This is a genomic window from Bradyrhizobium huanghuaihaiense (assembly GCF_007830635.1).
GTDB lineage: Bacteria > Pseudomonadota > Alphaproteobacteria > Rhizobiales > Xanthobacteraceae > Bradyrhizobium > Bradyrhizobium huanghuaihaiense.
In genome coordinates this window covers 54,685-108,504 of sequence record NZ_VLLA01000024.1, presented here as the reverse complement: position 1 = coordinate 108,504, position 53,820 = coordinate 54,685, and the positions used below count along the sequence as shown (strand labels likewise).

At 62.5% G+C, this 53,820-nt stretch carries 58 protein-coding genes and 3 pseudogenes; 20 read left to right on the top strand and 41 right to left on the bottom strand.

Annotation, left to right across the window (positions count from 1 at the left end; genetic code table 11):
* Window positions 1-211: 211 nt before the first annotated feature.
* The 15 genes and pseudogenes from IQ16_RS46775 to IQ16_RS35295 form a co-directional block, all read right to left on the bottom strand.
* Window positions 212-313: pseudogene (locus IQ16_RS46775) on the bottom strand (P-type conjugative transfer ATPase TrbB); the annotation flags it as partial.
* Window positions 310-750: a ribbon-helix-helix protein, CopG family gene (locus IQ16_RS35355; protein ID WP_011082874.1), complete on the bottom strand. Its 441-nt coding sequence runs from the start codon at window positions 748-750 to the stop codon at window positions 310-312. The gene IQ16_RS35355 and the pseudogene IQ16_RS46775, both read right to left, overlap by 4 nt.
* 7 nt (window positions 751-757) lie before the next feature.
* Complete coding sequence (locus IQ16_RS35350) at window positions 758-2,740, bottom strand: conjugal transfer protein TraG (protein WP_018269525.1); 1,983 nt, start codon at window positions 2,738-2,740, stop codon at window positions 758-760.
* Window positions 2,741-2,781: 41 nt separating this feature from the next.
* Complete coding sequence (locus IQ16_RS35345) at window positions 2,782-4,521, bottom strand: relaxase/mobilization nuclease domain-containing protein (protein WP_018269524.1); 1,740 nt, start codon at window positions 4,519-4,521, stop codon at window positions 2,782-2,784.
* A gap of 468 nt (window positions 4,522-4,989) precedes the next feature.
* Window positions 4,990-5,898 carry a lytic transglycosylase domain-containing protein gene (locus IQ16_RS35340; protein WP_011082877.1) on the bottom strand — a complete coding sequence of 303 codons (909 nt, stop codon included), beginning with the start codon at window positions 5,896-5,898 and terminating at the stop codon, window positions 4,990-4,992.
* Window positions 5,899-5,902: 4 nt separating this feature from the next.
* Complete coding sequence (locus IQ16_RS35335) at window positions 5,903-6,238, bottom strand: DUF736 domain-containing protein (RefSeq protein WP_011082878.1); 336 nt, start codon at window positions 6,236-6,238, stop codon at window positions 5,903-5,905.
* Between the two features lie 34 nt (window positions 6,239-6,272).
* Window positions 6,273-6,818 (bottom strand): S26 family signal peptidase, encoded by a 546-nt coding sequence (locus IQ16_RS35330; protein ID WP_011082879.1) that lies wholly within the window; start codon window positions 6,816-6,818, stop codon window positions 6,273-6,275.
* Window positions 6,815-7,333, bottom strand: a complete 519-nt coding sequence (locus IQ16_RS35325) for a DUF2840 domain-containing protein (RefSeq protein ID WP_011082880.1) — start codon at window positions 7,331-7,333, stop codon at window positions 6,815-6,817. Before IQ16_RS35325 ends, IQ16_RS35330 begins: the two co-directional genes overlap by 4 nt.
* Window positions 7,320-7,586 carry a ribbon-helix-helix protein gene (locus IQ16_RS35320; protein ID WP_011082881.1) on the bottom strand — a complete coding sequence of 89 codons (267 nt, stop codon included), beginning with the start codon at window positions 7,584-7,586 and terminating at the stop codon, window positions 7,320-7,322. The genes IQ16_RS35325 and IQ16_RS35320 overlap by 14 nt, the downstream gene beginning before the upstream one ends.
* Window positions 7,583-8,221: a ParA family partition ATPase gene (gene parA, locus IQ16_RS35315; RefSeq protein ID WP_011082882.1), complete on the bottom strand. Its 639-nt coding sequence runs from the start codon at window positions 8,219-8,221 to the stop codon at window positions 7,583-7,585. The genes IQ16_RS35320 and parA overlap by 4 nt, the downstream gene beginning before the upstream one ends.
* Entirely contained in the window at window positions 8,218-9,333 is a 1,116-nt protein-coding gene (locus IQ16_RS35310) for a replication initiator protein A (RefSeq protein ID WP_014490269.1), read from the bottom strand. Before IQ16_RS35310 ends, parA begins: the two co-directional genes overlap by 4 nt.
* Window positions 9,334-9,346: 13 nt before the next feature.
* Window positions 9,347-9,598, bottom strand: coding sequence for a helix-turn-helix transcriptional regulator (locus IQ16_RS35305; protein WP_014490270.1), 252 nt, complete (start codon window positions 9,596-9,598; stop codon window positions 9,347-9,349).
* A gap of 203 nt (window positions 9,599-9,801) precedes the next feature.
* Window positions 9,802-10,317: a DUF2285 domain-containing protein gene (locus IQ16_RS35300; protein ID WP_014490271.1), complete on the bottom strand. Its 516-nt coding sequence runs from the start codon at window positions 10,315-10,317 to the stop codon at window positions 9,802-9,804.
* 61 nt (window positions 10,318-10,378) lie between these two features.
* Window positions 10,379-10,588 carry a transcriptional regulator domain-containing protein gene (locus IQ16_RS45985; RefSeq protein WP_014490272.1) on the bottom strand — a complete coding sequence of 70 codons (210 nt, stop codon included), beginning with the start codon at window positions 10,586-10,588 and terminating at the stop codon, window positions 10,379-10,381.
* A gap of 119 nt (window positions 10,589-10,707) precedes the next feature.
* Window positions 10,708-10,971, bottom strand: a complete 264-nt coding sequence (locus IQ16_RS35295) for a hypothetical protein (protein WP_011082886.1) — start codon at window positions 10,969-10,971, stop codon at window positions 10,708-10,710.
* Between the two features lie 231 nt (window positions 10,972-11,202).
* On the opposite strand from IQ16_RS35295, the gene IQ16_RS35290 reads away from it, so the two are divergent.
* Both IQ16_RS35290 and IQ16_RS35285 read left to right on the top strand, forming a co-directional pair.
* Window positions 11,203-11,436 (top strand): helix-turn-helix domain-containing protein, encoded by a 234-nt coding sequence (locus IQ16_RS35290; RefSeq protein WP_016841283.1) that lies wholly within the window; start codon window positions 11,203-11,205, stop codon window positions 11,434-11,436.
* Between the two features lie 163 nt (window positions 11,437-11,599).
* The gene (locus tag IQ16_RS35285; RefSeq protein ID WP_011082888.1) at window positions 11,600-12,010 is read left to right on the top strand and encodes a hypothetical protein; all 411 of its coding nucleotides are present in this window, start codon (window positions 11,600-11,602) and stop codon (window positions 12,008-12,010) included.
* 116 nt (window positions 12,011-12,126) lie between these two features.
* Here IQ16_RS35285 and IQ16_RS35280 read toward each other — a convergent pair whose 3' ends face one another.
* Complete coding sequence (locus IQ16_RS35280) at window positions 12,127-12,453, bottom strand: DUF736 domain-containing protein (protein ID WP_011084751.1); 327 nt, start codon at window positions 12,451-12,453, stop codon at window positions 12,127-12,129.
* A 707-nt stretch (window positions 12,454-13,160) separates the two neighbouring features.
* On the opposite strand from IQ16_RS35280, the gene IQ16_RS35270 reads away from it, so the two are divergent.
* A complete protein-coding gene (locus IQ16_RS35270) occupies window positions 13,161-13,502 on the top strand; it encodes a hypothetical protein (protein WP_011082890.1) in 342 nt (113 codons plus the stop codon).
* Between the two features lie 31 nt (window positions 13,503-13,533).
* Here IQ16_RS35270 and IQ16_RS35265 read toward each other — a convergent pair whose 3' ends face one another.
* A complete protein-coding gene (locus IQ16_RS35265) occupies window positions 13,534-13,740 on the bottom strand; it encodes a cold-shock protein (RefSeq protein ID WP_014490275.1) in 207 nt (68 codons plus the stop codon).
* Between the two features lie 434 nt (window positions 13,741-14,174).
* On the opposite strand from IQ16_RS35265, the gene IQ16_RS35260 reads away from it, so the two are divergent.
* Entirely contained in the window at window positions 14,175-14,948 is a 774-nt protein-coding gene (locus tag IQ16_RS35260; RefSeq protein ID WP_011082892.1) for a class I SAM-dependent methyltransferase, read from the top strand.
* 48 nt (window positions 14,949-14,996) lie between these two features.
* On the opposite strand, the gene IQ16_RS35255 is transcribed toward IQ16_RS35260, so the two are convergent.
* Window positions 14,997-15,419, bottom strand: a complete 423-nt coding sequence (locus tag IQ16_RS35255; protein ID WP_014490276.1) for a hypothetical protein — start codon at window positions 15,417-15,419, stop codon at window positions 14,997-14,999.
* A 295-nt stretch (window positions 15,420-15,714) separates the two neighbouring features.
* Between IQ16_RS35255 and IQ16_RS35250 the strand changes: the two genes are divergently transcribed.
* Window positions 15,715-16,383 carry a hypothetical protein gene (locus IQ16_RS35250; RefSeq protein WP_011082894.1) on the top strand — a complete coding sequence of 223 codons (669 nt, stop codon included), beginning with the start codon at window positions 15,715-15,717 and terminating at the stop codon, window positions 16,381-16,383.
* A gap of 75 nt (window positions 16,384-16,458) precedes the next feature.
* Here IQ16_RS35250 and IQ16_RS35245 read toward each other — a convergent pair whose 3' ends face one another.
* The 4 genes from IQ16_RS35245 to IQ16_RS35230 all read right to left on the bottom strand — a co-directional run bounded on the left by IQ16_RS35245 (window position 16,459) and on the right by IQ16_RS35230 (window position 22,292).
* Window positions 16,459-17,388, bottom strand: coding sequence for a DUF2493 domain-containing protein (locus IQ16_RS35245; protein ID WP_145832023.1), 930 nt, complete (start codon window positions 17,386-17,388; stop codon window positions 16,459-16,461).
* Window positions 17,389-17,714: 326 nt separating this feature from the next.
* On the bottom strand, window positions 17,715-18,767 hold the full coding sequence (locus IQ16_RS35240) for a DUF7146 domain-containing protein (RefSeq protein ID WP_014490277.1): 1,053 nt from the start codon (window positions 18,765-18,767) through the stop codon (window positions 17,715-17,717).
* A gap of 62 nt (window positions 18,768-18,829) precedes the next feature.
* A complete protein-coding gene (locus tag IQ16_RS35235) occupies window positions 18,830-20,923 on the bottom strand; it encodes a ParB/RepB/Spo0J family partition protein (RefSeq protein ID WP_014490278.1) in 2,094 nt (697 codons plus the stop codon).
* Between the two features lie 172 nt (window positions 20,924-21,095).
* On the bottom strand, window positions 21,096-22,292 hold the full coding sequence (locus IQ16_RS35230) for a hypothetical protein (RefSeq protein ID WP_026192137.1): 1,197 nt from the start codon (window positions 22,290-22,292) through the stop codon (window positions 21,096-21,098).
* A 382-nt stretch (window positions 22,293-22,674) separates the two neighbouring features.
* Between IQ16_RS35230 and IQ16_RS45980 the strand changes: the two genes are divergently transcribed.
* Both IQ16_RS45980 and IQ16_RS35220 read left to right on the top strand, forming a co-directional pair.
* The gene (locus tag IQ16_RS45980; protein ID WP_016839828.1) at window positions 22,675-22,833 is read left to right on the top strand and encodes a hypothetical protein; all 159 of its coding nucleotides are present in this window, start codon (window positions 22,675-22,677) and stop codon (window positions 22,831-22,833) included.
* A 361-nt stretch (window positions 22,834-23,194) separates the two neighbouring features.
* Window positions 23,195-23,410 carry a helix-turn-helix transcriptional regulator gene (locus IQ16_RS35220; protein WP_011082899.1) on the top strand — a complete coding sequence of 72 codons (216 nt, stop codon included), beginning with the start codon at window positions 23,195-23,197 and terminating at the stop codon, window positions 23,408-23,410.
* A 267-nt stretch (window positions 23,411-23,677) separates the two neighbouring features.
* Here the strand turns inward: IQ16_RS35220 and IQ16_RS35215 are convergent, their stop codons facing one another.
* From IQ16_RS35215 to IQ16_RS35205, 3 genes are read right to left on the bottom strand one after another with little or no spacing between them, the layout of a single operon-like run.
* Entirely contained in the window at window positions 23,678-25,084 is a 1,407-nt protein-coding gene (locus IQ16_RS35215) for an exodeoxyribonuclease I (RefSeq protein ID WP_011082900.1), read from the bottom strand.
* 7 nt (window positions 25,085-25,091) lie between these two features.
* Window positions 25,092-25,613: an ImmA/IrrE family metallo-endopeptidase gene (locus tag IQ16_RS35210; protein WP_011082901.1), complete on the bottom strand. Its 522-nt coding sequence runs from the start codon at window positions 25,611-25,613 to the stop codon at window positions 25,092-25,094.
* Window positions 25,610-26,005 carry a helix-turn-helix transcriptional regulator gene (locus IQ16_RS35205; protein WP_011082902.1) on the bottom strand — a complete coding sequence of 132 codons (396 nt, stop codon included), beginning with the start codon at window positions 26,003-26,005 and terminating at the stop codon, window positions 25,610-25,612. The genes IQ16_RS35210 and IQ16_RS35205 overlap by 4 nt, the downstream gene beginning before the upstream one ends.
* Window positions 26,006-26,139: 134 nt before the next feature.
* Here IQ16_RS35205 and IQ16_RS35200 point away from each other — a divergent pair, with 134 nt between their 5' ends.
* From IQ16_RS35200 to IQ16_RS35185, 4 genes are all read left to right on the top strand, one after another.
* A complete protein-coding gene (locus IQ16_RS35200; RefSeq protein ID WP_011082903.1) occupies window positions 26,140-26,361 on the top strand; it encodes a DUF2188 domain-containing protein in 222 nt (73 codons plus the stop codon).
* 75 nt (window positions 26,362-26,436) lie between these two features.
* Entirely contained in the window at window positions 26,437-27,687 is a 1,251-nt protein-coding gene (locus IQ16_RS35195; protein WP_011082904.1) for a nucleotidyltransferase domain-containing protein, read from the top strand.
* 6 nt (window positions 27,688-27,693) lie between these two features.
* Window positions 27,694-28,143: a type II CBASS E2 protein gene (locus IQ16_RS35190; RefSeq protein WP_202557271.1), complete on the top strand. Its 450-nt coding sequence runs from the start codon at window positions 27,694-27,696 to the stop codon at window positions 28,141-28,143.
* On the top strand, window positions 28,127-29,263 hold the full coding sequence (locus IQ16_RS35185; protein ID WP_011082906.1) for an SAVED domain-containing protein: 1,137 nt from the start codon (window positions 28,127-28,129) through the stop codon (window positions 29,261-29,263). Before IQ16_RS35190 ends, IQ16_RS35185 begins: the two co-directional genes overlap by 17 nt.
* Before the next feature lie 129 nt (window positions 29,264-29,392).
* On the opposite strand, the gene IQ16_RS47705 is transcribed toward IQ16_RS35185, so the two are convergent.
* The 3 genes from IQ16_RS47705 to IQ16_RS46770 form a co-directional block, all read right to left on the bottom strand.
* Window positions 29,393-29,620 carry a restriction endonuclease gene (locus IQ16_RS47705; protein ID WP_071908403.1) on the bottom strand — a complete coding sequence of 76 codons (228 nt, stop codon included), beginning with the start codon at window positions 29,618-29,620 and terminating at the stop codon, window positions 29,393-29,395.
* Between the two features lie 5 nt (window positions 29,621-29,625).
* Entirely contained in the window at window positions 29,626-30,180 is a 555-nt protein-coding gene (locus IQ16_RS35175) for a restriction endonuclease (RefSeq protein ID WP_011082907.1), read from the bottom strand.
* Between the two features lie 115 nt (window positions 30,181-30,295).
* Window positions 30,296-32,107: a hypothetical protein gene (locus IQ16_RS46770; protein ID WP_011082908.1), complete on the bottom strand. Its 1,812-nt coding sequence runs from the start codon at window positions 32,105-32,107 to the stop codon at window positions 30,296-30,298.
* A gap of 286 nt (window positions 32,108-32,393) precedes the next feature.
* On the opposite strand from IQ16_RS46770, the pseudogene IQ16_RS47700 reads away from it, so the two are divergent.
* The 3 genes and pseudogenes from IQ16_RS47700 to IQ16_RS35160 form a co-directional block, all read left to right on the top strand.
* Window positions 32,394-32,630: pseudogene (locus IQ16_RS47700) on the top strand (HNH endonuclease signature motif containing protein); the annotation flags it as partial.
* 48 nt (window positions 32,631-32,678) lie between these two features.
* The gene (locus tag IQ16_RS35165) at window positions 32,679-33,818 is read left to right on the top strand and encodes a phosphorylase family protein (protein ID WP_223153803.1); all 1,140 of its coding nucleotides are present in this window, start codon (window positions 32,679-32,681) and stop codon (window positions 33,816-33,818) included.
* Between the two features lie 246 nt (window positions 33,819-34,064).
* Window positions 34,065-34,229: pseudogene (locus IQ16_RS35160) on the top strand (JAB domain-containing protein); the annotation flags it as partial.
* A 170-nt stretch (window positions 34,230-34,399) separates the two neighbouring features.
* Here IQ16_RS35160 and IQ16_RS35155 read toward each other — a convergent pair.
* The 3 genes from IQ16_RS35155 to IQ16_RS35145 all read right to left on the bottom strand — a co-directional run bounded on the left by IQ16_RS35155 (window position 34,400) and on the right by IQ16_RS35145 (window position 35,661).
* Window positions 34,400-34,720, bottom strand: coding sequence for a YMGG-like glycine zipper-containing protein (locus IQ16_RS35155; protein ID WP_018644079.1), 321 nt, complete (start codon window positions 34,718-34,720; stop codon window positions 34,400-34,402).
* A 140-nt stretch (window positions 34,721-34,860) separates the two neighbouring features.
* Entirely contained in the window at window positions 34,861-35,169 is a 309-nt protein-coding gene (locus IQ16_RS35150) for a hypothetical protein (protein ID WP_026312160.1), read from the bottom strand.
* A 114-nt stretch (window positions 35,170-35,283) separates the two neighbouring features.
* Complete coding sequence (locus IQ16_RS35145) at window positions 35,284-35,661, bottom strand: hypothetical protein (protein ID WP_018644081.1); 378 nt, start codon at window positions 35,659-35,661, stop codon at window positions 35,284-35,286.
* A 241-nt stretch (window positions 35,662-35,902) separates the two neighbouring features.
* Here IQ16_RS35145 and IQ16_RS35140 point away from each other — a divergent pair, with 241 nt between their 5' ends.
* Window positions 35,903-37,294 (top strand): peptidoglycan-binding protein, encoded by a 1,392-nt coding sequence (locus IQ16_RS35140; RefSeq protein ID WP_018644082.1) that lies wholly within the window; start codon window positions 35,903-35,905, stop codon window positions 37,292-37,294.
* A gap of 245 nt (window positions 37,295-37,539) precedes the next feature.
* On the opposite strand, the gene IQ16_RS35130 is transcribed toward IQ16_RS35140, so the two are convergent.
* Genes IQ16_RS35130 through IQ16_RS35110 form a run of 5 tightly spaced genes read right to left on the bottom strand, consistent with a single transcriptional unit; the run spans window position 37,540 to window position 41,899 of the window.
* Window positions 37,540-38,247 (bottom strand): AprI/Inh family metalloprotease inhibitor, encoded by a 708-nt coding sequence (locus IQ16_RS35130; protein ID WP_018644083.1) that lies wholly within the window; start codon window positions 38,245-38,247, stop codon window positions 37,540-37,542.
* Entirely contained in the window at window positions 38,247-39,236 is a 990-nt protein-coding gene (locus tag IQ16_RS35125; protein WP_018644084.1) for a 2-hydroxyacid dehydrogenase, read from the bottom strand. Before IQ16_RS35125 ends, IQ16_RS35130 begins: the two co-directional genes overlap by 1 nt.
* Window positions 39,236-40,054, bottom strand: coding sequence for an ABC transporter permease (locus IQ16_RS35120; protein WP_018644085.1), 819 nt, complete (start codon window positions 40,052-40,054; stop codon window positions 39,236-39,238). The genes IQ16_RS35125 and IQ16_RS35120 overlap by 1 nt, the downstream gene beginning before the upstream one ends.
* On the bottom strand, window positions 40,051-40,866 hold the full coding sequence (locus tag IQ16_RS35115) for an ABC transporter ATP-binding protein (protein WP_018644086.1): 816 nt from the start codon (window positions 40,864-40,866) through the stop codon (window positions 40,051-40,053). The genes IQ16_RS35120 and IQ16_RS35115 overlap by 4 nt, the downstream gene beginning before the upstream one ends.
* A gap of 10 nt (window positions 40,867-40,876) precedes the next feature.
* Window positions 40,877-41,899 (bottom strand): ABC transporter substrate-binding protein, encoded by a 1,023-nt coding sequence (locus IQ16_RS35110; RefSeq protein WP_018644087.1) that lies wholly within the window; start codon window positions 41,897-41,899, stop codon window positions 40,877-40,879.
* 137 nt (window positions 41,900-42,036) lie between these two features.
* Here IQ16_RS35110 and IQ16_RS35105 point away from each other — a divergent pair, with 137 nt between their 5' ends.
* The 3 genes from IQ16_RS35105 to IQ16_RS35095 all read left to right on the top strand — a co-directional run bounded on the left by IQ16_RS35105 (window position 42,037) and on the right by IQ16_RS35095 (window position 45,617).
* On the top strand, window positions 42,037-42,843 hold the full coding sequence (locus IQ16_RS35105) for a creatininase family protein (protein WP_018644088.1): 807 nt from the start codon (window positions 42,037-42,039) through the stop codon (window positions 42,841-42,843).
* Window positions 42,844-42,982: 139 nt separating this feature from the next.
* Window positions 42,983-43,246, top strand: coding sequence for a hypothetical protein (locus IQ16_RS35100; protein ID WP_026312161.1), 264 nt, complete (start codon window positions 42,983-42,985; stop codon window positions 43,244-43,246).
* 433 nt (window positions 43,247-43,679) lie between these two features.
* Window positions 43,680-45,617 (top strand): carbohydrate porin, encoded by a 1,938-nt coding sequence (locus IQ16_RS35095; RefSeq protein WP_244635993.1) that lies wholly within the window; start codon window positions 43,680-43,682, stop codon window positions 45,615-45,617.
* Window positions 45,618-45,625: 8 nt separating this feature from the next.
* Here the strand turns inward: IQ16_RS35095 and IQ16_RS35090 are convergent, their stop codons facing one another.
* Entirely contained in the window at window positions 45,626-46,357 is a 732-nt protein-coding gene (locus tag IQ16_RS35090; protein WP_018644091.1) for a sulfite exporter TauE/SafE family protein, read from the bottom strand.
* Window positions 46,358-46,473: 116 nt separating this feature from the next.
* A complete protein-coding gene (locus IQ16_RS35085; RefSeq protein WP_018644092.1) occupies window positions 46,474-48,549 on the bottom strand; it encodes a methyl-accepting chemotaxis protein in 2,076 nt (691 codons plus the stop codon).
* A gap of 243 nt (window positions 48,550-48,792) precedes the next feature.
* On the opposite strand from IQ16_RS35085, the gene IQ16_RS35080 reads away from it, so the two are divergent.
* The gene (locus tag IQ16_RS35080; RefSeq protein ID WP_018644093.1) at window positions 48,793-50,088 is read left to right on the top strand and encodes a hemolysin family protein; all 1,296 of its coding nucleotides are present in this window, start codon (window positions 48,793-48,795) and stop codon (window positions 50,086-50,088) included.
* Window positions 50,089-50,308: 220 nt separating this feature from the next.
* Here IQ16_RS35080 and IQ16_RS35075 read toward each other — a convergent pair whose 3' ends face one another.
* From IQ16_RS35075 to IQ16_RS35065, 3 genes are all read right to left on the bottom strand, one after another.
* Window positions 50,309-50,548: a PilZ domain-containing protein gene (locus IQ16_RS35075; RefSeq protein WP_018644094.1), complete on the bottom strand. Its 240-nt coding sequence runs from the start codon at window positions 50,546-50,548 to the stop codon at window positions 50,309-50,311.
* 61 nt (window positions 50,549-50,609) lie between these two features.
* Window positions 50,610-52,334: an FMN-binding glutamate synthase family protein gene (locus IQ16_RS35070; RefSeq protein WP_018644095.1), complete on the bottom strand. Its 1,725-nt coding sequence runs from the start codon at window positions 52,332-52,334 to the stop codon at window positions 50,610-50,612.
* 393 nt (window positions 52,335-52,727) lie between these two features.
* Window positions 52,728-53,501, bottom strand: coding sequence for a ferredoxin--NADP reductase (locus IQ16_RS35065; protein WP_026312162.1), 774 nt, complete (start codon window positions 53,499-53,501; stop codon window positions 52,728-52,730).
* On the opposite strand from IQ16_RS35065, the gene IQ16_RS45305 reads away from it, so the two are divergent.
* Window positions 53,500-53,652, top strand: a complete 153-nt coding sequence (locus tag IQ16_RS45305; protein WP_156528319.1) for a hypothetical protein — start codon at window positions 53,500-53,502, stop codon at window positions 53,650-53,652. The two genes, IQ16_RS35065 and IQ16_RS45305, sit on opposite strands and share 2 nt — an antisense overlap.
* The last annotated feature ends 168 nt before the right edge of the window (window positions 53,653-53,820 follow it).

Sequence of the window (53,820 nt, the reverse complement as noted above, 5' to 3'; positions counted from 1 at the left end):
CTTGTACAATTGTCGCAAACACAGGATCCCCCCTCATCCCGTTGACATCACTCGCTAGGTCGCAGTCGATCCTGGCAGGCCGTCGAGGGATATAGCTCGCATCAGACGGTCGCATACGGGGCCAGGGGGTCGCCTCTGATCGAGTTGATCCAGGGGAGGGCATGCATTTCGCAGTTGAGCACGCGGGTCGCCTAACACTTTTTGGATGGTCCACGATCCGCTCGCCGTCGGCGGCGGACATCGTTCGTCCGCTATCCTCCAACCCGCCAGACAGCCAATCGATCCAGAGCCGACCGTCGGGGTTGAGCATCACTCGCCTGGGGACGAGTCAGTCTGCTGGGCATCCTCCGGGATTTCTTGCCGCAGTTTCGGCCCTTGATTGAGCCGGCGGCCCAATGCGGCAAGGAAATTATCATAACGCGCTCCGGCCTGTGCTCTCGCGGCCTTGGCGGCGGGTTCGGGGAGTGATGGTGTTGTCGTGAGCCAGAAGCGGATGAAGAGAGCGATAGTCTCGACCGAAATCCCGACATCCCGCTCAAGGCGCGCGATCCGGCGGTCGATCTGGTCAAGACGCTTGGCAGTAGCAGCCTCTCGCCGTTCATCGGCGTCCGGCGACAGAAAGGAAGCGATCGCGGCTTCCGCGATAAGCGACAGCGACTGCTCGCGCCGGGCGGCGTAGGCCGATAGCGCCTTCATGACATCAGGATCGAGATAGACCGACAGCTGAGCCTTCTTTTTTGTCCCGATCATGGCTACCTCACAATCCGAGATCGTCGCCGGGATCGAGGGAGGCTTGGCGCGCCACGCCCTGCATCATGTCGTTCATGCGCCTGATCCGCGGGACATCTTCATCGAGCTCATCCACGAGGTCCGAAGCGAACTCGTTCTCGAGTGGTTCCTTATTCTCCACCGTGTCTCGATCGAGTTCCGGCTGCTGCCTGCGGTCGGCGGCCTTTGGATCTTCGTCATCCGTCTGGTCGTCGTTCAACGTCTCCAATGCCCTTGGGCGCGGCGGCAATGGCCTTGAGCTCCAATCGTCCAACCGGCCGCCATTGGATTTCGTCAGCATCGGCGGCGCCATGATGCGCTCCTGGAAACGTCTATCTTCGTAATAGCGCGCCTTCTTCGCCCGAATCGGATGGAGGCCCGACATCATGACGATCTCGTCGGAGGGCGGGAGCTGCATCATCTCGCCGGGCGTGAGCAGCGGGCGGGCGGTCTCGGACCGCGACACCATGAGGTGGCCCAGCCAAGGCGCCAGCCGGCTGCCGGCATAGTTCTTCATCGCCTTCATCTCGGTCGCCGTGCCGAGCGCGTCGCTCACGCGCTTTGCGGTGCGCTCGTCGTTGGTCGCAAAGCTGACCCGGACGTGGCAGTTGTCAAGGATCGAGTTGTTGGGCCCGTAGGCCTTCTCGATCTGGTTCAGCGACTGAGCAATCAGGAAACTCTTGATGCCGTATCCGGCCATGAAGGCCAGCGCAGACTCGAAGAAGTCGAGCCGGCCGAGCGCCGGGAATTCGTCGAGCATCAGGAGGAGCCGGCGCCGGCCGGCCTTGGCTTGCAGATCCTCGGTCAAGCGGCGGCCTATCTGGTTGAGGATCAGACGGATCAGCGGCTTGGTGCGATTGATGTCGGAGGGCGGCACGACAAGGTACAGCGTGGTCGCTCGCTCTCCGCCAACGATATCGGTAATCCGCCAGTCGCAGCACCGCGTCACCTCCGCCACCACGGGATCTCGGTAAAGGCCCAGGAACGACATGGCGGTGCTCAAGACACCGGAGCGTTCGTTGCCGGACTTGTTCAGCAACTCGCGGGCAGCGGACGCGACGACGGGATGAACACCGGCCTCGCCGAGATGCGCGGTTCGCATCATTGCGGCAAGCGTCGTCTCAATGGGCCGCTTGGGATCGGACAAGAAGGCTGCGACACCGGCGAGCGTCTTGTCTTCCTCGGCATAGAGGACGTGGAGGATCGCGCCGACCAGCAGGGCGTGACTGGTTTTCTCCCAATGGTTCCGCTTCTCGAGGCTGCCCTCCGGGTCGACCAGAATGTCGGCAATGTTCTGGACGTCGCGCACCTCCCACTCGCCGCGGCGCACCTCGAGCAACGGGTTATAGGCCGACGACTTCGCGTTGGTCGGATCGAACAGAAGGACACGGCCGTGTCGGGCGCGAAAGCCGGCAGTGAGCTGCCAGTTCTCCCCCTTGAGGTCGTGGACGATAGCCGAGCCCGGCCACGTCAAGAGCGAAGGGATGACGAGGCCGACGCCCTTGCCCGATCGCGTGGGTGCGAAGCACAGGACATGCTCCGGTCCATCATGGCGAAGATAGGTGCGCTCGAACCGGCCGAGCACCACGCCGTCGGGTCCAAGCAATCCAGCCTGCTCGATCTCCTTTGCCTTCGCCCACCGCGCGGACCCATAAGTCTCGGCATTCTTCGCTTCGCGGGCGCGCCAGACCGACATACCGATCGCGACCGCCGCAGCGATGATGCCGCCGGATGCCGCGATGAAGGCGCCCTCGGTGAAGATTGAGGGCGCGTAAGCATCGTAGGCATACCACCACCAGAAGAAGGCAGGCGGAAGGTAGAACGGAAAATGGAGCAGCTCGAACCAGGGCTGCCCGAGCTGCGGCTGAAAGCCGAGGCGCCAAGCCGTCCATTCCGTCGCGGCCCAGATCGTGAGCAGGACGATGCCGAAGACCATGATGACCTGCCCCCAAAGAATCTTGGTCGCCGACATGGCGGCCGCCCTCTCCTGACGTCGGTGATTGGAAGGATCACTCACAAGCCGAGCCCCCGGTTGCGCCCAAAACCCCAATCGATGCCGCCATCCGCGCGCGCGACGCCAGAGACATGCCGGCCGAGCTGTTTATCGAGTGAGGGCGTCCAAGGCACGAGCTGGAAGCCGAGACCGTCGTCGATCATGGCGAAGCGGCCGGAGGCGAGCGCGAAGCGCTGCCGATAGGTGCCTGCCACATACTCGCCGCTAGCCGACGGGTTGAACGGCTGACCGGTCTCGGCGGCGAGCTGCTTGCCGAGATCCTCTAACTCCCGACGGCGCAGCGTGCCGATAAGGTTTTTCGCGAACACCAGTCCACGCGCCTGGCGTTCGGCGAGCCCCTGCCCGATGAGCTGCTCGGGCCGCCGTTCCATAGCGTCGCGGACCTCGGCGCCGAAGCCGCCCTGGCCAAGCGCCACAGGGTCGCGCGCGACGGCCTGCCGATCGAGCCATGTCGCGCCGCTCGCGGTCACCTGCGCTTCGATCGAGAGATCGGAGCGGACGGCAAGCGCCACGCGACGCTGCCCTCTTGCGTCATCGAATTTGCGAAGCTCGACGATTGAGCCTGGCGCGCTGTCGCCGGCAGCGTCGAGGTCGGGCAGCCGGATGTGGTGGGTGCGGCCGTCGACCCCGTCGACCACGGCATAGGCGGTCGCCTTGAGCTCGTCGTCGAGACCGCGATCAACGAGACGCCCGATGACGGGGACGTCAAGATTTTCGCCTGATAACACGTAACTCGCGCTCCCGCGCTCGATGCCGCGTTCGGTCAAGCTGCGGTGGATACGCTTGATGATGTCGCCGCGTTCGCCGAGCTCGCGCAAGGTCGTTTCGGCGGCCTCGTCCATGGACCATTGGCCGGGCCCGAGTTGATGAGCGAGGCCAAGACTTTCCAAGTGTCGCAGCCGGCCAACCTTCAACGCATGGAATTGATCGGGCTGCTGCTCGGGACGCGGCGCAAGGTCGATAACACCGTGCTGGTTTGCATCGCGAACAAGCTGGCGATCGAGCTGCGTCCAGCGCTCGGCTCCGATCTGGCTCTCGAGCGAGCGACGAATGTCGAGATCGGAGCGCAGTCCAAGTTCCTGGGTGACCAGGTCCTGGGCGCGGGCGCGCATCCCTTCCTTGATGTAGTCGCGGGAGATGACGAGGTCTTGGCCGTCCTCTGCGACGCCGCGCACGATGATGTGGACGTGGGGGTGCTGGGTGTTCCAGTGATCGACCCCCACCCAGTCGAGCTTGGTACCCAGATCCACTTCCATCTGGCCGACCAATTCGCGGGCGAAACCCTTGAGGTCGGCCATGTCAGGCGCGTCCTCGGGGGAGACGATGAAGCGGAAATGGTGGCGGTCATTCTGACAGCGCTCGGCGAAGGCCTTGGGATCGGCATCCTCGGTGCCCGGGCCGAACAGGTGGGCCTTCTCCCCGTCCCGGGTCACGCCTTCGCGCCGGAGATAGCCGAGATGCGTCGCGAGCGGCGCCGACCTCGCCCTGTGCCGGACGACCCGGGTCTTGATGGTCACCAGACGCGAGCGGCCGGTGAGCAGACGGTTTGCCCGCACGCTGGCGGCTCGGCCGCGGCCGAAGCGCGAATGACGGTGGCTGACGAGCTGGCCGGCTCGCGAAATGCCGCCGCCAGCGCGTTGAGCGGCGGCAAGCGCCTGGGCGATGAAGGGCTTGGCCCGCTGGCTCCTCGAGGAGCGGATGCGGCCGGGCCGTGGTTGAAAATCGCTGTCTTCAGCCATGGCCAGCCTCGACAATGTGCGGAATGCAGAATCCCTGCAACGGGTTGATAGTCGAGCGCACATTGCGCGCCGAAGCCGCACATTGCGGACCCGAGGAAAAATAGCAGCACAAACAACCAACCGACCGAGCCGCACATTGCGGCCTTTTATCTCGCCATCGTTCGGTCGGTACTCGCGGAAGCCCCCACTGTTTGCGAGTGTTTGCGATAGCGATCGTTACGCGAAGGGCCGAGACACCCGTAGGGTGGCTCGGTGAGGAGCGAAGCGACGAGTAGAGCGCGGGCCGAAGGCATCGCCCGTATGACTGTGTTGCAGCGTTTCGAATGCAAACCGAATGTTCGTCAAGGGGCGCCAGCGAACCTGGAAACTGACAGCTGATATCGCGAGCTGCCCGATGTGCAGCCGCCGCAACAAGGGTGCCTGCAGACGTACCGCGATCCGCGCATTGACGTTGAAGATGCCGTGCAGTCATTGCGATCGCCCCATGGCCGAGAGCGCGACGAACAGGCCCTCCGACTGCGGCGCAATCGCCGAAATATCGTGCACCGTAGTGCCGACTGAGCCGCCGTGCGCGGGTTGATCGAGCGCCGCTCGCGCGCCAGGGGACGGCCCGTCAGCGTGGTCGAAGAACAGCGGCGCCCGCGTCCAGGATGAACGAGAAGAAGCCGCGAGGAGAAGAGGTCCTGGCGCTCCCTCCGCGTCGACAAAAGGGACGATGGCCGCGACATAGGCTGTCGTCTCCGCGGGCAGTGGACGGTGTCTATCCCGAAACTCCTCGTAGCGGCCGGGACCTGCATTATAGGCCGCGAGAAAGCCCGGCGAGCCGTAACGGTCGTGCAGTTCGCGAAGAAAGGCGGCGCCGGCGAGGATGTTGTCACGGGGATCGAAGGGATCGCGCCCGAGACCATAGCGCGCGCGCATGTCCGCCCAAGTCTTGGGCATGAGTTGCATCAGGCCGAGTGCGCCTTTGGGTGAGACGGCACGCCGATCGCCATTGCTCTCGACCCGCATGACGGCTCGTATCCATGCAGCCGGAATGCCAAAGCGCTGCGCGGCCTCTGCCACATGAGATGCGTAGTGATCGCTCGCCGGTTGACTTCGTGCCGGTGCTCTCTGCCCGGACACTGCTGCCGTTGGCCCGCCAATCACCAGCAGGCCGGTAAGGAGGAGAACGGCAAGGCTCGCCCTGTCTCCGCCATCATGGCGAGGCGTCTTGCTGCCTACCGGCGGTGCGCACGGACCACCGGTTTGACCGCCGCTGTGCGTGGCGGCCGCCCGACGGTTGCGTGGACCCGAGTTATGAGAGGGCTTTTCCCCGAACAAGGGGGTGGACCGTTGATGCGCCTGGTTGGCGGCACGCGCGACAGGATCCTGCATGCAATCAGTCCCGCTCGGCGCGTTGGGGCTGACGATTCCAGTTCAGCGTCCAGGCCGCTTTGTCGTTGCCCGACTGGAAGAGATTTGCGCGGATCGGCCGCGGCAGCGCCGGGTCGTCGATGACGAGCGAAACGTAATCGCCGGCCTTCTCGCCGGTCCGCTTCCAACCTGCGCCGATCTCCGGGCCATCGGCATCGCCGAGGCGGATACGGTAGTCCGGCGCGTTCTCGGCATCCGAGGATTCGGCCGGGACGAGGGTGAGAATCCGCTCGAAGAACAGCGTTTCAACGCGACCGGTGAAGCCGGACTTATCGCGCGTGAACTGGCCGATTTGTGCCATGGGAAAGCTCCTGGGTTGCTGGGTTGGAAACGGGTCAATGAGTGGCGGCGCGCCAGACGAAACGGCCGTCGGCGGCTTCGTCCGTCCAAAGCGGGACTGCGCGCGCGACGATCGAGCTGACGGGGAGCGCGCCGAAATAGCGGCCGTCCAGGCTGTCTGGGACGGTCGGGTTCATGAGAAAGACCTCGCCCGGTTCGAGGGTATGGCAACCGCTCCAACGCGGCAGCGGACGGCCGCGATGATCGTGCTCGTGTGCGGCGCCGACATCGACAGCATCGACCGTGATGGCATCGCCCGACCGGCACACGGTTTGCCCGGGCAGCGCCATCACACGCTTCAGCAGCGGCAGACCTTTTGGAAGAAAGCCGCCATCGGCAAGGAAGCTGGCGATCGGTTCCGGCAGCCGTACCGCGACCAGTTCCAAGTCGCGCAGCTCTCCGAGCGGATGCAGCGCGTAGAGCCCTATTGGCGTGCTCGCGGTAGCGTTCCAAATCAGCCGCGGCGCAGGATGAACGAGGGCCAGGGCGCCGGCGACCAGCGCCGCAAGGTAGGTCAACATGAGATAGCCGAAGCGGGTCATGGCGTGACGCTCCGGCGCTTGAGCCAGGCGATATGCTGCTCGCGCGTGTAGGCGCGCGGCACATGGTCGGCGGCGAGACGGTTGTGGAGATGCCGCCAGTATTCGGGTGCGGCGTCAGCCGGATCGATGGAGAGCGCCTCGATGGCGTCGATGGCCTGCAACACGCGCTCGACCTTCGGCCAGCTATCAACGCGCAGCAGGATTTCGCCACCGGGGCGGACGAAGGGCAGCGTCTGATAGCGCTGCCCGGCTTCCACGGCACGCACGATGTCCATGCGCGACACCACGGTGCCATAGTCGTTCGATGCCCAGCGGACGAAGCCGAAGATGCTGCCCGGCTCAAAGCTCGAGATGCTGCGGCGACGGTCGAGAATCTTCTCCTCCGCGCGGCGGCCGAAGCGCAGCCAGTGCTCGATCCGCTTCTCGATCCAGGTCAGCTCGACATGGGTGAGCGCGACATCCCGTCGATGCGAGGGCGGCACTGCACGCGGCGGCAAGGCTTCATTGTCGTTCATGACGGTTCTCCGGGGCGTCAGCGGGGAACTCTCGCGCCAGCAATTCGCGCAGCATGTCGGCGACGGTCACGCCGCGCTGGAACGCGGCGACCTTGATGCGGCCGCGCAGCGTGGGCGTGACGTCAATCGTCAGGCGCGCGGTGAATGCGGCAGCATCATTCACGCTGCGTGGCGGCGTATCACTGGCTTTGATCCAGCTCTCGGCATCGCCCGGACGCGAGGCGAAGCCGCGTTTGATAGAGCGGTCGCTCATGGCGCGAACCTCGCAACTTCTGCCGCGAGCGCGGCGATCTCGCGGGCGGCGGCGCTCTGCTCGACGAACTCGAAGACGAGCCGTCCGGACTGAGCGGCGTCGGCGAAGACAACGCGTTGGCCGATGGTGCTGGCGAGCACCGGCGGATCGTGGTCGGCGAGAGTTTCGGCAGTCTCGCGGGCGATGATCGTGCGCGCGCCGCAGCGGTTGAGCACAAAGCGAGCAGGAAGCTGCGGACGATAGATGCGAGCCTCTCGCAGCAGAGCGAGCATCTCGGCCGAGGCCCAGCCGTCGAATGGCGACGGCTGCACGGGGATCAACACGAGATCCGCCGCCAGCAGCGCCGAACGCATCAGTCCCGCGACGCGCGGCGGTCCGTCAATGACGACATGATCGGCGGTGCGTGCGATTTCCGGCGCCTCGCGGTGGAGCGTATCGCGCGCGAGGCCAACGACGCCGAATAGCCGTGCGACATTCTCCCGCGCACGCTGCTGCGACCAGTCCAATGCGGAGCCCTGGGGGTCAGCGTCGATCAGCGTCACGCGCTTTCCGCGCAGCGCCCATACGCCGGCGAGGTGCAGGGCGAGCGTGGTCTTGCCGACACCGCCTTTCTGGTTGAGCACGGCGACGATCATCGCATGCCTCCCGTCTTGCGACCTGAAAGCGGCAGAGATGGTTGGCTTGGGTGCTCGGTTGGCGGCTGAGCGCGGATGTCGGTGTTATCCGCAAGACGCGCGGCCCCACTACAACAGTTAGATTCTAAGTTAGACTCTAAGTTAGGGCAGGCGATCGTGTTTCCTGGCCAAAGCGTTAGCTGTGGTTTGCACTCCCGGAATCCCGATACCGGCACGCCCGGAGTCCCGATAGTGTGAACGCCCGAAGTCCCGAGCTGATTCACAGCGCCGTCCACAGGAGCTGTGAATGACTTCGATGGCAGGATGCGCAATAGCTCTCGGCGTTCCCTGCGTTCGATGCTCAGGCAGTAGCCTGGCAGCGGTTGACGTGCCGCGATCCGGCGGAGATCAAAGGCGAAGTCTGCAGGCTTGGCGAGGCTGCCGGATTTCTCATGGAGGTGTGCGACCTCGAACAGCCAACCTCTCGGCTGGCGGCCAGCATGCTTGCGCGCGACGCGGTAGAGCCAGCGCTCGATCCCACCAGTCAGGCTGAAATAGGCCGGATCGATCGTGAGAACGAGTGAGCGATCGATGACGCCGCGATAGAGCCAGTCGGGAAGGACGAATTCCATTCCCTGCACCCGACCGTCGCGCGTCGCGCATTCCTCCCATTCGTTGATCCATGAGAACTGGTGGCGCCGCCAATGCTCCCCCTGCCGGATGCTGGTGCGGATGACGGTCGCCTGCAGGCGGGCCAATGCCCCCTTCAAGAGCTTGTAGTCGCGGGCGCCGGTCTGCCGGCCGACTGCGGTCAGAAGCTGGTAGGGTGTGAAGCGCAGGAAGCGCGAGGTCTTCAGACCGAGGTTCTCGGCCTCGACAATCTGGCTCGCCGCCCAAATCAGCACGTCGGCATCCCAAATGGTCGCCATACCGTGCTCAGGAACTGCATAGACTTCGACACACACGTCGCCGGTCTGGTAGAGGATCGGTCTTGTTCGCTTGGCCTTGGCGAGCGAAAAGAACGGGCGCTCCATCAGGTCGCGTTGATCACGCGGGCTGGCATCACCGGTGGCGACAACGAACGGGTCGAGCTTGCTTCGCTCGCTGGGTGTGATGAGGCGACGCGACGACATGACGAGCGTTGCCTTAGCGATGCGCGTTGCCGGCGGCGCGCGCTTCGAGGTAGCGCGGATCCGACGTTGAGCTGCAGGCGGCCTGATCGGCCCAGGCTTCGAGATCGCCGATGGCGTAGACAACGCGGCCGCCGAGCTTGCGAAAAGTCGGGCCATTGCCATGGCAGCGATATTTTTCAAGCGTGCGCGGCGAGATGCCGAGGAGGCGCGCGGCCTCGGGGGTGCGCACGTAACGGGTGGCGAGTTGCGCAGGCCTGTCGAGCATGGGAGATCTCCGTCTTGCCTCGAAGTGCCGCGGCCAAGTCGCGGCATGTCCGGGCCAGAGTGGCGGAGAGTTCAGGCGTTGGGGGTGGACGAAAATTGACGTACGTTTGTGTCCCCCCATCGTCGCAACCAGGCGAAGCCAGGCGTACTACCGGGGCGCAACTAACTCATCAGGTCGATGGCTTGAAGGAATCGGGGAGCCGATCAGAGGCCGCGTAGAAGTTTCAGATAGCCGCGCTCGACCAAAGCGATTGAATCGTGAATGAGCCGGTTCGCCTTGCGGCGGGCATGAGAATCCTTCCACTCGACCGAGCGGCGCTGAGCGTGGTCGGAGGCGAGCACCTTCGCTGCCACGTCTCGCGGGCCGCCACCCAGGTCGTGGACGTCGAAGGCGTGCAGGAGCTGAATCAGTCGCCGTTTCTGAAACGACGTCAGCCGCAGCGCCGCCGGGAGAAGACCGGTGCGCTGGCCGCTGAGGCGACGCACGAAGTGTAGCGCCACGTCGGCCCGCAGTTCGCCCATGCCGTCGAGCGGCACAAGCACGGCGGGACGGCGCGCGGCCTGCTCGTCGCGCAAACTGACATGGAGCTCACCCGAGCCGTCGGCGACAACCAGCTCGCGACCGTCAGCATCTGTCCGCCCGACGATCGACAGTCCGAAAGCGTTGCGATCAATCGAATGAACGGTCTCGAAGTCCGGCGGCGCGGGCGTCAGGATCAATGTTCCCGGTGATGCCTCGGGCAGCCAAATGGCTGGTTCGGGCCAAACCGGAGAGGCGGGGTCATGGGCGACACCGCAACCTCCATCGACGTGCGAAACTGGTTCGGATGGTGTTGGGATCGGATTCGCCGCGCGCGATCTGTCGCTCAGTGCGGGCGAAGTCGCGGCGGTAGTCGGCATTGCGACGAAGGAATTCGAGGGCAAAACCCGGGCGCTCAAGACGATTCAGGCGTTCGATGGTCTCCGGCGAGCGCCAGTACTGGGTCGGCATGGTCTGTCTTCTCGTCTTTTTGTTCTGTGCCCCGCACCACGATCCCTAAAGACGCTACAAGAGACCAGACCCGGAGGTTGCATCACGCGAGATCGCAATTTGCGTGATTGGGGCGCAAATCACTGCATCCGCGGTTCCAAAAGGCCCTGATATCCGGCTTCCACCATCCATCGCGCGCGGGCGAGATGGCTATCATGGACATTTTTGGCACGATCTGGTTCGCGCGTGGGGTCGAGGCCGAAGATCACGCTGACCACCTCGCGCCAGTCGGCGCCCTCCTCTTCGGCCATCAACAACCGAACGTAGATAGCAAGATGTTTCTCGTCATAGGCGTTGACGCGATCCGTTATTGGCGGCCGGTCCTGGAATGGCGCGCCGTTCATTGCAATTGCCCCTCAGCATTGATGCAGCGATTAGAATTCATCTAAGCTCCAGAACTTTGCAAGCTGGGAAATCGTCACACTCGAATTGTGCCGTGATGCGCAGATCGCATCGCGGCGCTCCCCGGAAGCGGCACACCAGGGCCTAGCCAGACGATATGAATAGCACAGTGACGCACGAATCGGAACGATCGTTCCTGGAACGATCATTCCGATGTGAGTTCCCTTGTTGCCATGGATCTCAAGGAGGTCATGGCGGTCAATCTGCGTCGGATACGTCATGTGAAGAAAATGACGCAGGAAGAGTTGGCCGATGGCGCTGGACTAAGCGTCCGTTACGTCGGCGCAATTGAACGCGCAGATGTGTCGGCCAGCGTGACCGTGCTTGGCCGAATCGCGGAGGCGCTCGGCGTCGAAGCAACCGATCTCGTCAAGCGAACGACGGTTCATTCCCATCGGGCTCGATGACGCGACAATTTTGTGCCCCACCGCAACACCGGCACGTCGTGAATCAACTCCGCATTGCCTCACGCATAAGTTGATAGTCGGCTTTACGTAAATCTGATCTGTCTCCAAAGCGCATGCCTAGTTCAGAAACGGACGAGCATGCTGGGGAGATGGAGTAGGCCTCATGACTCTGTACGAGCACTTGCCAGCCGACATTCGCGAGACAGTGGATGCTCTGGTCACGGAACTCAGGCCGCAACCTTGGCCAACGCGGTTCTTTGCGCTGATTGGCCTGCTCGGAGAGAAGTTGGAGGCGCGGCGCGAGGCGGAGCCGTGGCATCTGATCCAACAGTGGACCGGCATAGTGACGGCAACGATGGAGCACTTGCTCCCCGACAGTTCGGTTGTCGAATGCCTGGGACTGATGAGCATTAGTTTCAACGACCAGTGGCGCGCTCAGGCGCTTGGCCAGATCGAACGGGATCCCACAGTGCTGGATCGTCTCGTCGCCATTTGTCCGGACTGGGAAGACATCGTCGAGAGCGTGATCGAGGCCAACCAAAGACGTCCAATCAAATCGGCACGCGGCCGCTGATCGGCATCGGTTACGCCCTTGCCGCTTGCGCCGTCACGGCAAACGAGGTGCCTTCGCGCTTCCTCAGCGTGGCGGTGCCCCGCCCGGGCCAGCCGGGCGGGGCATTGCGGATCGGCTCAGTCGCCGTTGCGACGGTTGGGGCGAGACCAGATCAGGCTGAAGCCCTCGCCCTCTTCATCGGCGAAGAGGTTGGCGAAGATCGGGGCGGTGAAGCTCGGATCGTCGAGCTTGAGGCCGAGATAATCGCGGCCTTCGTTGGAGCGCTTGGACCAGGCGGCCCCGATCTCGACCCGGCCGACATAGATCCGGTGGCTGGGGGCGTTGTCGCCCGAGCGGCTGGTTTCGGGGACGATGCGGACGTTCCTCGCCTGGAGCGAGAGAGTGACGATCTCGCCGTTGAACTCGTTGTTGCCGGTCTTCTTGAAGGTGCCGATGGTCGCCATGGTAGTTCTCCTTGATCTCTGTTTTCGAGCCCGCACCTTGCGGCCTCGATGGTGATCGACAGGCCGGAGGCGATCGACGGCGCACCCCGAAGGGGCTGGACAGCAAAGGAGGAACTTTCTTGTCTCGCGCGAGGAATGGCGGCGCAGCCGGCAGGGGAAGAAAGTTGTGACGCCGCTGTTGCGCCAAAGGCGGTCGAGGCTTCAGCCGTCCTTCGGCCAGATCCATCCATCGAAGAGGCCGTTGGTGCGCTCGATCCAAACAGAGCTGACATCAAGGAGAACGTGGCGATTTGGGAGCCCACCGAGAGAGCTGGCCCAACGAATCCAATGCTGCTTAGCCCTCTGTAATCGAGACGGACGGATCTCCGCTTCCGCGATCGCGCGTCGGCAGCACGCCCCATTCACGAGAGCGGCTGGCCGTAGTTGTGATCCGTCACCGTTTGGTCGATGCCGCACAACGACTGCCACGAAACTGCCACTCTGCGATGATCGGTCGTGTCTCGATGCTTGGCCGCTCTGTGTGAAGCTCACAGACTAGAATGCGAGCACGCTGGATGTCTGATCGAGTCAGCCCCTTCCAATGGACGCTGCCGGCTTGCGCCAGGCCTTCCCGCCCCTACAGGGGTTACGACAATTCGCCGCGCGGACCCAGAGGAGGATCTCGCGCAAATGATGACCGCTAAGAGCTCGAGTGAGAAGAGAACCGGATGAGCGACAAAAGCGATCTTGAAAACAGAGCCATCGAAGCGATATGGAACTATCGTGAGGCCTTCGCCGTGGTCGGCCGCCTGGAGCGAAAAGAACGTTCCGCGCATCGAGCGGTGACCAGGATACTGCCTGAATTGGGGCGCGCCTTACGCAGCCAAGACACGCGGTGTCTTAAGAATAGCATTAAGATCGGCTCGGCAGCTGTCTCGCGGCAGAACGAAGCGTGGGCCAACCTAACTGAGGCGACCGCACGTTTGGATTCAGCCCACTCGACTTTGGCCGCCCTCGAGCGCCAACTAGGATATCTTCCAAAGGTCTCAAAACCACGAGATTCAGGCTAGCTCAAAGTATGCCAGGACGTCGAGCTGCGCCTTATCCTAGGCGGAGATTTTCTGCGGCTTGTTTGCCGCTGCGGTTCATCACCAGCTCGTAGCTGACCTTCGCGCCTTCAACAAGCGAGGTATAGCCGGCCTTCTCTACCGCCGAGATGTGCACGAAAACATCGTTGCCACCGTCGTCCGGCGCAATGAACCCATAGCCTTTGGTCGGGTTGAACCACTTAACAGTCCCTAACGCCACGTCATTTGCTCCAAAAAGAAAAAACACCTTCCCATCTAAATCATTGAACGAGCCGATCGCAAGTCTCCGCGCGAAAGCGGCTCGATGGGATCCGTTGTCCCGCCCGTTCGTAGGTCTTGGACAGAAGAAATAGAGTGCCCCACTCGATGAAATGAACGAGCACGCTGAAATCGGCCGGCATTCAAGAACGACGAGGCGAAGGTCACATTTTCTTCGAAAACTCCGTGCTAACTGTCGCCTGCTTGTCGCGGCCGGATGTACGTCGTGGCATCACGGGAGCCCCGGCTTTCATGCCGGGGTTTTTCGTTTCCGGCGCGAGAAGCAGCTTGACCGGATAGGCTCGTCAAATGGCGCAGCCCACTGCGACAATTCGACTTGGATGCGTAAGAATCATCCGGAGCGGCACAGAGCGAAAAGCCGAATAGCAGGCAGATATGGCGCAGAATATCTACGACAATCCCGATTTCTTCGCTGGCTACAGCCAATTGCCCCGGCAGGTGCATGGGCTGGACGGCGCTCCTGAATGGCCGGCGATCCGGGCCATGCTGCCCGATTTGGTCGGGAAACGTGTCGTTGATCTCGGATGTGGCTTCGGCTGGGCCTCGCGCTGGATGCGCGAGCAGGGCGCGGCCTCGGTTCTGGGTCTCGATCTGTCGCAGAACATGATCGAGCGTGCCAGGGCGGACACAGCGGATACGGCCATTGAGTATCGCATCGCCGATCTCGACACACTGGACCTCCCTGAGGCGGCTTTCGACCTCGCCTACAGCGCACTGACCTTTCACTATGTTCAGGACTTTGGCCGTCTCGTACATGTGATCCGCAAAACGCTCGTTCCTGACGGGCATTTCGTCTTTACGATTGAGCATCCGATCTTCATGGCCGCGGCACATCCGCACTGGATTTCCGATGAGGAGGGCCGCAAAACCTGGCCGGTCAATCGATATTCCGTCGAGGGCGAACGTCGGACGGACTGGTTTGCCAAGGGCGTTCTGAAATACCACAGGACACTTGGCACTACCTTGAATACGCTGATCGGCGCAGGCCTTCAAATTCGGCGGATCGAGGAGTTTGCCCCAACACGCGAGCAGATCCAGCAGATGCCGCAATTGGCCGAAGAACTCGAACGCCCCATGATGCTGATTGTATCTGCGTCCACATCGATCGGCGGTAAGCTTCGAAGCCTTCGTGATATCCGGCCGGATTAGGTTCCTGCCGGGCCCGCCCCGGTATTGATATCAGCCCGGCGTCAAGCGCTATCTTGCCGGCCCGTCTGCGGCCATGCCGGTGAAGCGAGCCAAGGCCGTGATGCTGACCGCAACGGCCCCGGCGATCGCGAAGACCGTTTGCCAGGTGGGCGAAGACATCGCCATCTGGGCGATTCCATGCGTCGCGCTGTAACCGGCGACGGTCGCGGGCGCGACATAGAGGATGATGATTAAGAGCCGCAGCCAAGCCCATGTCACGAGGGCGAGCGCGAGTTGGCCGATGCCGAAGGTTACGGCGCCAGCCGCGAACGCAACCGCGATTCCGCCCAGAGCGCCAGCCCCTGTGTGGAAGGCCCGAAGACCAATCGTCACGCCGGCGAAGACGGGCACCGCGAAGACCGCAAGCGTGAAGAGTAGCCAGGCGAAGAAGCCTATGGCGAGGAAAATAAGCAGTGGTCCCAAGGCAATCATGGTGGTGGGCTCCGTGAGATAGGGGTCTGACGGTCGCGCCTTCCACCACCACCACGGCGCAAACGCAGTATAGCAGCAAATGCCAGCGACCGGAATCGTCACAAATCCGGTTGCGGGCGAATGACAAAATGACCATATTGAGCGTCAGGAGCCGATCGCCCGGGCTGCAAGCGACCCAAAAGGCGGCATCTCGATTTCCCAATCGAACACCCGAACGGCAACCATTCTGCCGGCGCGCGGTGGTCATGAAGCGCTTGTGACTGCCACTAAGACGCCGGTGTGAAATGGATTTGCCATGTCTACCATCCAAAAGAAGTGCGCAGACTTTCTGCGTATGACCTTCAACGATCTGGCCGGCGGCAAGCTCGGATCAGGTCACGCCCACGAGATCGTGGCTGCGTATTTCGGCTATGGTACCGCGGCGGCTCTAAGGGCCGAGCCGAAGTATCAGCTTGCGGCTTTGGATAAAGCCGCGATCCTGATGCCTGATCTGCGCTTGATGGATCAGCGCGTGCAGCACCTCAATGGTCTCCCTGCAGGTCTACCCAATGTTGACGAGCTGGCTTCGCTGCTCTCGAGCTTTCTTAACGCAAACGGCTACTTTTCAGGTGAGGTTTGGTACACCCGAGATCTCGAGGAGTATATCGATGTATCCTTCATTCAAGAAGATCCCATGATGATCGAGGACGCTCTCTCGGGTGAGATGGCTATGACGAATGCTTTTTTTGACGAGCTTTACATAGACAAAGTAAGCCTAGACGTCGGAGACGATGTGCTCGTGGCAAATGTCTCAGGTTCTCTCAATGGAGAGAACGATCCGGATAAGCCGTTCCACGGGGATTCGATCGCTTTCACGACGATGATAACATTTGAGCGTGTGGCCGGTCGAACCGGCTATATGCGGCCGGAGCTGGAGACGTCGGGCGCCATTGATGACTCACATTACTATGATCAGGACGCCTGAGGGCAGCTAGGCATTTCATGGCACGATTGGGCTCTCATTTCGTCTGTCGTTCTGCACGACAAGGTACGGCGGCGCTCACGAGCCGCCGTACCTCCAGACCGGGATGCCTAGCTTCTTCGCTTTGTCAGCGAGATTGTCTTGGATGCCGGTGCCAGGAAAGTGCATCACGCCGATGGGTAGCGTCTCCAGCATCGCATCGTTGCGTTTGAACGGCGCGGCCTTGGCGTGCTTTGTCCAGTCGGGCTTGAAGGCGATCTGCGGGACCTTGCGATTGTCGGCCCACTTGGCGGCAATCAGCTCGGCGCCCTTGGGCGATCCGCCGTGCAGCAGCACCATGTCCGGGTGCTTGGCGTGCACCTGGTCGAGCTTAGCCCAAATTAGCCGGTAGTCGTTGAAGTCGAGTCCACCGGTGAGCGCGACTTTCGGTCCGCGTGGCATGAGCACCTGATTTTCGGCGCGCTTCTTCGCGGCCAGGAAATCGCGGCTGTCGATCATCGCTGACGTCAGATTGCGGTGGTTGACCTTCGATCCGTTGCGCGGCCGCCATGCGGAATGGGCGTGGCGTTCGAACTCGTCGGCGGCCTGGTCGCGCATCAGCTCGAAGGCGTTGCGTCGCTCGATCAGCGTTTGCCCTTCTGCCGTCAGACGCTCCAGCTCGACGGATTTGATTTCGCTGCCGTCCTGCTCCCGCTGCGAGCGCTGCTGGGCCAGCTCGTTATCGTCGAGCTCGAGCTCGATCCTGTCGATCGCACGATGGAAGACGTTTACCATCGACCAGAGCAGGTCGTCGAGGTCGGGCTCAAGACGGGTATCGGACAGCGCCACCACCAGGGCATCGAAGATGTCGGCGACGCTGCCGGCGAGGATTCGCGCTTCAGGAAGCCCCCGGGGATCGGGATCATCGTGGAAGGGACGGTAGCCATGGAGCTGGAGTTCCTGGAGGACCTGGTCGGTCGGGGATGAGCTGTGGTGCGGCTCGAAATCGTTGTCGTGGTCGGCGGTCATTGCGGTTTTCCCTCGTCGGATCGACCGCGCCCATCGCGGCCTTCATGGCGACGAAAGCGGCAGGCGGAACGGACTTGCACCCGCAGCGCAGCGGAGGGCCGGAGCCTTGGCGGAGGACCGAAGGGGGCCGACTATTTTGTCTCGCGATGTAAAGGCGGCTCTGCCGCCGACGGAAAATAGTCGGCCCACGAGGTTGCCGGTCCGGGCCGCCTGCCGCCCGATCGCCCTCTCAGAAGGCCGTGGGGCAGTCCTCTGGCGCCGAGGGGAAACACGTTCACCGACCGTGCGGTAACGAAGCGGCCGCGTCGCCCCTCATCCCGTTTCGGCTATGCCGCCAGCTCCATAAAGCGCGCGACGTCCTGCGCCGCGATCTGTACGCGGCTTGCGGCCCGAAGGGCGTCAAATCCGAGCAGGCGAAGATCCTCGTTGAAGTCGCCAAGCTGTGGCGAGATCACGATTGCCTCGATGCCGGCCTCCTGCGCCCGATCCATCAAGGTCGCCATGGCGCCGTCACCGGCAGGATCGTCGTCCCGGGCGATGTAGAGCCGGCGGAGCGTATCCGGAAGAAGGACGGCGGAGAGATGCGCTGCCGAGAGAGCTGCGACCATCGGCATGGTCGGCAGGGCGCAGCGGAGCGACAGCATCGTCTCGATGCCCTCACCGGCCGCCATGACTTCACCAGCGACGCCAAATCGAACAGCGTGACCAAGCAGGTCGCCCATCGCCCGCTTTGGCGTGTCGATTGGCGCCTTGCCCAGCGTCGCCTCGCTGAAACCATGCGGGTCGAGCCAGGTGCGGTGTACGCCAGCCAGCTCGCCGGACAGATCGGTGACGGCGGCGATCATCGCCGGCCAGGTCTCGGTCGGGCTGTGGTCGTCGGGCCGGTAGTAGCAACGTGGGTGAAAGCGCAGGCTTCCGGTTTCGTGCAAAGACGTAATGCCGCGATTGCGGAGATACGCTTCTATGAGTGTGCGTTCGATCGGCTGCGACATGGCAAAGAGCCGACGAGCGGCCTCCGGCGATCCTCGTGCCGCGCTGGAATTGCGGAGCCGCGGCTGATTGGGCTCGGGCTCTGGATGCGGCAAGCTGAGAAACAAGCGCGCCTCGTCGAGGACGTTCTTGAAGTCGACCAGGCGGCAACTCTCGCGAATGACATCGAGCAAATCGCCATGTTCCCCGGTGGCGGCATCGGTCCATTTGCCGGCGGCTCCCTTCGCCGACTGCTTGAGCCGCACGAACATTGAGCGGCCAGGCGTATTGCGGACGTCGCCGACGAGCCAATAGCTACCTTCCCGTCGTCCGGCAGAGAGGTAGTGACGGCACACGGACTCAGCCTGCCGGCCGAGACGCCGTGCGAGATCGTGTGCGTTATCGGCCATCGTCATCCCCAAAAAGAAAAGGTCCGCCGTCGCCAGCGGACCTTGTTGTTGCTCTCGACGGCTTATTCGGCTGCCATAATCTGCTCACCGGCTCGCTGATTGTGGGCGGTCCGCTCTTCTTCGTCTTCCAGTTTGTTTTCGCTAGGCTGCTCTGGAGTTTCCTCGACTATAGATTCGACCGCCGGTTCGTCGCCAATGGCTCGGCCCAGCGTGCGAAGCGGTTCGGGCAGCCAGGCCGTGTCGGTGAGCAAGGTCTGCGCCTCGGCAGCCATGTCACCCTTCTTCAGATGCTCGATCCGATCGGCGGCGCGCTGCCCTTTTGCCTCCACCACGGCCTGGAGGATTCGCGTCTTCGTCACCCGACCGAAGAAGTTGTCTACGGTCGGTTTCCACCCCGCCGCAGCCATGTCGAGATCGACAGCCCGGGCGAGACGGTCGGCGTGAGCGAGCGCACGCGGCCGCCGATTCCAGGGTTCATGCACGGCGTTGACCGACAGGCTGACGACATGGGCAAAGAGCATCGCCTGGCTGTCGCCGTCCCACGCCTGAAGTGCGTCCCAGAGGTCGGCCGATTCCTTCGGCAAAGCCTTCGCCCAGCGCTCGTGCCGAGCGCGGATCGCCTCGGCTAAGGCGCTGTCGTTCAGGCCGAGCGCCTGGGCGCCGAAACTCACGCTCTTCAGATCCAGCTCCAGGCAGCTATCCGAGCCGTAGTGGTAGAAGGTCTTCAATGTCAGAGCATGCAGGGCCGCATGAAAGGCGACCTGCGGCTGCTCACCGAGGGCATGACGCAGGCCGAGTGTCCGATGGGTGGTGAGCTCGGTCATCAGCCGGTCGGAGATGGGCGAAAGGCCCTCGTCCTCCTCCTGCTCGGCGCCGGGCTCGACCGACACGTTGCGCTCGCCGCCTTCGTAGCTCGCGGCCTTGGCCCGTTCGGCCTCACCATCTTCTTCAGCAAGACCGGGCTCCGGCTCCGCCGACGGTTCGTCTTCGGGCCGGACGTAGCCGCGCTCAACACGAAGCTCGCCTTCAGCGCCAATGCTGACGAAGACGCCTGCGCGCACGATCTCGGCCGGGTCGAAAACAACCGGCCGGCTCTCGAGCCCCTCCAAAGCTGTTTCCAGCTCGGACAACCGTTCGTCGACCTCGTCGGGCAGTTCATCGGCGTCCGCGTGTTTCTCAGACAGCTGATCGAACTCTGCTTGCAAGGCGTTGCGGGCCGCTTCCTCCTCGGCAGTGAGGGTGACGATCTCGCCGCGAAGTTGTCGCAGACCGAAAGCGTGGCCGTAAGCGAAATCGGGGGCGACCTCGGTCCACTTCCAACCCTCGGCGGCAATCGTCTCGGATTCCGCCTTCAGCTTGTCGGCCACCATCTGGTCGACGAGCGCGACATCCTGCATCCAGCCGCCATCGTCGCCCTGAAACAGATCTCGCAGCACCGTGCCACCGGCGGCAGTATAGGCGTCAACCCCGATGAACAGCGCCCGCTTGTCGGAAGCGCGGACCGCGCCTTCTGTCAGCATGCGGCGGATGACGTAGGGCTGCTTGTCGTGGGACGCCTTCAGCCGCTCGAACACAACTTCCTGACGCTCGTGGTCGCCAGATACAGCGAAGGCCATGAGCTGGTCGAGCGTCATGCCGTCCTCCGCATAGACGTCGAGCAGCGTCGGCGAAACCGACGCGAGCTTGAGGCGTTGCTTGACGACGTTGACGGAGACGAAGAAGGCGGCAGCGATCTCCTCCTCCGACTGGCCCTTTTCGCGCAGCGCCAGGAATGCCCGGAACTGGTCGAGCGGATGAAGCGGAGCGCGCTGGACGTTCTCGGCGAGCGAGTCTTCCTCAGCGATGCCGCTATCGCGGACGACGCAGGGCACCGGGGCGGTCTTGGCGAGGCGCTTCTGCTTGACGAGCAGCTCCAGCGCGCGGTAGCGCCGGCCGCCAGCCGGGATCTCGAACACGCCGGTCTCGGCGCCGACCTGGTCGACGACGGGCCGGACACTGAGGCCCTGCAGAAGGCCCCGGCGGGCGATGTCCTCTGCTAGCTCCTCGATCGAGACGCCGGCCTTCACGCGCCGGACGTTCGACTGACTCAGCACGAGCCTGTTGAAGGGGATATCGCGCGAGGGCGAAAGGGTGATCTTGCGAACGGTAGTCGCCATGGGATGATACTCCGCGACGGGCGCCGAGAGCCTCTCTCTCGACATCAACTCGTCACGAAGCGCAGCGCCGCCCTCTCACTTTGGAGGGCGGCGTCGCAAAGCCAACGAACAGGAAAGACGGAAAGCCTCGGAACCGGAAAAGCACCGTTCCGCATCTCCGGTTGTCCGGGAATCAGGCCGCGCGGTCGAGCAGCTTCTTCGCCCGTGCCTCCATGTCGAGTCGTGCGTCCTGATGAGTCTTGTCGCGCGCGACGGCTGTGATGCCCTGGACGAAATCAAACACGCTCTCGGGCTTCCGGCCTTCCTCGGACAGAACTGTGTCGATGATCTTCGCCGTCTCGGTCTTGGAGAAGCCGCCCTTGCGCAGAAACTCGCTGCGGTCCTCGTCGGTCCGGGCGACGATCCGCTCCCGCGCCGATTTGATGCCGTTGACGAAGGGCATCGGCGAAGAGTTCGCGAAGCGTGTCAGCGCCGGCGCCGCCTCATGGGCGAAGCGCGTCGCGGCGTATTTCGAATGGCGGATGGTGATCTCCTCGAAATCCTGAACACCCCACAAATTCCGATTCTGACAGACGGCGCGAAGATAGAAGCTCGCTATGCCGAGCGTCTTCGCGCCCACCTCGGAATTCCAGCAGTAGAAGCCGCGGAAGTAGAGGTCCGGCAAGCCGTCGGGCAGCCGGCCGGCCTCGATCGGATTGAGGTCGTCGACCAGAAACAGGAAGACATCGCGATCGGAGGCGTAGAGCGTCGTCGTATCCTGGGTGATGTCGACGCGCGGGTTGTAAACGCCAGTCGACCAATCAAGCACGCCTGGGACCTTCCAGCGCGTGTCACCCGTGCCATTGCCGGCGATGCGCTGAACAGCTGCCACGAGTTCGTGGTCAAATATACGCCCATATTCCGGACCCGTCGCGGCGCGAAGCTCGAGGCGACTGCCCTGCACCTCAAGCGTTTTTATCTGCTCGGCTCGATGAAAGCTGAGGCCGAACTGCAGGTTGATGCCAGCGAGCGGTGCCGGAAGCTGACGGAGGTAAGCCGCCGGCGCTCCGACCAAGCTGGCAAGTTGACCGAAGCTCCAATGAGTCGGCGCGATCGGCGCGTCGCAACCGGGTAGCATCAGCGTCAGGCGCTCGGCATCGTCGCGGTTGGCCTCCACTCGGATCGCGGTGCTCTCGACCGTTCGGGTCCGGCTGCGCTCGCTCCGGCTGCGCACGGCGGAGTAGAGATCCGACAAGGACAGATAGCGTTCGTCCGCCGGCCGCGAGAACCATTCGGATGAAACGCGGCCGATGCGCTCGCCGCGACTCACATCCACCTTGTAGCCGCCGGCGCAGTCGTGGGCAGCGATCAAAACTTCTGCTTGGGTCATGGGACAATCTCCATGACGGGCGCCGGAGGCCTCTCCTCCGATCATCAACCCGTCACGGCGAAGCCGATCCGTCCTCTCACTCTAATGGGGGCGTTGCGGGGTCTCCCCGCAGAAGGGGGTGCGTCGGCGACCGCGGCGCCGACCAGGGGGAAGGCTTTCCCCTCAAAGGCGCACCGCCGGAATTCGCCATATCATCGGAGCAACAGGCTGCGTAACCCGATGGACCAGCTCGGAAAGTTAGTGCGCGCGCAAACAAGGGGAACTGAACATCGGAGCCAACTGGCGGGTGCTTTCGCCATTTTCATACGACAGCTTGACTTGACGTCCCACACACCGGCAGAACGATCCTCCACAGACCACAACGTCAGCGATTGAAACGAAAATGACGTTCGATATCAGGGGCAGCATCAAGAATACGAAGATCAGCTCGAACCTGTATGTCGTTTTTGAGGAACCGATCTCAAATGCGACCGACTCATTCCTTATCCGCAAGCACGAAGACGCCTCTGAAACGGACATGCTGGTTGAAATCGACGTCTAATTTATTCGAGCTGACATGCTCGACGACCGAGAGTCCATGATCGTTTCCTGCAAAGACAACGGATACGGGTTGGGAGACGATCAGCTCAAGGCATTTCTAACCAAAGACACTTCCTACAAGGACGACCTTCCGATCTTCGCGATTGGTCAGTGTACCTGCGGCCGAGAGCCGCAAGTATTTTTGCTACGCTCCGTTACGCTATCTTGCGGCTATCAACGCAGGCTGACGCGTTAACTCGCTCGCGTTTGACGCGAGCTATGCGGGGTCATCGAGAATATCGTTTTCTTCCGTCATTCTGGGTGCCAACATCTCAGTCATCTCGACCGTGACGTTTCGTGCGGCGGAGTGATGGAGAAGACGAATGACGGAGTCCAAATTCCTGACACCGGAGGAAGTGTCTGCACGATACCGTGGCGAGGTCTCCGTGGGTACGCTGCGGAATTGGCGCGCAATGCGAACTGGGCCTGCATACATCAAGATCGGCAAAGCCGTCTTATACCCGGTGGACGAGCTTGACGCATGGGATCGGGGAAATCTGGTGATTTGTAGTGCGTCGAAAGAACTGAACGTGAGCTAGCTTGAGAAAAACAAAATCGCGCTCTAATATGATGACTCAATCCGCTGGCACGCTCGAGACAACGACTCGGTTGCTGTGCTCGGAATGATAGGGAGCTAAAATCGCGAACCGCGCTGCGTTTCCCCTGTTCAGCGGTGCACCGTCAGACCACCGCTTTCATCATAAGTCGGCTCAACACTGACGCCATGTCCTCGCGGCACTCCGTCCGTGACCAAATACTCAGCGCAGAGAAGGCGACGTTGAGTTGAGCGCTCCGAACCGGTCGGTTCAGGCAATCAGCCGTGTCCGATAGGCCTCAAGCCGCGCCAGTCGATCCTGCAGATACGTGCGATATTGGATCAGAAGATCATCTGGACTGGCGAACTCGCCAAGCACCCTTTCCGTCTCTGCCATCGCCTGATCGATGGTGAGGCAGCCCGAACCGTCGCCTGTCATCTGATCGGTCAAGTAGCGCTCGACCTCCAATCGAGTAGGTTCGGGGAGAACCGAGCGCGCTTCGAAATAGATCAACCGGAGCCCGAACCAGCGCAGTCGCTCGTCCTCCATGCCCTGGACGATCGCGAGGCGGTCCTCCCATCGCGCATCGTGGAACGCGGCAATGCGTGCCTCATCAGCAGGACCGGGAAAGCCGCTATAGATGCGCTCTTCGAGGTGCGGAGATAATGCGTAGGGCTCGCGCGCAGCCATGTAAGCAGCCACAAGCCGCGCGCACAGACCAGTGTCCGCCTTCATGAGACAGGCCCGGTCTCCGGTGGCGCCCATCGAACCGCCATCCAGCATATGCTCGGGAGCGTCGTAGAACGCCGTCAGCGTGGGCGCGGCATTGATCCTGAAGCGACGAATCGGACTTGGCTTCTGCGTCAGATGAACTTGCAGTTCGAGATCGCTCATCGCGGCAAGCCGGCCCATGTCTTCGTTGAGACTCAAGCAAAGCCGGCCATTGGCCTGATCGGGATCCCTGCCGATGCAGACGACCGACGTATGATAAGCTTGGCCGCCGAAAAACTCGGTCAACACGAAGCCGTCTTCGACCTCAATGAAATCCGCGACGGTCGCTTTGTTCGAGAAGCGCACGAAGCGCTGCCACAACTCCGGAGACCTTCGATAGACCAATCGGCTCAGTTCGAGCGTCGCAAGCACATCGGACATCGCGTCGTGTGCCCGAGCATGTGCGACGCCATTTGCCGCCGCCAACTGTTGCAAGCGAAATGTCCGCCGCCCTTCTTCGCTGACCGGCACAACTAGTTGCGCAGGCGACACGGCATCGGCGGCCATCACCAGACTGAGCGCATCGGCGCGGCAGTTTCGATGATTACTTGTCAGATATGCCGGATATAGGCACTGGAAGAGGGCGTGGCGCAGCATCTCCTCGTCGAAGCGGATGGAGTTGAAGCCGACGAAAACCGCAGGGCTCCAGGAAATCAAGGTCCGGCGAATATCTCCTACCATGGTGTAGTGCGACGGCAGGCTGGAATCAGTCAACGACTCGATCGGCAATCCGTTCGTCCGAAGCGCCGAAGGATGGGGAAGCACATGTGGCTGAAGGCGCGAGCGCGTCTCGAACCGAGCCACCTCGTTCAGGTTTTCATCGGTGCGAACAGCGGCGAAGTGGAGAATCTGATCGAAGCCACGCTTAAGCCCCGTCGTCTCGGTGTCGAAAAAGACGAAGCTCATGGGTGTGCTACCAACGAGTCAACCGGAAACGCATCGCCGCCGGGCTTACCCTAAACCGGCGCGCGAGACCCTCAATCGCTGCCTCGTCCTCGAGATCCACACCACCGCCTTCCAAGACGGCGGCTAAGAGGTCGCCGGGGATCAACAGCTCTGAGGCGAAGGCGTTGGCTTCGATCTCTATCGGTTCGGTTCCGAGCGCTGAGATATCATCTCGGAAGAGAACGCGTATCCCCTTGTCGACGTGAACGGCTTGTCTGATGTCTTCGTCGTGCAGCACATGATGGGCGAGTTCATGGGCGGCGGAAAAACGCTGGCGGTTGGGATGATGTAGCGCATTGACGCCGATGATGCCGATGCCGTCCTTGATATAGGCCATGCCCGAAAGATCCTCCTCCAGCGGTGCGTACTGAAGGACGATCTTGCGCGATTTAATGATGCGTTCGACAGGGACGGGCGGCGCTGAAACGCCGAACTCCCGAAGGATCGAGCGCGCAGCTTCGCGCGCTCGACCTGGATCAGCGTCCCTCACGATCCGACCTTAGAGCCGCGGCGTGGCGCGAGCGCGCTGCTGATCAAATCAGCGACCTGGGCGCCCGCGTTCTCGGACAGCGACTCCTTCGAAAGCTTCTCATTGACCAGCGTCATCTTCAATTCCTCCCCGATGGACTTATGCGGCATTGGCGGCAGCAGGTCGGCGACCTTCGCGAAATCAAGCGCGGTGGCGAGGGCATAGACATGGTGCAGCAATATGTTCTGCCGGCCGCTCTCGATGTTGGCGATCGACGCGCGAGACATCTTAACTTTGCTCGCCAACTGGGCCTGGGTCAGCGAAAGAGCCTTGCGCCGCGTCGAGACCGCGTTGCCGAACGCTATATAGACCGGATTGCCCGCCATCGCCGATGTTTGCGCTGCTTCGGGCATAATGTCAATCCCGCAAACATTATGTGCTTATTACAAACTTACTAGTGTGATCATTACTTGACATATTGGCCAATCTCAGGAATCCATATCCCGCCGGAGAGCGCGACGCTCACCGACGAGGCGAAGGAACCGAGATGTCGAAGCGCATTCATGTCGTGCCGCACGAATCAGGTTGGGCAACCCGACGTGAGGGGGCGTTGCGGGTGGGGTCCACCCATCACACCCAAGCCGAGGCGACGGAGGCGGCGCGTAGCACTGCGCTTCGCGAGCACGGCGAAGTCGTCATCCACCGTCCCGATGGCCGCATTCGCGACGCCAACTCCTACGGAAACGATCCCTTCCCGCCGAAAGGATAACCCAACGGATCGCTCACCAGGGCGATCCGGTCGGATCGGCGCGCGGAGGTCATTCAAAGAAGAGGACCAATATCGATGTCGAATTTTCCGTCCCTGCGCCGCGATGATCGGCCTGATGATCCCTTTGCCGACCCGCTGGACGCGGTACTCGCCGAGCTTGCCATCAATATTCAGCTTCCGCCCGGCCTGCATGCCAAGGCGGTCGAGCGATATGAGGCGGTCCGACGCTACATCGAACGACCCGGTAGTCCGCTCGAAGGCAGGGTCGCCTGCTTCTATCCCCAGGGCTCCATGGCAATCGACGCAACCACGTCGACCCGCGGCACGGACGACGAGTACGATCTCGATATCGTCGCCGAGATCGAAGGCCCCGACCTCGGTCCCGAGGCGCTGCTGGATGACCTGGAAGCCGCACTCGAGAGCTACCCGGTAAGCAAGGTCGTGCGCCAAACTCGGTGCATCACGCTCTACTACGCCGACGGCATGCATCTTGACATTACGCCGTCGCGGCGGCGGGCGCCGAAGGAGAAGGAAGGCGAGATCCCGCATGCGAAGAAGGGGACTCGCAGCGACCCGGCGCGCTATGTGCCGATGAACTCATATGCCTTCGGGAAGTGGTATTGCGCCCGAACGCCTACCGAGGAGCGGTTCGCGCTGGCGCTGAATCGTCAGCTGTACGAACAGGCCGGAATCGCCTTCGCCGCAGCGGACGTCGAGGACGTTCCGCCGCAAACGCCGCTCATCATCAAGAGCGTGACGACGGTCGCGCTGCAGCTAATCAAGCGGCACCGCAACATCGCCTACGCGACCGAGACGGGCCGGATCCCGCCATCGGTGATGTTGTCGTGCCATGCCGGCCATGCCGCCCGTCCGGGCATGAGGCTTGCGGAAATGCTGATCCGGCAGGCGCGCTGGACGGCCCGCGCGATCGACGACGCCGCGAAGCGCGGCCAGCTCCTGGTCGTGCCCAACCCCGAATTTCCGGTCGAGCGTTTCACCGACCGTTGGCCAGAATCTCAGCTGCAACAGACAACCTATTCTCGCCACCTGCACACCCTCGCTAACGGGCTCGAAGCCGCCCGCACCGGCGACGTGCAGCTGGAGGACTTGCAGGAGTGGTTGCGCGGGCAGTTCGGGGACCGGGTCGTCACGCGTTCTGTCAAAGCTTTCAACCAGCGGCTCGGGCGCCAAGTTCAATCACGGCAGCATGGTTATACGCGCTCCGGCGGCCTGTTCGTTCCCGCCGCGCCGGCGATCATCGGCGCGGCGACCAGCCTGGCGCCAGTCGCGGCTCGCGCACACACCAACATGGGAGAGCGCCGATAAGTGGTGATGACGGTCGACGCCCAGATCACTGACATGGCTTCCTTGTGGCCGAACTTGAAACTCATCGGCCGCCACGGCGCAATCGCGGCGTGGCAGGGCCCTCTCCGGCCTTTGCTTCAGACGTTTCAGGTCGAGATCACTTATCGAGCGCCGCTGGTGATCGAACGGCTCGACGTGCGCATTCTCCAGCCACGCGTCAAAGTCTTGTCACCGCCGTTACGGCACCGTCCGGGCGACCCGGAGGGTAGGCTCCCTCACGTGTACTACGGTTCGGATGGCGAAGTGACGCTATGCATGCTCGATCCCGATTCCGACGATTGGTCGCCGTTCGACAGCCTCTCGCAGACAACTGTGCCCTGGGTGATCGAGTGGCTTGCCGCTTACGAGGGCTGGCGCGCAACGGGTCAATGGACAGCGAGCGGCCGCCACGTCGTAGCAGGTGGCGTCGGTGTCTAAGAGCAGCATTCCGCAAAAGGTCCAATCGGCGCTGTGGGCGCGGGCTGCTGGCCGCTGCCAATATCGTGGATGCAATACTGATTTGGTCGGCGACCTGGTGGCCGGGCGGCAAGACGGGATCTTCGGCTTCATCGCACACATCGTGGCTGACGTCGAAGGCGGCCCGCGCGGCGATCCGATCCGGTCGACTCAGCTCGCGCGTAGTCTGGAAAATCTAATGTTGATGTGCGCCCGACATCACAAGCTGATCGATCTTGACGCCGTCGCCGATCATCCGGAATCTGTTCTGCTAACTATGAAAGCCGAGCACGAGGGCCGGATCGCGATCGTTGCCGGCATCGACGAAGACCGGGCATCTCACGTCATCAGGTTTGGGGCGAGCATTTGTGACAACGAGGCGCTTGTATCGACGCAGGCGATCTTTTCGGCGATGCCGCCCGACCGCCACCCAGCCAGCGGCCAGAGGTTGGATCTTGAAATGGTAGGCTGTGCGTTTCGAGACAACGAGCCTGCCTATTGGACGGTCCAGCGCGAGAACCTGAGACGCCAGTTCGAAGCGAAGGTGCGAGGCCGCGTAGAGCGACAGGAGATTAGGCATCTAAGCGTATTCGCACTCGCACCGCAGCCGCTGCTGATCGAGCTTGGCCGGCTGCTCTGCGATATCGTTCCGGCCGTCGTTCATCAAAGGCATCGCGAACCCGCGAGTTGGCGATGGGCGTCCGATGGCCCCCCGATCACATTCCAGGTCACCGAACCGGATATCGGGCTGTCAGGCTCGGTCGCGCTAAAGCTCGGTGTCAGCGCTACCGTGACCGACGCGCGACTCCAGGCGGTTCTCGGCGACGAAGCCGCGATCTGGTCGCTCTGCGCGGATCAACCTCACAACGACGTCTTGCGGCGAGCTGACGATCAGGCCGCATTTCGGCGCGAACTCCGACGGCTCTACGACCGCATCAAGGCTCGGCATGGCGAGGGAACGCTGCTGCATGTTTTTCCCGCGCTTCCCGCCTCCCTGGCGGTCGAGGTCGGCCGCGTCTGGATGCCCAAATCGGATCTTTCCCTCCGGCTCTACGACAACAATCGATCGCACGGGTTCATACGGACCTTCGATATTCCCTAAACCCGATGCGACAAGCGCGCGGACATCTTCCTGTCCGCAATCCTCCTCGCCGCTGCGATTACCTGGTGGATCAATTAAGTCCGGACCCAAGCCCTCTCTCGTAGAGGCATGTATCCGAACGGGAGAAGCCTATTTTTTCAGGAGGCCACCAAGCCACTTTTGAAGGCTGTCACCGTTCATCAATTCGAGACGCGTCGGCAGAAAGGGAGTTATGAACGGATCAGATATTAGCCTTGGCGGAAAGTCCGACGTTGTAGTCAGGATTCCCTTAGAGGCATTCTGCTCCCCGCTGAGTACGCCCAGCAATGCACGAATGTCATCATATGAAACCTCGTTCCTCGGCTTATACGCCTTCACCGATCCTATGATCTTGATGCAACCAACCCCCTTCGAACAGCTATGACATCCCGTCCGTGATCCCCTGAGCGTGGCGTTAATGTCACCTCGTCGAACCCCGCTTTATCGAAGGCACCAGCGACGATCTCTTCCCAACGCGTCGCAGAAAGTGAATACGCTTGGCTCCAATCCGATTGCAGGCTTGCTACAATTTCATACCAAACCGCTGAGTTTGCCTTTATTAGAAATCCCTCTGCCGTTTTACGATCTGCCAGGACGATCTTGTGATCTGGTGTAATGATTCCCGCTACTCGCAACTCCGCTTGCTTATTCCCCTCGGAAAACCGCCGAGCGATAAACGACTCGAACACTGACGGAAGCCTGTCTTCGTAGATCAAGTCAGTAATTTTGATCTTCTCTGGTGGAATTTCCAGATTCCTAAAATCCACTAGTCGTGTGAACTCTAAAAGAATCGGAAACGCTAATTTCTGCGCAATAGGAAACAGCTTAACGGGCATGTAGAATATCAGTTGCTGCGCTAGGCGAACCCTTACCTCTTCCATCTGCTGCAAAGTAAGCATGGCACGCGCTCTTTACTACAACTGCGCATAGGTTAGCAGTCAGCCGGCTGTCGGGCCTTAACAGCCGGAATAGCCAAATCGCAGTTTCGAATACCGACTCCGTGATCAGCGCCTGCTAAGTTTGACAGATCACGTATCCATGTGCGTTCATTTCGGTACACGCCGAGAAGAATGACATCAACAGCCAATAGAGCTGAACGAAGTATGGGTCTGGCGCTTGGCCGGCTGCGACTTCCTTTAGCGCCTCTTCAACAGCACCGCGGCTCAGCGAAGAGGTCACGATGAAGACCCGACGAATTGCATCCGGCGCAAGCCGCACTTGAGCGAATTCGTTCATTAGCTCGTCGGCATCGCCTCGGACAATCCTCTTGATCCGGGTTTTGACTCCGCTACCGCTTACATACTTGTTGTTCCAACCACGAATTTTCGCTTCCATCGATTCCGGCGGAAGGCTCATACGCTGCAAGTTCTTAATTGCTTGGCTCACGGAGATATGGAACGGCCCAGCACCGAGCGATAGTGGACCATGCTTTGCGTGATAAAAGGTAATTCTAGGCGGGCTGCTGGAGTTGTTTAGCCCAATATAGTCCGCCCATTCGTCGCCAAGATCGTCGCACACAAGCACATCGTCCCCGTCCGCAACACTCGCTTCGATCACACCGAAAGTGGAGTCAGCATCAAAGGTGGCCTTTCGCGTCGAAAAGTTACCCTTTTCATCAGTCACTCCGTCTAGGAGCGGATCAGAGCGCAAATGGCGCAACAGGGCTGCGCCACCATCTACAAAGCCTTCGTCGCGGAACAAGGTCCCGTCGATGTAAGCTAAAGAGAGGGCGTCGAACAGCAATATGAACTTATCCTCGCGATCGATGTAGCGTCGGAGCGAGATCCGATTTGGATCGTGACCGAGAGCATACTCTGTACTTTCGACCTCGATGCCGGCAGTGATCGGCAATTGCAAGTCACGCAATGCTACGCGAGCTTGGTTGATTGCAATTGCTCCAACCGAATCAGCACCGTCGAAGATATCCATCCTCTTTCCGTCGCCGCTGACCCTAAACGCACGATCGAGCTCATTTAACGCTGCATCGATTTCATGCTTGGAGAGTTGAGTGAGTCTACCGCTATCTTCATGTACAAGTCTGATTTCGCGATCGACATGGATCGCATCAACAAATCCCGCAACGTCGACGGCAAAACTTGTTGGACGCGCGGTGCCGCCAATACTCGCCAAATCGATAGCGCGGGCTAAGGTACGGAGAAAGCTGGCAGGTGCAGCTCTTCCACCTACCAGCTCGTCAATTACAGATTTCGCGTACTCCACAAGTGCGAGGTGATCGACCCGATCAGACCGCTGCCCTATCCTGCCGGTGCTAGGAGTTGTAGAATAGTGGTCAGTTCCCGACCGGACCGCGTACGCCTGGGGCACATACCGGTTTGCGCCAGCAGGCCCGACAACATTTTGTAGGTCATCGGCTTCGAACGTTTTACTCCTCATCACGTGCTTGGAGACCGACATGTTTCGAAGCCGAATCTTTTCGAACACCGCTCCCTGCCGTGCGACCGCACGATCCACGCGTTCGGCTGATACTCGACCGAGATAGCGGGTGAAAAATCCTGCCGGAAGATCGAGCTTGGATTTAAGAATCGCGAGATGATCGCGATATTCGATCAAAAGAATAAATCCGCAGATTCGTTCTCGGATTCCTGCGTCTTCGGTTAAGAATGAAGGCGAGCGGTCATAGAGGAAGGAGATCGCAGACCAACGCGCGCGCCCAGCTTGGACGCGCCGATGGTAGAATATGTTTTGGGAGGCCGAGGGCTGGCTTGCCCGAACTTGGCGAAAAAGGTCATCCAATGCGGCATTGCTCATCTGCCGCTTAAGAATGTGAAAATTTGCTGTTTTTGCAACGCGAAGAGAGTCGATCATCCATCCCCCGTCGCGTTTCCGCGCGGAAGTACGCCATGTCAATTAAGACGGACCTTCAATATGATCAACTTAAGCGCGAATGCCTCCACGATGCAAATGGAAAGAACATGCCCCCCGCAAAGAAGAGTTAGAAGGCTACTCGATGTCGCGCAGCTCTAGACGGCCTGCTCAATAGCAACGTTAGCCACAAAGTGTCGGCTTATCGACACGTATCCGGTTGATGGGCGTTGAAGGCTATGATCTCTTGACTACGGGGCGACGGCATGCGGAGCGTGCTTGAGGTGCTATGCGACGACAACCCAGTGATCGTTCGATAAAGATTCTGTTCGCTTCTTCGGGGGGCCTATGCGCTTTCCCGGGATGTACAACGCAGCTCGTTCAGCCTCAATCTCGCGCATTACTGGGCGAACTCTGCCACATTCGTGCGGCCTCTCCCGGGGGGCCGAGATTCGATCCCGCGCAATCCGAAGAGTCGCGCAACGACGCAGACAACTTGATCATCCTATGTCCAACGCATCATCGTTTGGTCGATCAGGATCCGACCACTTACACAGCGGATTCGTTGCTTCTCATGAAACGGCGCCATGAGAGCCGCGTCGCAGCATTTCTCAGCTCGGTTGCTGTCGAGCTTACTGACAAGCAGGCTACCGACCTCTCGCGACAGGTGGAGGACGAATCAGTCGACTTCGCAGTTGTCGTCGCGTTGCGGAAGGAATTGGCTGCGCTTAAGCATTATTTTCCTGAGCTGGTACCGATTTCGTCGACATCGGATTCGACCCGCACGTACCTTCGCGGAACGATTCCAACAAGACGCGGCGGCTCGTATCGAGTTGTTGCCACTCTCCTTCATTCGATGGGAAATCTCGATGCCGCACATGCGACATCGGACCTCATCCACAAATGGAAGCCGCGATTTGTACTTGTGAATGGAATTGCTGGTGGAATCTCTAGAAAGGATCAGGGCTTCGGCGATATCGTGGCCTCGAACTCCATTTTCTATTATGAGCTCTCGAAGGTTCGACCCAATCATCAGGAGCATCGAGCTCGGCAATTTCAGGCGGACCCCATCCTCGTGGATGGAATACTGAACTTGACCGACTCAACGTGGCGCGCACATTTGCCTTCAAGGCCCGATGGGAAAAGCGCGAGCGCCATCGAGCCGAGAATTCATGTCGGACCAATTGCCTCTGGAGAGAAGGTGATTGCTTCAAGCGAGGCTGCCCAAGAGCTTCGGTCGTTGCAACGCGATCTCATCGCAATTGAGATGGAGAGTGCAGGAGTCGCTTCTGCGGCATTCAGCGCTGTCAAGAAGGTGGGATTCTTGACGATCCGAGCCATCTGCGACTTCGCCGACGGCAAAAAGAATGACATGTGGCAAGAGTACGCAGCGTATTCCGCGGCTTCGTGCTTGCGAAGCTTCATTGAGTCGCGCCCAGTTTCCCTCTCGGAGGGGGCGTGGCCGAAGTCCGTTGCTTCGGTAGCGGCAACGAAGTCGCGTATTTCGATAGCTCAACGTAAGAAATTGTTCGATGAGCTGTGTACGGCGTTCGATATGGAAGAGTTTAAGAACCTTTGCTTTCTCCTGGGCGTGGACATTGACGAAATTCCCGGCGACCGCAAATCGGCCCGGGTCAGAGAGCTAATTTTACTGTTCGAGCGGCGCGATACGTTGCACGTATTGGAGGAAGCCGTCGATGAAAGGACACGTTAACGGAAAACCTGAGCATTCAGGCTGATGCTTTCGGCGGTGTCCGTAAGCCGTCGATACGCACTGAAATGCATGTCACGGACAGATCGGGCATTGAAACAAGGACTCCAATCGAAGCGGCCAGGACCGAGCGTGAACTCTCGTGACTATCACGAACAATCACCCACTACATGCCCCAGTCTCCGCCTCCTACAGCTCGATCAGAATCTAAAATAACAGCAAACTCAAATAGATAATAGACGCCGCAGGCTCATGCACAATCATCCCTCAGGCGATCCCTCGCCTTCGCAGGCCGACATCCAGATGACGAAAGCGATCATCGACATCGCAAAGCCGCTGGGAATTGCCGTGCACGATCACATCATCGTCGGCAGGAGCGGGCACGCGAGTTTGCGGGGGATGCGGTTGATCTAGGGCACCAAATCAGGCGACAAGAACGGCAGGTCATGCCGGAGGCAGCGAAGAGCTAGAGCGCAAGCGCCTTAAAGCGCGATGAGATTTGGCTGAAATCGTCATCGCGCTTTAGTTTCTTGTTTACGCATGATCCTTCCGGAAAACCGCTTCGCACTTTTCCGGATCATGCCTCAGTAACAATAACGGGAATCGACCCGGACGTAGTAGCCGTCGGGCCGCTGCATGTAGCAGCCGCGCTGATAGGCGTAGTAGCCGGAGCGGCGGCGCTCGCCTTCGGAGGCGATCGCGGCGCCCGTGCCGGCACCGACGACGGCACCGATGGCCGCGCCGCGGCCTCCGCCGAGCGCGCCGCCGACGATTGCACCACCGACACCGCCGATGATCGCGCCGCCGATGGCATCCTGGGCCGCCGCTTCATGCACCGGCACCGCCATCGTGACCGTCAGACATGCGGCGATTCCGAAAATTCCAATGCGAAGACCTCGAAACATGCGCGTCCTCCCTGTGGTGAGGTGAGTTTTAACGTCCGGCGGGGATTCGGGCCAGATCAAATCGCCCCTTCCGTCGATCCCAAAGCGCGGAGGAATGTCGCCCTGGTCCCACCGCACGCGGTATGCCGCGCGCTCCGACCTCATTTGTCGACCGCGAAGGCGAGCACGATCCTTTCGGGTGTCTGCTTGAAATCCTTGGTGACGGCGTCGCGGACGAGCCCTGCGAGCTCGTTCAACGGCTTGTTTTCATAGGGACGGGGGAATTGAACCGTCACCAACACCAGCCTCCCGTTGTGCCAATTGAAGCCGACCGCCGGCTTGACGCCGGTCGATTGCTCGAGGTCCGTCTCCACGGCTTTCGACTGCCTGAATCCCTCCGTCACCGTGCTGACGGCATCGCAGCCCGCAAGGATCGTCGCGCAGACGAGCAGCAGCAAAAATCTGGACATCGGGATTCCCACCAGTGATGACTGCGAACATGATTGGTCATAAAGCTCGCATCGTCAACGAATGGTTGCGCCGATGAGTTGACACTCGCCGCCTTCAAACCGGCCGCGAGCCGGTCATTCTGGTTCGACCCAGCGCTGCACGGCTTCGGCGGTGTCGGCCGGGGTGGAGTTGAAGCAGATCGCGGCCTCCGGCGCGAGGCGGTGGACGAGGTTGAGCACCTTCTCGAACAGCAGCAGGCGTTCCTTGGGCTCGCGCAGACCGGCGCCGATCACGATGCAGTCAAAGCGCTCCTCGCGCAGCGCCGCCGCGACGCCGGCTTCGGCGGCCGCGTCGAGATCGATCAGGCAGCTCGTGACCTCGAAGCCGCGATCGCGCAGGCGCAACAGCTGCGCCTCGATATAGTTGCGCACGAGATCCGGCGTGAGCTGCGGGAAAGTGCTGTAATCCGCAACGCCGGGTTCGATGCCGATCGCGAGGACACGCTTGGTCATGCAGGCCTCCTTGCCGGATCCTGTCCGATTGCTAACGGGCGGACGCTCCTGCGGGTTCCCGTGGGCCCTCCACACTGTGCCGCCAATTTTCCCGCAAAAGCTGTAACCCAGTTCACATGCGCAAGACCGGCAACCTGCCAGGTTTGCAGCAATCACGCTGGTCTCACGCGCCGATCACGGCGCCCGGTTCATTTTGACCTGCATGGAGATTCGTTCATTCATTAATTTGCGGGAGCGGAAAATGGTGTCCTTCGAGAGTTTGAAGAGCGAATACGAGCGCAATTGGGCCAATCTCGAGATCCGGCCCGGACGCCACTCCGACGCGAATGCGGTTGCACGCAAGGCAATCAACGGCAAGGCGACCTATCAGCAGATCGAGCGGCTGACCGGCGTTCCCTGGTATTTCACGGCGCTCTGCCACTACCGCGAATCCAATTTCGATTTCGACACCTATCTCGGCAACGGCGAAACGCTTCATCGCACGACGACCATCGTGCCGAAAGGACGCGGCCCGTTTGCCACCTTCGTGGACGGCGCCGTGGACGCGTTCAGGATCGAGAATTTCATCGGCGCGCAGGACTGGAGCATCGCACGGATGCTGTTCCGGCTCGAGGCGTTCAACGGTTTCGGCTACCACGCCAAGGGCGTGAATTCGCCCTATCTCTACGGCGGCTCGAACCTGTACGGCCCGCCCGAGGCAAGGGCCGGCAAATTCGTCCGCGATCACGTGTTCGACCCGAACCACGTCGATTCCCAGCTCGGCACGGCCGCGATCCTGCATGCGATGCTGGCGCTGGATTCCTCAATCACGCTCGACGGCAGCCCGCAATTCGCAGGCCGCATCGAGCCGGAGGATGATGCGGCTTCGACGGTCGTGCTGATGCAGCAGGCGCTCAACAGGCTCGGCGCCAATCCGCCGCTCGCCGAGGACGGCATCAGCGGGCCCAAGACCAGGGCCGCGGTCTCGCGGTTTCAGCAGCAGAACGGGCTCAGGGATACCGGCCTCCTCGACGGGGCCACGGTCGCCGCCATCACGCGCGCGACGCAGCCGGGAGGGGTCATGCAGGGCGGCGATCTGTCCCAGGTCCTGACGCGGCTGGAAGACCTCGCGCAGGTGCTGCGGCCATCGGGCGGCGGAACGCTTCCGGCACCGGCGATGCCAGGCAACACGCTGCCCGCCACCAACGATCCGATCAGCCTGTTCGAACGGCTGTTCTCCCTCATCAACAACAAGACGACGCCGATGCCAGGACCGGTCACGCCGACGAACCCCGCTCCCGTCGATCAGTTGAAGCAGGTCGTCGACCTGCTCAGCACATTGCTCAACAAGAACGGCAAGCCCGTGCTGGGCCAGGTCAATGGCGCGCTGGGCGAGACCATCGGCAAGCTGCTCGACGGCAAGAAGACCGCGCTCGGCATCGGCGGCTCGCTCATCACTGCGTTGCTCTCTTCGGTGACGGCGAGCCCCAGTGCAGGAGGTCTTGCCGGGCTGCTCGGCACGATCGTCTCGGCGGTGCCGGGCCTCGGCCAGTTCGCGATGCCGATCTCGCTCGCGCTCACCGCGTGGGGCGTGCTCGGCAAGCTGGAGAAATGGGCACAAGGCACCGCGCCGCCGCCGAAGGTGACGGCGTAGTCGCGTTGGATGAAGGCCGAGCGTTTCGCCACAGAACAGGCGCACTCCCTCTCCCGCTTGCGGGAGAGGGTTGGGGAGAGGGTGTCTCGGCAATCGAGGACCCCCAAGAGGAGAAAGCCCTCACCCGGCGCTACGCGCCGACCTCTCCCGCAAGCGGGAGAGGTTGCACCGAGCCTGCGGCGCCCCCGATTCAACCAAAGCCATTCTGCTCGAGTACATGATGACTCGCGCACCTGGCGGCGCGCTTACTGACGCAGCATGATCAGGGGATCGGCGGTGTCGGGGACGCGCCGCCACTGCGCGTTGTCGTCGGCCTCGAACTGCCAGACATCGCCCGATTTCGACATCAGGATGATCTGGCCGCGCTCGAGCCGCCATTGCGTCGGATTGAACTGCGCGATGGCGGGATCGCATTTCGGCTTGAGGAAAACCTGGAAATTGTCCTGGCTTGCTTCCGTGTTGGTCAGCGTCAATCCGCACACCGGCTGGCCGTTGCCGCGCACCATCGACCAGTCGCCGATCATCTGGTCCATCGACTTGGCCATCGAGCGGGCGGCGGCGAGGTCCTGCAGAATGTAGACGCCCTCGCCCTGGCGCAGGCCCTCGAAGATGCCGGCCTCGACCTCGGTGAAGTCGATCACGGCTTCACCGGTCGCATCCTGCAGGCGCACGATGTCGAGGCCCTTCACGCTCCAGGCGACGATGTCCTTGGTGAAGGGCAGCGCGGCCTTGCAGGCCGGCTCCAGCTCCAGCTTGTAACCGTGACCCGCGGCGTCGGCCTTGAGGGTGACGACGCAGGTCTTGCTGCGCTCGGTGGTCGAGAGCTCCCACTGCCCGGGCATCGTCTTCTTCAGGGTCGTCGCATCCTGCGCATGCGCAGAACTCATCTGAGCAATGCCCATCGCGGCAGCACATGCCGCGATGGCGAATGCGAGGACCCGAAGACCGACCATCAGCGCCCCTTGAACGGCGTTTCCGCAACCGGCGTCAGCGGCGCCTTGCCTGAGAACCATGACTTGAGGTTGTCGACGACGAGCTGGTCCATCGCGTTGCGCGTCACCACCGAGGCCGAGCCGATATGCGGCAGCAGCACGACGTTCTGCATGGTCTTGAGCTCATCAGGCACGTTCGGCTCGGCCGCGAACACGTCGAGGCCGGCGGCGAGGATGGTGCCGGATTTCAGCGCCTGGACCAGCGCCGGCTCGTCGACCACGGAGCCGCGCGCGACGTTGATCAGCACGCCGCGCGGGCCGAGCGCCTTCAGCACCTCGGCATTGATCATCTTGTTGGTCGAGGCGCCGCCGGGCACGATCACCATCAAGGTGTTCACGGCCTTCGCCATCTCGATCAAATCGGGGTAGTGCTTGTAGGAGACGTCCTTGGACGGATTGCGCGAGTGATAGACCACCGGCACCAGCGAGGCGTCGAGCCGGCGCGCGATGGCCTGACCGATCCGGCCCATGCCGACGATGCCGACCTTGCGGTCGCGCAGAGAGCCGACGCTGAGCGGATAGTTCTGCGTCTGCCAGAGCCCGGAGCGGACATAGCGGTCGGCCTTGATGAACTCGCGCAGGGTCGAGATCAGAAGGCCCATCGCGACGTCGGCGACCTCCTCGGTCAGCACGTCGGGCGTGTTGGTGACGATGATGTTGTGCTCGGCCGCGTATTTGGCATCGATGTGGTCATAGCCGACGCCGAAGCTCGCCACCATCTCGATCTTGGGCAGCTGCGACAGCGAATCCTTGTCGGCGCGGACGGTGTGATAGGTCACCGCCACGCCGCGGATTTTTTCGCGGATCGCGGGCGTCAGACGCTCGAGATCACCGCGCGTCTCGGCCTTGTGCACGACGAAATGATCGGAAAACCCGCTTTCGAGGATCGGCCGCACCGGTCCATAAATCAAAAGATCGATCTTTTCGGACGAAATCGAACCGGTAGACATCAGTTTTCCTTTCCAAGCGCGCTTTCGTGCCAGCGCCGTAAAACGAGGTGGGAAACTAGCGCCAGCACCCCATAGATGACAATCCCGGCCAGCGACAACAAAAGCAGCGCGGCGAACATGCGGGGTATGTTCAAGCGGTAGCCCGACTCGGCGATCCGGTAGGCGAGCCCGGAGCCGGCGCCGGCCGTTCCGGCCGCAATCTCGGCCACGACCGCGCCGATCAGCGACAGGCCGCCGGCGATACGCAATCCGCCGAGGATATAGGGCAGCGCCGCGGGCAGCTTCAGGAAGCGCAGGGTCTGAGGCGGTGAGGCGTCATAAAGCTGGAACAGCCCGGCGAGATTGCGGTCGACCGAGTTCAGCCCCAGCGTGGTGTTCGACAGCACCGGGAAAAAAGCGACGATGAAGGCGCAGACGACGACCGCGGTCTGCTGCTCCAGATAGATCAGGAGCAGCGGTGCGATCGCGATCACGGGCGTCACCTGGAGCACGACGGCGTATGGGAACAGCGAATATTCGACCCATTTCGACTGGTTAAACAGCAGCGCCAGCGCGATGCCGCCGATGCTGGCGGCGATGAAACCTTCGAGCGTCGTCAGCAACGTGGTCGCGAGCGATTGTGACAGCACCGCCCAGTCCTTGATCAGTGTCAGGACGATGACGGACGGCGCCGGCAGCACGTAAGGCGGGATGTCCTTGATGCGGACGACGAGTTCCCAGGCGAGGAGCCCGGCCGCGAACACGATGACGGGCAGCACGAAGCGCATCGCGCGTTGCGCGGGTGACGGTTTCGCGATGACGGGGGCTTGCGCGTTCATAGCGTCGATTGCCCCGAATAGGACGGCGCCAGCGCGGCCGACACGCGCCGGCAATAATCGGAATAGGCAGCGGAGGTACGAAACTCCTCGCCGCGCGGTTCGACCGTCTCGATGCGGATGTCGGCCTGGATGCGGCCGGGCCGCGCCGTCATGACCACGACGCGCTGTGACAGATAGACGGACTCGAACACCGAATGCGTGACGAAGATGACGGTCTTGCCAAGGCTGCGCCACAGCGTGAGCAGGTCGTTGTTGAGGCGGAAGCGCGTGATCTCGTCGAGGGCTGCGAACGGCTCGTCCATCAGGAGGATGTCGGGGTCGGTGACGAGCGCGCGCGCCAGCGACACCCGCATCTTCATGCCGCCGGAAAGCTCGCGTGGGAATGCGTCGGCGAAATCGGCGAGCCCGACGCTGGCCAGCGCCTGATCGGCCCGCGCGCGCCCTTCCGCCTTCGGGACGCCGCCAAGCTTCAGCGGCAGCCGCACGTTCTCGCGCACGCTGGTCCAGGGCATCAGGGTCGGCTCCTGGAACACGAAGCCGATGCCATGACCCGGCTGCGCGGGGCCCTCGTGATGCGCCACCCGCACGGTGCCCGACGACGGCGCGCTGAGCCCCGCGATCAGCCGCAGCGCCGTCGACTTGCCGCAGCCTGACGGGCCGAGCAGCGCGATGAACTCGCCCTTGCGCACCGCGAGGTCGAGCGGCCCCAGCGCCATGACGCCGTTGTCATACGTCTTCGTCACGCCGCGCAGGCTGACGGCGAGAGCCGTCAGGCTGGCCTCGACGGCGGACGAGGTTGGGGCAGCGGACATCGGCCGCGCGTTACGGCTTGTTCGGACGCAGCTCGACGCCGACGCCCTTGTTGACGAAGCGCAGCGTGTAGGATTTGCGGAAGTCGAGATCCGCCTTCACGACGCCCGCCTTCACCATCTTGTTGAAGAAGGAGGTGTAGCGCTCGTCGCTCATCGCGCCGATGCCGTTCTTCAGGCTGTCGCCGGAATCGACGATGCCGTATTCCTTCATCTTGGCGACGGAATAGGCGAGCAGATCGTCGGTCATCTCCGGATTGAGCTTCTTGATCAGGGCATTGCCGGCGGAATTGTCGCGATAGATGTAATTGTACCAGCCGATCATGGAAGCATCGACGAAGCGCTGCACGAGGTCAGGCTTCTTCTCGACGACGTCGCGGCGGGTCTCGATCAGGGTCGAATAGGTGTTGAAGCCGTAATCGGCGAGCAGCAGCACGTTCGGCTTGAAGCCGGCGGCCTTCTCCACCGCGAACGGCTCGGAGGTGACATAGCCCTGCATCGCGCTCTTGGGGTTGGCGATGAAGGGCTGCGGATTGAAATTGTAGGGGCGGACGTTCTTCTCGTTGAAACCATATTCGGACTTCAGCCACTGGAAGTAGCTGGTCATGCCCTCCTTGGAGACGAACAGCGTCAGCGGCTTGAGGTCTTCGATCTTGGCGACCTTGGCATCGGGCTGCGTCAGCATCACCTGCGGATCCTTCTGGAACACCGCGGCGATGGTGACGACCGGGACGTTGTTCGCCACCGCATCGAACGACATCAGCGTGTTCGCGGCCATGAAGAAATCGATCTTGCCGGCGATCAGCAGCATCCGGTTGTTCTCGTTGGGACCGCCGGGGACGATGGTGACGTCGAGCCCGTACTTCTTGTAGGTGCCGTCGGCCACCGCCTGGAAGAAGCCGCCGTGCTCGGCCTCGGCGACCCAGTTGGTGCCGAAGGTGACCTTGTCGAGCGTCTCGGCACGCGCCGGCAGGATCGAGACCAAAGCGGCCATCAGGCCTGCCGTTAACGCTCGCCGCAGATGAGAGGGGCTCATGAGTGCACTCCGTCGATCGCTTCTAGCCGATACCAAGCCAACGCGATAAAACCGCATGACATTGGGGACGCGAGCCGGTCGGGCCCGCGTCCCCTCATAACCCAAATTACGTGACAAATTCGGGCAAAGAAACCTTGATGACGCCATCCCGCGCCTGGACCGAGATCCGCTGGGCCGATGCGCCCCCTGCGGATGTGTCGCGCTGGATCGCGGTGCTGCCGTTGGCGGCGACCGAGCAGCACGGCCCGCATCTGCCGCTCGAGACGGACGTGCTGATCGCGGACGCCTATCTCGCGCGCGTGCGCGAGGTGCTGCCCGAGAACATTCCGGCCAGCTTTCTTCCTGTTGAGCCGATCGGCATTTCCACCGAGCATATCGACTATCCGGGGACGCAGACGTTGCCGACCGACACGGCGCTGAAGAGGTGGACGGGAATCGGCGAGGAGGTCGCGCGTCGCGGCGTGAGGAAGCTCGTCATCATCACCAGCCATGGCGGCAACAGCGCGGCGATGATGCTGGTGGCGCAGGATCTGCGCGCGCATCACAAACTCTTTGTGGTGACGACGTCATGGTCGCGGCTCTCGGGTGCGGACAAATTGTTCCCCGCCGATGAAGTGCGCCACGGCATCCACGGCGGCGCGGTCGAGACCTCGATCATGCTGGCGCGCTATCCGGGTCAGGTGCGCAAGGATGCGATCGCGGATTTTCCAGCGAGCAGCGTGGCGCTGGAAAAGCAGTATCGCTGGCTGTCGACGCAGCGCCCCGCGCCATTCGCCTGGCAGGCGCAGGATCTCAACGCCAGCGGCGCCGTCGGCGATGCGACACTGGCCGTGGCCGAGAAGGGCGAGCAGCTGATCGATCAGGGTGCGCGCGCCTTTTGCGAGCTGCTGGCCGAGGTCGATAACTTCGACGTGAACAGGCTCGCCAAGGGACCCCTCGGCTAGCCCATATCCAACTGAAATTATTCGGGAAATGACCGGCTTTCGGAGGCGCCAGGTACGCTTTCGAACCTGACGCGGCATGCCTCCGTCCAACTGGGCACGCGGACCACAACGGACCGCCTCAACCCGGATGGAGTTTCACATGTCGATCAAGACCAAGATTGCCGCCGCAGCCCTCGCTGCCCTCGCCGTCACCGGCAGCATCGCGTCCACCACCACCGCGGCCGAAGCCAAGCAGCCCGGCTGGGTCTGGGGCGTCGGTGCCGGCATCGCCACCGCCGCCGTCGTCGGCTCCGCGATCGCCGCCAGCAACGACCCCTATTACTACGGCTATCACCGCTGCGGCTGGGTCGCCCAGTACAACGCCTTCGGCCAGTACGTCGGCCGCGTTCGTACCTGCTACTGATCTGAGTACCTGAGGCCGATCTCCCACGTGGATCCTGCGTCCGACACGGGCGCCTCATCCACCCCGTGTCGTGCCCCCGACCCGCCCGGCTGTCCCCCCGGGCGGGTCACCCATTTTTGGGGCCGGTAATTTGTTGCAGCCCCGTCACACAGCGGTGCGAACCATCCTCTGCGGCAACGCGCGCCAGTTGCTATTGCGAATTAATCGCAATAAGGTTCGCAGCAGGTCCAGGGGCTTGGGACGAAGTCGCGCCATATCGAGATCATCTCGGTCGATCGCGTCGGCAACCGAGACCTGATGACAGAGTGGCCGCGAATCGGCAGGGATATCGCGGCGCGTGGGACACATTCGCGTTTGGGGGCGTTTCGCTTTGACGTTGAGAGGTCACCGTTACAGGTATTTGCGAACGGCCGCGGCAATCGCCACGGGCGTGATGGCGTTCCCCGCTGCCGGCCGCGCGGCCGATCTGCCGCTGAAGGCCCCGGCCCTGAAAGCCGTCTATGACTGGACCGGTCTCTATATCGGCGCGCATGCGGGCTACAGCCGCGGCTCGTCGCGCTTCGCACTGAACGACGGCACCGCCATCAGCGACAGCGGCGTCTTCAGCGGCACGATCGGCGGCGTGCAGGCGGGCTACAATTACCGGCTCAATTCCGGCTGGCTGGTCGGCGTCGAAGGTGATTTCTCGTTTCCCAACTACATCACCTCGAACTCGATCGTCTCCTTCCTGGCGACACCGGCCAACACCGTCACGCAGCAATGGGACTACACCGCGAGCCTGCGCGGGCGGGTCGGCTACACCAGCGGTCCGTGGCTCGTCTATGCCACCGGCGGCTTTGCGTGGATGGGCGAACGCTATTTCGACGCGCCGGCCTCCGGCGAAGCCGTCCCGAAGATCCTGAACACGCGGCCCGGCTGGATCGCGGGCGCCGGCATCGAATACGGCTTCGCGCCGCATTGGAGCGCGCGGCTCGAATATCTGTACAGCCGCTTCGACAGCGCCAACGTGGCGTTCTCGACGGGCGCGCAATACACCTCCTCGGCGCTCGACTTCCAGACCATCAGGCTCGGCCTCAACCGCAAGGTCGATTGGCCGGGCGTGCCGGGCTACAACCCGAACAGCTCGCTGATCGACACGGAATCGGATCGCTGGGAGATCCACGGCCAGAGCACCTATCTTCCGCAAGGCTATCCGTCGTTCCCCGCGCTCTACAGCGGACCGAACTCGCTCTCGCCGTCGCGGCAGGCCAAGGCGACGTGGAGCAACAGCCTGTTCCTGAACGCGCGGCTGTGGGACGGCGGCGAGGTCTATTACAATCCCGAGCTGCTCCAGGGTTTTGGATTGAACGACACGGTCGGCGCGGCCGGCTTCCCCAACGGCGAGGCGCAGAAGTCGAACTTCCCCTACCCGCACTACAACACCTCGCGCCTGTTCGTGCGCCAGACCTTCGGCTTCGGCGGCGAGCAGGAAGAGCTCGCGAGCGGCCAGTTGCAGCTCGGACAGAAGGTCGACGTATCTCGTCTCACCGTTCAGGCCGGCAAGTTCGCGGTGGTCGACGTGTTCGACGGCAACGCCTATGCCAAGGACACCCGCAAGGACTTCATGAACTGGTCGATTTGGGCGCCGGGCGCCTTCGACTATTCCGCCGACAAGGTCGGCCTCACCTATGGCGTCACGGCCGAGCTCAACCAGAAGCAATGGGCGCTGCGCGGCGGCTATTTCCTGATGGTTGCGGAGTCCAATTCAAACCATTTCGACACCAGGGTCGGCGAGCGCGGCCAGTATGTGCTCGAGCTCGAGACGCGCTACTCGCTGCTCGGCCAGCCCGGCAAGCTCCGCACCATGGGCTGGGTCGACAGCGCCAACATGGGCAGCTTCCGCGAGACGCTGGACAATCCCGCGCTCAATCTCGACATCGCGCAGACCCGGCGCGGCCGTCTCAAGGTCGGCTATGTCGTCAACGTCGAGCAGGCGATCACCGAGGACCTCGGCCTGTTCGGCCGCTGGAGCTGGAACGACGGCAAGAGCGAAACGCTCGCGTTCACCGACATCAATCGCAGCCTGTCCGGCGGCCTGTCGATCAAGGGCACGAAATGGGGCCGCCCCGACGACGTCGTCGGCATCGGCGGCGCCGTCAACGCGCTGTCGCAGGACTATCGCGACTTCCTCGCCGCCGGCGGCCTCGGCGTTCTCATCGGCGACGGCGCGCTCAACTACCGCAAGGAGCGCATCCTCGAAACCTATTACGCCTACGCGCTGAACAAGAACCTCACGCTCACCGCCGACTACCAGCTCATCGTCAATCCCGCCTACAACGCGGATCGTGGGCCGGTGTCGGTATTCTCGGGGCGGCTGCACGGCGAGTTCTGAGCCACGGCTCAGAACAGCAGCGCAACACCCGAGACGAACAGCAGCGCCAGCACGATCTTGCGGAACGCGGCCTCGTCGATCCGGCCGAACAGTTTCAGGCCGAGCCAGGTGCCGGCGAACAGGAACGGCAGGCCGAGCGCGAACAGCTTCGCCGTGTCTGATGTGAGCGATCCCTTGGCACCGAGCCACAGCGCCGCCATGGCGAACACCACGACCGCGACCGGCTGAAACGTGGCACGCTGCGCGTCCTTGGGCAGGCCGCGCAGATTGCACCAGATGGTGACGACGATGCCGGCAAGGCCGGTCAGCCCGCCGAGCAGCCCGTTGACGAAGCCGACCGTGATGTCGGCGACCGGCGGTACGTCGGTGGCGAGCTTGAGCTGCGGCCGGAAGAATGCATAGAGGCTGTAGGCGATCAGAATGGCTCCAACCGCGATGCGGACACTCTTCGGATCAGCCCAGGTCAGAAGCGACACCCCGGCCGGCACGCCGATGACTGCACCGACGATGAACGGCCACAGCCGGCGCCAGTCGAGCGCAGCGCGCAGCTTCCAGACCGAGTAACCCTGCACGAGAAGGCCGAAGCCGACGATCAGGCTGGCGCTCTGAATCGGCGTCAGCACGTAGAGCCACAGCGATGCCGCGACGAGGCCGAAGGCGAAGCCGGAGAGGCCGGCGACGAACGCGCCGGCGAAGGTGGCCAACAAAAAAAGCGGAAGCTCGATTGCGATCCCGTCCATTGCTCGCTCCATAGAACAGCGAGCAGCGCTTGCGTGGGATCACCACTTCACGGGGAGGCTGCGACATCCCCGGATTGCAAGTCTAGGTGAAGCCTCTTCCCTGCACAATGACCTTGTTACGCCGCCCGAATCGCGTCCAGGAATTTTCCGACCTCAGTCTTGAGACGGGTGCTCTCGCCGGACAGCGATCTGGCGGCGGTAAGCACGTTGGCGGAGGCCGATCCGGTCTGGCTCGCGCCGTGCTGCACGTCGACGATGCTGGCGGAGACCTGCTGGGTGCCGCGCGCCGCCTGCTGCACGTTGCGGGAAATCTCGCGCGTCGCCGCGCCCTGCTCCTCGACCGCCGAGGCGATCGCAGAAGCAATCTCGGACATCCTCGTGATGGTGTCGCCGATCGCCTTGATGGCGCCGACGGAATCCTCGGTCGCCGCCTGGATCCCCGAGATCTGCTGGCTGATCTCGCCGGTCGCCTTGGCGGTCTGCTCGGCCAGCGCCTTGACCTCGGAGGCGACGACCGCGAAGCCGCGTCCGGCCTCGCCGGCCCGCGCCGCCTCGATGGTGGCGTTCAGCGCCAGGAGATTGGTCTGGCCCGCGATCTGGCTGATGAGCTCGACGACGTCGCCGATCCGCCCGGCGGCCTTGGCGAGCTCGCCGACATGATCGTTGGTCCGCTCGGCCTGCTGCACGGCTTCACCGGCAACGCGCGCGGAGTCCTGGACCTGCCGGCTGATCTCGTCGACCGACGAGGCCATTTCCTCGGCCGCCGCCGCAACGGTCTGCACGTTTGTGGAGGCCTGTTCGGACGCCGCGGCGACGGTCGCGGTGACCTGCTCGGATTGTTCGGCCGTGCTCGTCAGCGTTCCCGCCGAGACCTCCAGCTCCGAGGATGCCGACGCCACGGTGTTGATGACGTCGCCGACCATGGCCTCGAAGTCGCGCGCGATCTGGTCCATGCGCTGGCTGCGCTTGAGCTTCGCCTCGGCCTCGATCGCGGCCGCCTCGTCGGCGGCCTTCTGGGCGAGCAGCGAATCCTTGAAGTGCTGGAGCGAGCCCGCGACCTGGCCGATCTCGTCATTGCGACCCGTTGCCGGGATCTCGACGTCGTGCCGTCCGGCGGCGAGCGTTCCGATCACCTCGGCGAGCCGGCTGAGCGGCGTCACCACGCGGCTGCGCAGCATCATGGTCACGCCGCCGAGCGTGCCGAGCAGCGCCAGCACCGCAACACCCGCAAGCGCAAGCATCGCCAGTGCGCCATCCCGCGCAGCCGTGGCGCGCTCAGCGGCTTCCGACAGCGCAGCGTCGCGCACGCCGTAGAACATCTGGATCGCCGGCACGATGACGCTAGCGAGCTCCTCGGCGTTGACGCCGTACTTGCCGTCGCCCCTCGCCGCGGGCATCTCCTTGTCCACGACGGCCGCTGCCTTTCCAAAATAGGATTCGGTCGCCGCCTTCTGCGCCGCGGCGATGCGGGGCGGGCTTCCAATCTGGTCGATGCCGGCCTCGATGCGTTCGCGATCGGCCTCGACACGCCCCTGCATGCGATCCATCAGCGTTATCTCGGCGGCCGTCAGCGGCCGGCGTGCGCTCAGCGCCGGCGACAGCGTGGCGGCGCGGCTGCCGGCCGAGACGCGCAGATCCTGCGCCGTCCGCGCCAGGCTCAGCAGCGCCGCAAGTGAGGAATCGGCGTTGACGACCTGTCCTTCGAGCTGATTCATGATCGGCTCGATGTTGCCGATGACCTCGGCCACGCCGGGCAGAAAACCCTTGATGACGGCACTGTCGCGCTGCGCCAGGGGAACGCTCATCGCGCGATCTGCCGCCGTGGTGACCTCCTTGAGCCGCCGCGCGGTACGGTCGAGCTTTTCGATCATCGGTCCGGCGTCATTCAGCGCCAGGAACGTCGGCCTTGCCCGCTCGAATGCCGCATCGGCCGCCTTTGCAGCCTTTGCGGCCCCGTCGATCTGGGCCTGCGTCGCAGCGCCTTCCTGGAAGATCGGTCCGATGTAGGGGGCACGAAGGCCGGCGACCTGCTGGCTGATCATCAGGGTCGCGCCAAAGGCGTCGACCGTCCTGATCGCGTCGGAACGGTTCGTGAAGATGCGCGTCTGGGGTATGAGCACCTCGGCGCCGAGGATGACTGCAAACACCGTCACCGTCAGCATCGACAGCGCGAAAAGCTTCCCGATCCGCATCCCCGGTCCCCCAAATGCATTTACAAATGCGGAGAACCTAGTCGGCGGCCACTAAGACCCCGTTAAGCACATGCCCGTAGTTCCGCGGGCGTCACGTCGTCGCAGACCGCTCGGAACACGACCCACCGCGCGGTTCCCTCGCGGCGACGGATGCGACAGAATTGCCAGCAATTCCGCTCTGAATACCTATATCAATGCGTGTGCCGGCAGCCGCCTGCCATACTTGCTTACCTCGGAACGTCAATGCTCTCCGTCGAACTCGTCATCGTCGTCGTCCTGATCGTCATCAACGGCCTCTTGTCCATGTCGGAGCTGGCCGTGGTCTCGTCTCGCCCGGCCCGCTTGTCGCTGCTCGCCGCCAAGGGCGTGCGCGGCGCCGAGCGGGCCCTGACGCTGGCGTCCGATCCCGGAAAATTCCTCTCGACGGTGCAGATCGGCATCACGCTGGTCGGCGTGCTCTCGGGCGCCTTCTCCGGCGCGACGCTCGGGCAGCGACTGACGCAATGGCTGGTCGAGTTCGGGCTGTCCTCCGGCATCGCCGACATCGTCGGCGTCGGCATCGTCGTGACCCTCATCACCTACGCAACACTGATCGTCGGCGAGCTGGTGCCGAAGCAGGTGGCGCTGCGCGACCCCGAGAGCATCGCGGTCAGGGTCGCGCCCGCGATGCACGTGCTCGCGAAGATATCGCTGCCGCTCGTGTTCCTGCTCGACGTCTCCGGCAAGCTGATCCTCGCGCTGCTCGGTCATGGCGGCAAATCCGAGGAGAAGGTCTCGGAGGACGAGATCCATCACCTCGTCACCGAGGCCGAAAACGCCGGCGTGCTCGAGCCCGGCGAGAGGGAGATGATCGCCGGCGTGATGCGGCTCGGCGACCGGCCGGTCGGCGCCGTCATGACGCCGCGCACGGAGGTCGACGAGATCGATTTGAACGACGCGCCGGAGGCCATTCAGGAGATCATCAAAAAGAGCCCGCATTCGCGCTTTCCGGCGTCCGACGGCGATCGCGACAAGCCGATCGGCGTGCTCCAGGCCAAGGATCTGCTGGTCGCGTACATGAACGAACGCGCACCCGACCTGCGGGCGCTGGTCCGCGAAGCGCCGAGCATTCCGGCGTCAGCGGATGCCCGCGATGTGCTCACGATCCTGAAGGCCGCTCCGGTTCATGTCGGCTTCGTCTACGACGAGTACGGCGCTTTCGAAGGCGTGGTCACCGCCGCCGACATCCTGGAATCGATCGTCGGCGCGTTCCATTCCGAGGAGGGCCCGCCGGAGCCGGCTTACGTCAAGCGCGCGGATGAATCGCTGCTGGTCGCCGGCTGGATGCCGGTTGATGAATTCGGCGAGCTGCTCGGCATCGAGCTGCCGCCGCATCGCTTCAACACGGTGGCGGGCCTCGTGCTGCAGCAATTCAACGTGCTGCCCAATGTCGGCGACGCCTTCGACCTCGGCGGCTGGCATATCGAGGTGGTCGATCTCGACGGCCGGCGGATCGACAAGATCCTGGCGAGCCGGAGAGGGGAGCAGGCGGCGGCGTGAGGTAAGCGCGCTTGTGTGAAGTGGCGCATGCTGCCGCGCCAATCTCTACGTGTCGTCCCGGCGAAGGCCGGGACCCATAACCACAGGATTGAGTTTGGCGATGACTGGCAATTGCACGGTACTGCTACCTGCACATTGCCGATAAATCACGCGGTATGGTCCCGGCCTTCGCCGGGACGACAGCGGAGATTGCAGCGCCCGCTCAGGCCGAACGCAAAACCTACCCGAACCTCACCCCGATCCGCTTTTCCTTGCGCCAGACCACGGTGCAGGGCAGATGCGTTCCGTCGGCCTGGATGAACAGGGTGAAGTGTTCGGGGATGCCGACCGGGCTGGTGACGTCGAGCGCGGCGCCGGTGTCCGAGAAATTGCGAACGGTGCAGTCGATCGCGCCGCCGCCGAACTCGATCGTTCCGGCCTTCAGCACCCGATGCCTGGCTTTGTTGCGGCGCTCGTCCATCGGGTGAATTTACACCCAAAGTTGAAGCAAATGCTATTTGCTAGCCCAACTCGCGGTGAATTTACACGAACGGACCCAACGTGGCCGCGGCCGGGGCGATCAGCGCCGGCTGAAACGTCTCCGCCCGCGCCATCCGCCAGGCGTCGGCGAACCGCGGGTCTTCGGTGCCTTCGAGCAGCTCGCCGGGACGCAGCGCCGGATAGAGCTGTGCAAACGACTTCACCTGGGTCGTCGAGGTCCGCTGGTTGAAATGGATCGGACGCAGCTGCTGCGGATGCTCGAGGCCGGCCGCGGCGATCAGCTCGGTCAGCGAGTGCAGCGTGGCATGGTGATAGTTGTGCACGCGGTCGATCTTGAGCGGCACGTAGAGCGCGCGCGCCCGGGTCGGATCCTGCGTCGCGACGCCGGTCGGGCAGCGGTCGGTGTGGCAGCTCAGCGACTGGATGCAGCCGAGCGAGAACATGAAGCCGCGCGCCGAATTGCACCAGTCGGCGCCGATCGCCATCGCGCGCGCCATGTCGAAGGCGGTGGCGATCTTGCCGGAGGCGCCGATCTTGATGCGGTCGCGCGCATTGATGCCGACCAGCGCGTTGTGGACGAAATTGACGCCTTCGCGCATCGGCATGCCGAGATGATCCATGAACTCCAGCGGCGCCGCGCCGGTGCCGCCCTCGTTGCCGTCGACGACGATGAAGTCGGGATAGATGCCGGTTTCCAGCATCGCCTTGCAGATCGCCAAAAACTCCCAGGGATGGCCGATGCACAGCTTGAAGCCGGCCGGCTTGCCGCCGGACAGGCGGCGCATCTCCGCGATGAACTGCATCATGCCAACAGGCGTGGAGAAGGCGCGGTGCGAGGCCGGCGAGATGCAGTCCTCGCCCATGGCGACGCCGCGGATTTTTGAAATCTCCTCCGAGACCTTTGCCGCCGGCAGCACGCCGCCATGGCCGGGCTTGGCGCCCTGGCTGATCTTGAGCTCGACCATCTTGATCTGGTCCTGGCCGGCGACGCGGGCGAACGCTTCGGGGTCGAACGACCCGTCGAGATGGCGGCAGCCGAAATAGCCGGAGCCGATCTCCCAGATGATGTCGCCGCCCATCTCTGCGTGATAGGGGCTGAAGCCGCCCTCGCCGGTGTCGTGCGCGAAGCCGCCCTTCCTGGCGCCGGCATTGAGCGCCCGCACCGCGTTCGGGCTCAGCGCGCCAAAGCTCATCGCGGAGACGTTGAACACCGAAGCCGAATAGGGCTTCGTGCAGTCGGGCCCGCCGATGGTGATGCGGAATTTCTCCTCGGCATGGGTCTTCGGCGAGACCGAGTGATGCATCCACTCATAGCCCTCGCGGTAGACGTCTTCCTGCGTGCCGAACGGACGCTTGTCGAGCTGCATCTTGGCGCGCTGATAGACCAACGACCGGGTGTCGCGCGAGAACGGCATGCCGTCCTTCTCGCTCTCGAAGAAATACTGCCGCATCTCGGGGCGTATCTCTTCGAGCAGGAAGCGCATATGCGCCGAGATCGGGTAGTTGCGCAGCACCGCGTGCCCCTTCTGCAAGAGGTCGCGGACGCCGAGCAGCGTCAGGGCGCCGAAGATCAGGATCGGGATCAGCAGGATGTCCGAGATCTTGCGGTCGGCGATGCCGATGCCGATCAGCAGCGCCGTGACGACCGCACAGATCGTCAGCACGATGAAGCGCGGCGAGAATGGCAGCAGCAGGGTCTCCATGAGCCCCTCCTCCGCCAGTGCCAGACGTTTGGGCGATTCCTGCTTTTTGTTGTCGTCGGCCACGATCCCATCCTCTCGCCGGCATGAGGCGGTACGATACGCCCGCCCCTGTCATACGGATATGACGCGGCCCTTGTTTCAGGCTAGCGAAATCGGCCGTCGCAGATCAATCAGCCGGGAGGATGGGTTTTTTGCAGCGCAGCAGAGGGGGTGGGGATGGGACGAGTCCCTGGTCGCCCACAAGCCGGCTGTCATCCCGGGCAAGCGTAAGCGCAGACCCGGGATCCATAACCACAGAATTTCGTGGCTGAGAGAGCTGCCACTCCGAGTCGTCGCATAACCACGGCCTGTGGTTATGGGTCCCGGATCGGCGCGCGCCTTGGGCGCGCTTGTCCGGGACGACGGCGGAGTTCAAAGGCTGGCAGCCCGGCACGACACCGGGGTGACGAGCGCCGCTTAGCGCTCGACGAAGGCCTTCTCGATCACGAAATGGCCGGGCTTGTTGCCGCTGCCTTCGATGAAGTCACGGCTTTCGAACATCACCTTGAGCTCTTCCAGCATCGCCGGGCTGCCGCACATCATGATGCGGTCGGTCGCGATGTCGAGCGGCGACTGCCCGATGTCGTTGAAGATCTGCTCGGAGTTGATGAGGTCGGTGATGCGGCCGCGGTTCTTGAAGGGCTCGCGGGTCACGGTCGGATAGTAGATCAGCTTGTCCGCGAGCAGCTCGCCGAACAGCTCGTCCTCGCGCAGGGTCGCGACCAGCTTCTCGCCATAGGCGAGCTCGGAGACCTGGCGGCAGCCATGCACCAGCACGATGGACTCGAACTGGTCGTAGACCTCGGGGTCCTTGATCAGGCTGGCGAAGGGCGCAAGGCCGGTGCCGGTCGAGAGCAGCATCAGCCGCTTGCCGGGGATGAGGTTATCGGTGATCAGCGTGCCGGTCGCCTTGCGGCCGACCAGGATGGTGTCGCCTTCCTTGATCTTCTGGAGACGCGAGGTAAGCGGGCCGTCCTGCACCTTGATCGAGAAGAACTCGAGCTCTTCCTCGTGGTTGGCGCTCGCCATGCTGTAGGCGCGCAGCAGCGGGCGGCCGTCGACCTCGAGGCCGATCATGGCGAACTGGCCGTTCTGGAACCGGAAGCCGGTATCGCGCGTGGCGCGGAAGCTGAACAGCGTGTCGGTCCAGTGCTGGACGGAAAGAACCTTCTCTCGGTAAAACGCGCTCATGATTTTCGATATTCCGAATATTTGCGGTTTTAGGGCAAAAGCGTTGCCCGGCCCTGAAATCGGGGCGGTCACCATTGCCATGGCGGAGGATTTCGCGTGTGTGATCTACGCCATTGAGACCAATAATCAACCTCGTTTCGGATGCAATTGATGCCGATCAAACCGGCATTTGCGGCAGAACTGGCCGCATCATTAATGAATCTGCTGTCGGGCGCGCGAAGAGGGCAATTTCTTTTCCCGGCAAGGCTCGATTGCAGCACTTAATTTCCGCCGCGCTCGCGAGAATTTCATTAAGAATAGCTCTGATTTTCACCCGGTA

Coding starts and splice junctions, on each gene's coding strand:
- IQ16_RS35355 (WP_011082874.1), bottom strand. CDS start 750: ATGATCGGGACAAAAAAGAAGGCTCAGCTGTCGGTCTATCTCGATCCT.
- IQ16_RS35350 (WP_018269525.1), bottom strand. CDS start 2,740: ATGTCGGCGACCAAGATTCTTTGGGGGCAGGTCATCATGGTCTTCGGC.
- IQ16_RS35345 (WP_018269524.1), bottom strand. CDS start 4,521: ATGGCTGAAGACAGCGATTTTCAACCACGGCCCGGCCGCATCCGCTCC.
- IQ16_RS35340 (WP_011082877.1), bottom strand. CDS start 5,898: ATGCAGGATCCTGTCGCGCGTGCCGCCAACCAGGCGCATCAACGGTCC.
- IQ16_RS35335 (WP_011082878.1), bottom strand. CDS start 6,238: ATGGCACAAATCGGCCAGTTCACGCGCGATAAGTCCGGCTTCACCGGT.
- IQ16_RS35330 (WP_011082879.1), bottom strand. CDS start 6,818: ATGACCCGCTTCGGCTATCTCATGTTGACCTACCTTGCGGCGCTGGTC.
- IQ16_RS35325 (WP_011082880.1), bottom strand. CDS start 7,333: ATGAACGACAATGAAGCCTTGCCGCCGCGTGCAGTGCCGCCCTCGCAT.
- IQ16_RS35320 (WP_011082881.1), bottom strand. CDS start 7,586: ATGAGCGACCGCTCTATCAAACGCGGCTTCGCCTCGCGTCCGGGCGAT.
- parA (WP_011082882.1), bottom strand. CDS start 8,221: ATGATCGTCGCCGTGCTCAACCAGAAAGGCGGTGTCGGCAAGACCACG.
- IQ16_RS35310 (WP_014490269.1), bottom strand. CDS start 9,333: ATGTCGTCGCGTCGCCTCATCACACCCAGCGAGCGAAGCAAGCTCGAC.
- IQ16_RS35305 (WP_014490270.1), bottom strand. CDS start 9,598: ATGCTCGACAGGCCTGCGCAACTCGCCACCCGTTACGTGCGCACCCCC.
- IQ16_RS45985 (WP_014490272.1), bottom strand. CDS start 10,588: ATGCCGACCCAGTACTGGCGCTCGCCGGAGACCATCGAACGCCTGAAT.
- IQ16_RS35295 (WP_011082886.1), bottom strand. CDS start 10,971: ATGAACGGCGCGCCATTCCAGGACCGGCCGCCAATAACGGATCGCGTC.
- IQ16_RS35290 (WP_016841283.1), top strand. CDS start 11,203: ATGGATCTCAAGGAGGTCATGGCGGTCAATCTGCGTCGGATACGTCAT.
- IQ16_RS35285 (WP_011082888.1), top strand. CDS start 11,600: ATGACTCTGTACGAGCACTTGCCAGCCGACATTCGCGAGACAGTGGAT.
- IQ16_RS35280 (WP_011084751.1), bottom strand. CDS start 12,453: ATGGCGACCATCGGCACCTTCAAGAAGACCGGCAACAACGAGTTCAAC.
- IQ16_RS35270 (WP_011082890.1), top strand. CDS start 13,161: ATGAGCGACAAAAGCGATCTTGAAAACAGAGCCATCGAAGCGATATGG.
- IQ16_RS35260 (WP_011082892.1), top strand. CDS start 14,175: ATGGCGCAGAATATCTACGACAATCCCGATTTCTTCGCTGGCTACAGC.
- IQ16_RS35255 (WP_014490276.1), bottom strand. CDS start 15,419: ATGATTGCCTTGGGACCACTGCTTATTTTCCTCGCCATAGGCTTCTTC.
- IQ16_RS35250 (WP_011082894.1), top strand. CDS start 15,715: ATGTCTACCATCCAAAAGAAGTGCGCAGACTTTCTGCGTATGACCTTC.
- IQ16_RS35245 (WP_145832023.1), bottom strand. CDS start 17,388: ATGACCGCCGACCACGACAACGATTTCGAGCCGCACCACAGCTCATCC.
- IQ16_RS35240 (WP_014490277.1), bottom strand. CDS start 18,767: ATGGCCGATAACGCACACGATCTCGCACGGCGTCTCGGCCGGCAGGCT.
- IQ16_RS35235 (WP_014490278.1), bottom strand. CDS start 20,923: ATGGCGACTACCGTTCGCAAGATCACCCTTTCGCCCTCGCGCGATATC.
- IQ16_RS35230 (WP_026192137.1), bottom strand. CDS start 22,292: ATGACCCAAGCAGAAGTTTTGATCGCTGCCCACGACTGCGCCGGCGGC.
- IQ16_RS45980 (WP_016839828.1), top strand. CDS start 22,675: ATGACGTTCGATATCAGGGGCAGCATCAAGAATACGAAGATCAGCTCG.
- IQ16_RS35220 (WP_011082899.1), top strand. CDS start 23,195: ATGACGGAGTCCAAATTCCTGACACCGGAGGAAGTGTCTGCACGATAC.
- IQ16_RS35215 (WP_011082900.1), bottom strand. CDS start 25,084: ATGAGCTTCGTCTTTTTCGACACCGAGACGACGGGGCTTAAGCGTGGC.
- IQ16_RS35205 (WP_011082902.1), bottom strand. CDS start 26,005: ATGCCCGAAGCAGCGCAAACATCGGCGATGGCGGGCAATCCGGTCTAT.
- IQ16_RS35200 (WP_011082903.1), top strand. CDS start 26,140: ATGTCGAAGCGCATTCATGTCGTGCCGCACGAATCAGGTTGGGCAACC.
- IQ16_RS35195 (WP_011082904.1), top strand. CDS start 26,437: ATGTCGAATTTTCCGTCCCTGCGCCGCGATGATCGGCCTGATGATCCC.
- IQ16_RS35190 (WP_202557271.1), top strand. CDS start 27,694: ATGACGGTCGACGCCCAGATCACTGACATGGCTTCCTTGTGGCCGAAC.
- IQ16_RS35175 (WP_011082907.1), bottom strand. CDS start 30,180: ATGCTTACTTTGCAGCAGATGGAAGAGGTAAGGGTTCGCCTAGCGCAG.
- IQ16_RS46770 (WP_011082908.1), bottom strand. CDS start 32,107: ATGATCGACTCTCTTCGCGTTGCAAAAACAGCAAATTTTCACATTCTT.
- IQ16_RS35165 (WP_223153803.1), top strand. CDS start 32,679: ATGAAACGGCGCCATGAGAGCCGCGTCGCAGCATTTCTCAGCTCGGTT.
- IQ16_RS35155 (WP_018644079.1), bottom strand. CDS start 34,720: ATGTTTCGAGGTCTTCGCATTGGAATTTTCGGAATCGCCGCATGTCTG.
- IQ16_RS35150 (WP_026312160.1), bottom strand. CDS start 35,169: ATGTCCAGATTTTTGCTGCTGCTCGTCTGCGCGACGATCCTTGCGGGC.
- IQ16_RS35145 (WP_018644081.1), bottom strand. CDS start 35,661: ATGACCAAGCGTGTCCTCGCGATCGGCATCGAACCCGGCGTTGCGGAT.
- IQ16_RS35140 (WP_018644082.1), top strand. CDS start 35,903: ATGGTGTCCTTCGAGAGTTTGAAGAGCGAATACGAGCGCAATTGGGCC.
- IQ16_RS35130 (WP_018644083.1), bottom strand. CDS start 38,247: ATGGTCGGTCTTCGGGTCCTCGCATTCGCCATCGCGGCATGTGCTGCC.
- IQ16_RS35125 (WP_018644084.1), bottom strand. CDS start 39,236: ATGTCTACCGGTTCGATTTCGTCCGAAAAGATCGATCTTTTGATTTAT.
- IQ16_RS35120 (WP_018644085.1), bottom strand. CDS start 40,054: ATGAACGCGCAAGCCCCCGTCATCGCGAAACCGTCACCCGCGCAACGC.
- IQ16_RS35115 (WP_018644086.1), bottom strand. CDS start 40,866: ATGTCCGCTGCCCCAACCTCGTCCGCCGTCGAGGCCAGCCTGACGGCT.
- IQ16_RS35110 (WP_018644087.1), bottom strand. CDS start 41,899: ATGAGCCCCTCTCATCTGCGGCGAGCGTTAACGGCAGGCCTGATGGCC.
- IQ16_RS35105 (WP_018644088.1), top strand. CDS start 42,037: ATGACGCCATCCCGCGCCTGGACCGAGATCCGCTGGGCCGATGCGCCC.
- IQ16_RS35100 (WP_026312161.1), top strand. CDS start 42,983: ATGTCGATCAAGACCAAGATTGCCGCCGCAGCCCTCGCTGCCCTCGCC.
- IQ16_RS35095 (WP_244635993.1), top strand. CDS start 43,680: ATGGCGTTCCCCGCTGCCGGCCGCGCGGCCGATCTGCCGCTGAAGGCC.
- IQ16_RS35090 (WP_018644091.1), bottom strand. CDS start 46,357: ATGGACGGGATCGCAATCGAGCTTCCGCTTTTTTTGTTGGCCACCTTC.
- IQ16_RS35085 (WP_018644092.1), bottom strand. CDS start 48,549: ATGCGGATCGGGAAGCTTTTCGCGCTGTCGATGCTGACGGTGACGGTG.
- IQ16_RS35080 (WP_018644093.1), top strand. CDS start 48,793: ATGCTCTCCGTCGAACTCGTCATCGTCGTCGTCCTGATCGTCATCAAC.
- IQ16_RS35075 (WP_018644094.1), bottom strand. CDS start 50,548: ATGGACGAGCGCCGCAACAAAGCCAGGCATCGGGTGCTGAAGGCCGGA.
- IQ16_RS45305 (WP_156528319.1), top strand. CDS start 53,500: ATGATTTTCGATATTCCGAATATTTGCGGTTTTAGGGCAAAAGCGTTG.
- IQ16_RS35065 (WP_026312162.1), bottom strand. CDS start 53,501: ATGAGCGCGTTTTACCGAGAGAAGGTTCTTTCCGTCCAGCACTGGACC.